Annotated in this window: 47 protein-coding genes (1 of these 47 running past the window's edge); 34 read left to right on the forward strand and 13 right to left on the reverse strand. The window is 32.9% G+C overall.

The window, feature by feature from the left end:
* Nucleotides 1-139 precede the first annotated feature (139 nt).
* The 3 genes from DWW96_RS06545 to DWW96_RS06555 all read right to left on the reverse strand — a co-directional run bounded on the left by DWW96_RS06545 (nt 140) and on the right by DWW96_RS06555 (nt 4,892).
* Complete coding sequence (locus DWW96_RS06545) at nt 140-2,938, reverse strand: YfhO family protein (RefSeq protein ID WP_117909861.1); 2,799 nt, start codon at nt 2,936-2,938, stop codon at nt 140-142.
* Nucleotides 2,939-3,013: 75 nt separating this feature from the next.
* Nucleotides 3,014-3,478, reverse strand: coding sequence for a GtrA family protein (locus tag DWW96_RS06550; RefSeq protein WP_117909862.1), 465 nt, complete (start codon nt 3,476-3,478; stop codon nt 3,014-3,016).
* 187 nt (nt 3,479-3,665) lie between these two features.
* A complete protein-coding gene (locus DWW96_RS06555; RefSeq protein ID WP_022089377.1) occupies nt 3,666-4,892 on the reverse strand; it encodes an argininosuccinate synthase in 1,227 nt (408 codons plus the stop codon).
* Between the two features lie 316 nt (nt 4,893-5,208).
* Between DWW96_RS06555 and argC the strand changes: the two genes are divergently transcribed.
* The 11 genes from argC (at nt 5,209) to holA (ending at nt 18,118) form a co-directional block, all read left to right on the forward strand.
* Complete coding sequence (argC, locus tag DWW96_RS06560) at nt 5,209-6,249, forward strand: N-acetyl-gamma-glutamyl-phosphate reductase (protein WP_117909863.1); 1,041 nt, start codon at nt 5,209-5,211, stop codon at nt 6,247-6,249.
* 401 nt (nt 6,250-6,650) lie between these two features.
* Complete coding sequence (gene argJ, locus DWW96_RS06565) at nt 6,651-7,871, forward strand: bifunctional glutamate N-acetyltransferase/amino-acid acetyltransferase ArgJ (protein ID WP_022089375.1); 1,221 nt, start codon at nt 6,651-6,653, stop codon at nt 7,869-7,871.
* Nucleotides 7,872-7,922: 51 nt separating this feature from the next.
* A complete protein-coding gene (argB, locus tag DWW96_RS06570) occupies nt 7,923-8,837 on the forward strand; it encodes an acetylglutamate kinase (RefSeq protein ID WP_117909864.1) in 915 nt (304 codons plus the stop codon).
* A gap of 93 nt (nt 8,838-8,930) precedes the next feature.
* Nucleotides 8,931-10,115 (forward strand): aspartate aminotransferase family protein, encoded by a 1,185-nt coding sequence (locus tag DWW96_RS06575; RefSeq protein ID WP_022089373.1) that lies wholly within the window; start codon nt 8,931-8,933, stop codon nt 10,113-10,115.
* 45 nt (nt 10,116-10,160) lie between these two features.
* Complete coding sequence (locus tag DWW96_RS06580; protein WP_022089372.1) at nt 10,161-10,589, forward strand: DMT family transporter; 429 nt, start codon at nt 10,161-10,163, stop codon at nt 10,587-10,589.
* 130 nt (nt 10,590-10,719) lie between these two features.
* Nucleotides 10,720-11,322 (forward strand): helix-hairpin-helix domain-containing protein, encoded by a 603-nt coding sequence (locus tag DWW96_RS06585; protein ID WP_022089371.1) that lies wholly within the window; start codon nt 10,720-10,722, stop codon nt 11,320-11,322.
* Nucleotides 11,323-11,336: 14 nt separating this feature from the next.
* The gene (locus DWW96_RS06590) at nt 11,337-12,023 is read left to right on the forward strand and encodes a response regulator transcription factor (RefSeq protein WP_117909865.1); all 687 of its coding nucleotides are present in this window, start codon (nt 11,337-11,339) and stop codon (nt 12,021-12,023) included.
* 4 nt (nt 12,024-12,027) lie between these two features.
* Nucleotides 12,028-13,485 carry a HAMP domain-containing sensor histidine kinase gene (locus DWW96_RS06595; protein ID WP_243003033.1) on the forward strand — a complete coding sequence of 486 codons (1,458 nt, stop codon included), beginning with the start codon at nt 12,028-12,030 and terminating at the stop codon, nt 13,483-13,485.
* Nucleotides 13,486-13,510: 25 nt separating this feature from the next.
* On the forward strand, nt 13,511-14,434 hold the full coding sequence (locus DWW96_RS06600; protein WP_117909866.1) for a GerMN domain-containing protein: 924 nt from the start codon (nt 13,511-13,513) through the stop codon (nt 14,432-14,434).
* Between the two features lie 29 nt (nt 14,435-14,463).
* Nucleotides 14,464-16,857: a DNA internalization-related competence protein ComEC/Rec2 gene (locus DWW96_RS06605; protein WP_158562658.1), complete on the forward strand. Its 2,394-nt coding sequence runs from the start codon at nt 14,464-14,466 to the stop codon at nt 16,855-16,857.
* A gap of 262 nt (nt 16,858-17,119) precedes the next feature.
* Nucleotides 17,120-18,118, forward strand: coding sequence for a DNA polymerase III subunit delta (gene holA, locus DWW96_RS06610; RefSeq protein ID WP_117909868.1), 999 nt, complete (start codon nt 17,120-17,122; stop codon nt 18,116-18,118).
* Between the two features lie 176 nt (nt 18,119-18,294).
* Here the strand turns inward: holA and fucO are convergent, their stop codons facing one another.
* From fucO to DWW96_RS06625, 3 genes are all read right to left on the reverse strand, one after another.
* Nucleotides 18,295-19,440, reverse strand: coding sequence for a lactaldehyde reductase (gene fucO / locus DWW96_RS06615; RefSeq protein WP_117909869.1), 1,146 nt, complete (start codon nt 19,438-19,440; stop codon nt 18,295-18,297).
* Nucleotides 19,441-19,616: 176 nt separating this feature from the next.
* Entirely contained in the window at nt 19,617-21,125 is a 1,509-nt protein-coding gene (locus DWW96_RS06620; protein ID WP_117909870.1) for a response regulator, read from the reverse strand.
* A gap of 15 nt (nt 21,126-21,140) precedes the next feature.
* Nucleotides 21,141-22,895 carry a histidine kinase gene (locus tag DWW96_RS06625; protein ID WP_117909871.1) on the reverse strand — a complete coding sequence of 585 codons (1,755 nt, stop codon included), beginning with the start codon at nt 22,893-22,895 and terminating at the stop codon, nt 21,141-21,143.
* 234 nt (nt 22,896-23,129) lie between these two features.
* Between DWW96_RS06625 and DWW96_RS06630 the strand changes: the two genes are divergently transcribed.
* From DWW96_RS06630 to DWW96_RS06675, 11 genes are all read left to right on the forward strand, one after another.
* On the forward strand, nt 23,130-23,441 hold the full coding sequence (locus DWW96_RS06630; protein ID WP_117909872.1) for a hypothetical protein: 312 nt from the start codon (nt 23,130-23,132) through the stop codon (nt 23,439-23,441).
* 66 nt (nt 23,442-23,507) lie between these two features.
* Nucleotides 23,508-24,878, forward strand: coding sequence for a discoidin domain-containing protein (locus DWW96_RS06635; RefSeq protein ID WP_117909873.1), 1,371 nt, complete (start codon nt 23,508-23,510; stop codon nt 24,876-24,878).
* Nucleotides 24,879-24,888: 10 nt separating this feature from the next.
* On the forward strand, nt 24,889-25,047 hold the full coding sequence (locus tag DWW96_RS14230) for a hypothetical protein (protein WP_022088517.1): 159 nt from the start codon (nt 24,889-24,891) through the stop codon (nt 25,045-25,047).
* Nucleotides 25,048-25,479: 432 nt separating this feature from the next.
* Nucleotides 25,480-26,676 (forward strand): MFS transporter, encoded by a 1,197-nt coding sequence (locus DWW96_RS06640; RefSeq protein ID WP_022088516.1) that lies wholly within the window; start codon nt 25,480-25,482, stop codon nt 26,674-26,676.
* 308 nt (nt 26,677-26,984) lie between these two features.
* Entirely contained in the window at nt 26,985-28,310 is a 1,326-nt protein-coding gene (locus tag DWW96_RS06645; RefSeq protein ID WP_117909874.1) for an extracellular solute-binding protein, read from the forward strand.
* A 70-nt stretch (nt 28,311-28,380) separates the two neighbouring features.
* Nucleotides 28,381-29,265 (forward strand): sugar ABC transporter permease, encoded by an 885-nt coding sequence (locus DWW96_RS06650; protein WP_117909875.1) that lies wholly within the window; start codon nt 28,381-28,383, stop codon nt 29,263-29,265.
* 1 nt (nt 29,266) lies between these two features.
* Complete coding sequence (locus DWW96_RS06655) at nt 29,267-30,139, forward strand: carbohydrate ABC transporter permease (protein ID WP_117909876.1); 873 nt, start codon at nt 29,267-29,269, stop codon at nt 30,137-30,139.
* 18 nt (nt 30,140-30,157) lie between these two features.
* Complete coding sequence (locus DWW96_RS06660) at nt 30,158-32,482, forward strand: glycosyl hydrolase family 65 protein (RefSeq protein ID WP_117909877.1); 2,325 nt, start codon at nt 30,158-30,160, stop codon at nt 32,480-32,482.
* Nucleotides 32,466-33,335, forward strand: a complete 870-nt coding sequence (locus DWW96_RS06665; protein ID WP_117909878.1) for an HAD family hydrolase — start codon at nt 32,466-32,468, stop codon at nt 33,333-33,335. The genes DWW96_RS06660 and DWW96_RS06665 overlap by 17 nt, the downstream gene beginning before the upstream one ends.
* A gap of 7 nt (nt 33,336-33,342) precedes the next feature.
* Complete coding sequence (gene nagB, locus DWW96_RS06670) at nt 33,343-34,068, forward strand: glucosamine-6-phosphate deaminase (RefSeq protein WP_117909879.1); 726 nt, start codon at nt 33,343-33,345, stop codon at nt 34,066-34,068.
* A 96-nt stretch (nt 34,069-34,164) separates the two neighbouring features.
* Nucleotides 34,165-39,552: a discoidin domain-containing protein gene (locus tag DWW96_RS06675; protein ID WP_117909880.1), complete on the forward strand. Its 5,388-nt coding sequence runs from the start codon at nt 34,165-34,167 to the stop codon at nt 39,550-39,552.
* A gap of 166 nt (nt 39,553-39,718) precedes the next feature.
* On the opposite strand, the gene rpsT is transcribed toward DWW96_RS06675, so the two are convergent.
* Nucleotides 39,719-39,982: a 30S ribosomal protein S20 gene (gene rpsT / locus DWW96_RS06680; RefSeq protein WP_022089057.1), complete on the reverse strand. Its 264-nt coding sequence runs from the start codon at nt 39,980-39,982 to the stop codon at nt 39,719-39,721.
* Nucleotides 39,983-40,195: 213 nt separating this feature from the next.
* Here rpsT and gpr point away from each other — a divergent pair, with 213 nt between their 5' ends.
* Entirely contained in the window at nt 40,196-41,125 is a 930-nt protein-coding gene (gene gpr, locus DWW96_RS06685; RefSeq protein WP_117909881.1) for a GPR endopeptidase, read from the forward strand.
* Nucleotides 41,126-41,205: 80 nt separating this feature from the next.
* Complete coding sequence (gene spoIIP, locus DWW96_RS06690; protein ID WP_117909882.1) at nt 41,206-42,483, forward strand: stage II sporulation protein P; 1,278 nt, start codon at nt 41,206-41,208, stop codon at nt 42,481-42,483.
* 63 nt (nt 42,484-42,546) lie between these two features.
* Here spoIIP and dut read toward each other — a convergent pair whose 3' ends face one another.
* The 5 genes from dut to DWW96_RS06715 form a co-directional block, all read right to left on the reverse strand.
* Nucleotides 42,547-42,990: a dUTP diphosphatase gene (gene dut, locus DWW96_RS06695; protein WP_022089060.1), complete on the reverse strand. Its 444-nt coding sequence runs from the start codon at nt 42,988-42,990 to the stop codon at nt 42,547-42,549.
* A gap of 24 nt (nt 42,991-43,014) precedes the next feature.
* Nucleotides 43,015-43,557 (reverse strand): anaerobic ribonucleoside-triphosphate reductase activating protein, encoded by a 543-nt coding sequence (nrdG, locus tag DWW96_RS06700; protein ID WP_022089061.1) that lies wholly within the window; start codon nt 43,555-43,557, stop codon nt 43,015-43,017.
* A gap of 86 nt (nt 43,558-43,643) precedes the next feature.
* Complete coding sequence (nrdD, locus tag DWW96_RS06705) at nt 43,644-45,773, reverse strand: anaerobic ribonucleoside-triphosphate reductase (protein WP_022089062.1); 2,130 nt, start codon at nt 45,771-45,773, stop codon at nt 43,644-43,646.
* A 395-nt stretch (nt 45,774-46,168) separates the two neighbouring features.
* On the reverse strand, nt 46,169-46,654 hold the full coding sequence (locus DWW96_RS06710) for an acyl-CoA thioesterase (RefSeq protein ID WP_022089248.1): 486 nt from the start codon (nt 46,652-46,654) through the stop codon (nt 46,169-46,171).
* A 190-nt stretch (nt 46,655-46,844) separates the two neighbouring features.
* A complete protein-coding gene (locus DWW96_RS06715; protein WP_117909883.1) occupies nt 46,845-47,855 on the reverse strand; it encodes a PucR family transcriptional regulator in 1,011 nt (336 codons plus the stop codon).
* A gap of 367 nt (nt 47,856-48,222) precedes the next feature.
* Here DWW96_RS06715 and DWW96_RS06720 point away from each other — a divergent pair, with 367 nt between their 5' ends.
* The 8 genes from DWW96_RS06720 to trpS all read left to right on the forward strand — a co-directional run bounded on the left by DWW96_RS06720 (nt 48,223) and on the right by trpS (nt 55,154).
* Nucleotides 48,223-49,047, forward strand: coding sequence for a Cof-type HAD-IIB family hydrolase (locus tag DWW96_RS06720; protein WP_117909884.1), 825 nt, complete (start codon nt 48,223-48,225; stop codon nt 49,045-49,047).
* 50 nt (nt 49,048-49,097) lie between these two features.
* The gene (locus DWW96_RS06725) at nt 49,098-49,577 is read left to right on the forward strand and encodes a PTS sugar transporter subunit IIB (RefSeq protein ID WP_117909885.1); all 480 of its coding nucleotides are present in this window, start codon (nt 49,098-49,100) and stop codon (nt 49,575-49,577) included.
* Nucleotides 49,578-49,598: 21 nt separating this feature from the next.
* A complete protein-coding gene (locus tag DWW96_RS06730) occupies nt 49,599-50,372 on the forward strand; it encodes a PTS sugar transporter subunit IIC (RefSeq protein WP_117909886.1) in 774 nt (257 codons plus the stop codon).
* Nucleotides 50,359-51,165 (forward strand): PTS system mannose/fructose/sorbose family transporter subunit IID, encoded by an 807-nt coding sequence (locus tag DWW96_RS06735; RefSeq protein ID WP_243003034.1) that lies wholly within the window; start codon nt 50,359-50,361, stop codon nt 51,163-51,165. Before DWW96_RS06730 ends, DWW96_RS06735 begins: the two co-directional genes overlap by 14 nt.
* 100 nt (nt 51,166-51,265) lie before the next feature.
* Nucleotides 51,266-51,676, forward strand: coding sequence for a PTS fructose transporter subunit IIA (locus DWW96_RS06740; RefSeq protein WP_117909887.1), 411 nt, complete (start codon nt 51,266-51,268; stop codon nt 51,674-51,676).
* 20 nt (nt 51,677-51,696) lie between these two features.
* The gene (locus DWW96_RS06745) at nt 51,697-52,956 is read left to right on the forward strand and encodes a hypothetical protein (RefSeq protein ID WP_117909888.1); all 1,260 of its coding nucleotides are present in this window, start codon (nt 51,697-51,699) and stop codon (nt 52,954-52,956) included.
* Nucleotides 52,957-53,030: 74 nt separating this feature from the next.
* A complete protein-coding gene (locus tag DWW96_RS06750; protein WP_158562659.1) occupies nt 53,031-53,939 on the forward strand; it encodes a DMT family transporter in 909 nt (302 codons plus the stop codon).
* 132 nt (nt 53,940-54,071) lie between these two features.
* Nucleotides 54,072-55,154, forward strand: coding sequence for a tryptophan--tRNA ligase (trpS, locus tag DWW96_RS06755; RefSeq protein WP_022089247.1), 1,083 nt, complete (start codon nt 54,072-54,074; stop codon nt 55,152-55,154).
* A 250-nt stretch (nt 55,155-55,404) separates the two neighbouring features.
* Here trpS and DWW96_RS06760 read toward each other — a convergent pair whose 3' ends face one another.
* Nucleotides 55,405-56,085 carry an HAD family phosphatase gene (locus DWW96_RS06760; protein WP_117909890.1) on the reverse strand — a complete coding sequence of 227 codons (681 nt, stop codon included), beginning with the start codon at nt 56,083-56,085 and terminating at the stop codon, nt 55,405-55,407.
* Between the two features lie 365 nt (nt 56,086-56,450).
* Here DWW96_RS06760 and DWW96_RS06765 point away from each other — a divergent pair, with 365 nt between their 5' ends.
* Nucleotides 56,451-57,302 carry a MurR/RpiR family transcriptional regulator gene (locus tag DWW96_RS06765; protein WP_117909891.1) on the forward strand — a complete coding sequence of 284 codons (852 nt, stop codon included), beginning with the start codon at nt 56,451-56,453 and terminating at the stop codon, nt 57,300-57,302.
* Nucleotides 57,303-57,415: 113 nt separating this feature from the next.
* Nucleotides 57,416-57,671 carry the 5' end (the start) of a ribose 5-phosphate isomerase A gene (gene rpiA / locus DWW96_RS06770; protein ID WP_117909892.1) on the forward strand. Its footprint extends 401 nt past the window's final position, so 256 of the gene's 657 nt are visible here — the first part of the coding sequence; it begins with the start codon at nt 57,416-57,418; its stop codon lies off the right edge, out of view.

The following is a 57,671-nucleotide window of genomic DNA, read 5'->3' on the forward strand; positions in this document are numbered from 1 at the left end:
CTCCATCACTTATCATAGAATGTCTATTTACAGACTTTATTTCACAGACTCATATATATTCGTATTAGTATATATTCGTATTAGTATATATTCATATCTATGCTTATTATTAATTCTAATTCATAAATCTTTTATTTGATTAATGCTCAGAAGCTTTAGGATTATTATCTGTAGCATTGTTTTCAGAAGTTATTTCTTTCTGTTTATTTTTATTACTATTTGTATTTATACTTTCATTTTTAATTTTAGAATTATTACTTTTGGCATTATCTTTTTTGCTCTTGCTGCCATTGCCGTTTATAGCTTCTTTCTTTATTAATGCAATTAATTTTTTCTTAAATATAAGAGCTAAAAGAATTAACAATGATACAAGTGAAATAAGTATTCCGTAAACAAATCCACTAGGTGTATATTTAAATGTAACGGAGTGTGTTCCCTGTGATACATAAACACCCATTAATGAGCCGGAACATATAGCAATAGGTTTTACTTTGTTCCCGTCAACATATACTGACCAACCTTTGTCATATGGGATTGAAGTGTAAAGTAATCCGCTTGATGCAGCAGTTACAGAACCTTCAATTTTAGTATCTTTAAATGATTCGATAGTGTATGGCTGAGAATTTAATAATTCATAATCAACAGCCCATGCATCACTGTCAAAAGCATAACCATAGCATTCGGAAATTGCAGAACCATCTCCGGCTGTAATTGTAATTGTGCTTCCTTTCTCAACGGTACCGATATGGCAGATATAATTCTGCTGAGTTGATGAGAAAGATTGTGATGTTGTAACACCATCAGGTGTAGTAATATTGGCATTTAAAGTTTCAGCAGATGTAGGACAGTAGAAATATACATCCAAACTTGACGGTGTGACAGTTGGAATATTATTATCTGTTCCGTCGCTTGGAGCAAATTCTGCAGTAAATGAAGCTGTACTGTCTGACTGAATTTTATGGAATATTGTACTGCCACCGCTAATAGCTGTAGTTACAAAACTGTTTTGAATTGTAAATGGGTCACTACCTGATAAATCCCATTCAGACATTGTACTTGAGTTAATTACAAATCCAAGAGGAAGACTCTTTTCATATTTATAAATATTAAGTGTTGTCTGATTATTTCCATCAGCCATATAACTTGCTGATGATAAAAGTGAACTCTCTGTTGGGAAAGAAGTATCACCGGTAGAGTATTCATATCTTAATGAGAATAAAGCTGCTGTAAGTGGAGTAATTCCATATGATGAATAAGCGTTAAATGATGTCTGTAATCCGATAGAAGTAAAGTAATCCTGAATAGCTGCGGATGATACAGATGAGAAAGTAGAAATACTATTGTATTTGAACAATGCTCCATCATTACGTGTTCTATGTGATAACTGTTCGCTTCTATAGAACTTAACTCCATCAGCGTCAGCATCTTTCTTTGCAGCTTCATTTAACTGCTTGAAGGCTTCGTTACTTTCAACATAAGCATCCCTGTTAGAAGTACTTGGAATACCTGTAATAGTAAAATTAAGTATCAATTCTATGAAAATAATAGATCCAATTAAATAGGAAATTATAAATGATTTGTTCTCATGATATTTATACAATGCAATAAGTACAACGTAAATAACAAGGAATAATAAACTTGTGTAAATTATTTTTGTAATGTCTGTTGTTATTACTAAATCACTGAAAAAGTCAGCATTCTTGAACAATTCTTCTAATACAAGAATTAATAAAGCAGAGCCTGCAAAAGTAGCGGCTAAATGTTTTCCATTTATTTCTCTTATATGTAAAAATGCTTCATATGCCATAGTTACAATAAGAAAAATGTAAATAAATGATTCTCTACATGGAAGGCTGTTTGGAAAATGGAATCCATGCCATATGTAGTTTGGAATATTAAAACTAAAGCTTAAAAGGAAAATTAAAGCTAAAGCTGTTTTGCCAATTCGCTCTTTGATATTAATTTTTTTGCAGATTACAAATAATGGAACCAAAATAAATACTATGATAGAACAGTAGATATTAGGGTCATGTGGATACTTTAAATCTGCAACCGGAATTGCAAATAACGATCTGAATAACATATATAATACTGAAAAATATTCTTCAAGTTTTTCAGGAAAACTTGAGTCAGCAGATTTTGTTGTTAAAAGGTTAAAATATTCAGGAAGAACAACGCATGCTGCAAGTCCACCTGCTAATAATGAATATAAAGCAAAATCTTTAATTGCAATAAGGTGAGATTTAACTTTATTTATTTCTTCATCAAAATTACGAACTAATGATAAGTAAATGAAGTATAAAACACTGTAAATACATAACATAATTGCTATATAGTAATTAGAAAAAATTGTTAAAGCAAGAGAAATGCAGTACATTTTACATTTTCCTTCATTAACAAGTCTTTCAAGTCCAAGCATAATAAATGGAAGAAGGAACATACAGTCAAGCCACATAATGTTCCAGCTAAAAGCTGCAAAATATGCTGATAAAGCATAAAGCATACTAAATATCACAACGCTTAAGTCTTTATTACCAAATCTTTTTGAAAGATAGTATGCAGCTGAAAAACCGGCAAGTCCCATTTTAGCAACAATAAAGAAACTTACTGCATCTGAAATTGTTCCCGGTAAAAATAAAACTAAGAGATTGAACGGACTTGCAAGATAGTAAGCCGCAAGAGCTACAAAGTTCATACCACCACCAATTTCCCAGGTATAAAGAAGGCTGCCACCGGAAGATAATTTTTCTTTTAAAATATCTAAGTAAGGTGCATACTGATGATAACAGTCACTACGAAGGTACATTTGGTCTCCAAAAGGATAGACATCCTTAAAGTAGTAAACAAATAACATTGAAATTACAGGCAAAATAAAAGCAAGCAAATATAACTTGTTTTCATAGAACCATTTTGAGATTGAAAAATTTTTCTTGTTCATTTTTATTCTCCTTAAACATCCTCAATTCATTATATATTAATGTAAACACGAACCGATATAAATATTAAGTCCGCTTTACTTAAAAATAAATAATTTACTTATTATGTAATTGATAATTACCGTTAAAATCATGGCAAATATCTTAGTACGATATATATTGAAAGCCGCAAGCTGTGCTATTAATAACATTACTTCAGTCATGATAAGGGTGGCAAATCTTGCACACACAAATTTATTAAAGGAATGTAAAACATCCTTAATATTATCAAAACCCATTTTAAAAACCCATCGTCTGTTAGTCGAGAATGAAAATATCACGGCACATAACCATGACAATGCATTTGAAAACATAACGTTCATTCCAAGAACAGACAAAAATGCATAAACGCAATAATCTATAATAGCTGTAAATACGCCAAAAAAGATGTATGATATCATTTCATAACTTAAAAGACCATATAGGAACTGCCTTATTTCAGGATTTTTTATATGGCACAAAATAGCCTTGCGGATAACAATAATTGAATCTTTTACTTTCATAATTTATTATCCTTTTTATTATCTTTTATCTGTAAAATCGGGTGATTGGTAAAAAGTAATAAAATCACCGTAATAACTAACAATGATAATCATTAAACACAAAGACCATTTTACTATAAAATGTAAAAAAAGGAAAGACAAAAAGCCTGACAATCAATTGACTGTCAGGCTTTTAAATTTTAATTAATTATTTATTGTTATTTTTTTCTAATTCCTGCATTTTCATAGCTCTTACTTTTAATGGTAAGCCAAATAAAGTAATGAATCCGTCAGCGTCATGATGGTCATATAAATCACCTGTTGTAAATGATGCAAGACTTTCATTATATAATGAATATGGAGAAGTTGTTCCTGCTTTAATAATGTTTCCTTTGTAAAGTTTGAATTTAACTTCACCTGTAACATATTCCTGAGTTGATTCAACAAATGCCTGAACTGCTTCACGAAGAGGAGTAAACCATTTTCCTTCGTATACAATCTGAGCTAACTTGTTGCCCATATCTTTCTTTGTTTCCATTGTAGCACGGTCAAGAACTAATTCTTCCAGTTGTCTGTGAGCTTCCATAAGAATTGTTCCACCTGGAGTTTCATAAACACCACGTGATTTCATACCAACTACACGGTTTTCAACAATATCAATGATTCCGATTCCGTGTTTTCCACCAAGACGGTTTAATTCACGAATGATATCAGAAACTTTCATCTGCTTTCCGTTAACTGATGTAGGAACACCCTTTTCAAATGTCATTGTAACATATTCAGGTTCATCAGGTGCCTTTTCAGGAGAAACACCTAAAACTAAAAGATGTTCATAGTTTGGCTCATTTGCAGGATCTTCTAATTCTAAGCCTTCATGGCTGATGTGCCATAAGTTTCTGTCACGGCTGTAACTTTGATCTGTACCAAATGGAAGGTCAATTCCATGAGCTTTACAATATTCAATTTCAGCTTCACGAGAATCCATTTTCCACTTATCATCTCTCCAAGGAGCAATAATCTTAATGTCAGGAGCTAAAGCTTTGATACTAAGCTCGAAACGAATCTGGTCATTACCTTTACCTGTAGCACCGTGGCAAATAGCAACAGCACCTTCTTTTCTTGCAATTTCAACTAATCTCTTTGCAATGCCCGGACGAGCCATTGAAGTACCTAATAAGTACTTGTTTTCATATACGGCGTCAGCCTGAACGCAAGGAACAATATAGTCATCGCAAAATTCATCTGTAATGTCTTCTATATATAATTTAGTAGCACCTGAATATTTGGCTCTTTCTTCAAGACCATCTAATTCTTCACCCTGTCCACAGTCTACACAACAGCAAACTACATCATAATTATAATTTTCTTTTAACCAAGGGATGATAGCAGTAGTATCAAGTCCACCTGAGTATGCTAAAACAACTTTCTCTTTCATGTGATTCCTCCATTAATATTTTTACTATCTGATACTATACAACAATGATGTATAAAATGCAAGATAAAATTAAAAATGAGCTGTTTTATGCAAAATTTAAAGAATATATTGCATAATATACATAAAAGATGTATACTGAACCACGGACAAAAGAAAGAGAAATTAATAAATTTATATCTTTAATAAGAAAAGATAGGATTACAGTAACCAATCTTTGACATATATAAAGGAAAGGATTAAAATAAAAGTTACGGCAATTAAATAGGTAATTATAGAATTTAGTTAGTTTTTTACCGAATAAATAGAGGAGGCTGTTATGATAAAAGTAGGAATCATAGGTGCTACAGGATATGCGGGAGTAGAAATAGTAAGATTGCTTCAGCAGCATAAAGATGCAGAGGTTGTATGGTATGGCTCAAGAAGCTATATAGATAAGAAATATGCAGACGTATTTGCGAATATGTTTGAGATAGTTGATGAAAAATGTCTGGATGACAATATAGAAGAGTTGGCAGATAAAGTAGATGTAATATTTACAGCAACACCACAGGGATTATGTTCATCATTAGTTAATGAAGAAATATTAAATAAGGTAAAGATTATAGATTTAAGTGCAGACTTCCGAATTAAGGATGTTGCTACTTATGAAAAATGGTACAAGATAGAACACAAAAGTCCTGAATTTATAGATGAAGCTGTTTATGGATTATGTGAAATAAATAGGGAAAAGACAAAGGAAGCAAGATTGATTGCAAATCCGGGATGTTACACTACATGTAGCATTTTGTCAATATATCCTATGGTAAAAGAAGGATTAATTGATCCAAAATCAATTATTATAGATGCTAAATCAGGAACGTCAGGAGCAGGAAGAGGAGCAAAAGTTCCAAACTTATTTTGCGAAGTAAATGAAAACATAAAAGCTTATGGTGTAGGAACACACAGACACACACCTGAAATAGAAGAGCAGTTAGGATATGCTGCAGGCGAAGAAGTGCTTATAAACTTCACACCACACTTAGTACCAATGCAGAGAGGAATATTAGTAACTGCATACGCAAATCTCAAAAAAGAAGTTACATATGAAGAAGTAAAAGCAGTTTACGATAAATATTATAAAAAAGAACAGTTTATAAGAGTATTAGAAAACGAAACACCACCTGAAACAAGATGGGTAGAAGGAAGCAATTATGTAGATGTAAGCTTCAAAATAGATGAAAGAACAGGACGAATCATAATGATGGGAGCCCTTGACAACCTCATAAAAGGAGCAGCAGGCCAGGCAGTCCAAAACATGAATATAATATTTGGATTACCGGAAAACGAAGGCTTACAACAAGTACCAATGTTCCCATAAGTACAACTTATCGCCATTCTACTAACCATACAAAACATATTGGGCAAGCTAGCTTGCAAACAATATGTTTTGTATGGTTAGAGAAGCACGGCGAAAGCCGTGTTGTACATCGGAACGAAGAGACGATGTGAAAAGAATGGCGAAAGCCGGGGAATCACAAATGTAAACACAGCGAGATGAAAGTTGCAAAGCAACTGGAATCGAGCTGAATATGGATAATCAAAAGGGCAAGCTAGCTTGCAAACAATATGTTTTGTATGGTTAGAGAAGCACGGCGAAAGCCGTGTTGCACATCGGAACGAAGAGACGATGTGAAAAGAATGGCGAAAGTCAGGGAATCACAAATGTAAACACAGCGAGATGGAATCTGCGAAGCAGATGTAAAATTTGGAGGCAATATAATGAAGAAAATAAAAGGCGGCGTAACAGCACCACAGGGCTTTTCAGCAATGGGCTTAAACGCAGGAATAAAAAAAGATAAAAAAGACATGGCAATGATATACAGTGTTGTACCTTGTACAGCAGCAGGAACATTTACAACAAATCAGGTAAAAGCAGCTCCCGTAAAATGGGATCAGAAAATGATATATGAAAACGAATTTTCACAGGCAGTTGTATGTAACAGCGGAGTAGCTAACGCATGCACAGGTGAAGAAGGCATGAAATACTGTGAAGAAATGGCACAGGAAACAGCAGCAATGCTTGGGATTAACAAGGAAAGCGTATTAGTTGCATCTACAGGTGTAATAGGAGCTCAGCTTCCTATGGATAAAATTGTAAACGGAATAGGAATGCTCGTACCTACATTAGATGCAAGTTTAGAAGGTGGACATTTGGCAGCGGAAGCAATAATGACAACAGATACAGTACCAAAAGAAGTAGCAGTTGAATTAATGATAGGTGGCAAGAAGGTTACAATTGGTGGTATGTGTAAAGGATCAGGAATGATTCATCCAAATATGTGTACAATGTTAGGATTTATTACAACCGATGTTAACATTTCAAAAGATTTATTATATGAAGCATTAAGTAATGATATAAAAGATACATTTAACATGATTTCTGTAGATGGAGATACATCCACAAATGATACAGTATTATTACTTGCAAATGGATTAGCAGAAAATAAAAAGATTACTGAAAAGAACAAAGACTATTATAAATTTGTAGAAGCATTACATGAAGTAACAGTAACTTTATCAAAGAAGATTGCAGGAGACGGTGAAGGGGCAACAGCTCTTTTAGAAGTAAAAATGATTAACTGCGAATCAAAAGAACAGGCAGTTACATTAGCGAAATCTGTAGTTACATCAAGTCTTGTAAAAGCAGCAATTTACGGACATGATGCAAACTGGGGAAGAATCTTATGTGCAATGGGATATTCAACAGCTAAATTTAATCCTGATAGTGTAGATATTTATTTTGAAAGCAAAGTTGGAAAATTAAAAATAGTTGAAAATGGTAGAGCAACAGATTACAGTGAAAAGATGGCTACAAAGATTTTGTCAGAGCCTGAAGTTACAACAATTGCTGATGTGAAAATGGGAGATTGTGAAGCAACAGCATGGGGATGTGATTTGACTCATGAATATGTATCAATTAATGCAGATTACAGAAGTTAAAAAAGCAATTAATAATAAAAAAAGGAATAGAGAAAGAAGGATAGGCAGGCCATGATTATGAAGGGATCAAAAGAACTTGAGATGGAAAAATGGATTGAAAAAGGAAATGTATTAATTGAAGCGTTACCTTATATTCAGAGATTTAGCAGAAAAATTATTGTTATTAAATACGGCGGAAGTGCTATGCTTGATGAAAACTTTATGCAGAGTGTAATACAGGATATTACTCTTTTGAAATTAGTAGGATTTAAGCCAATCATCGTTCATGGTGGAGGTAAAGCAATAAGCGGTTTTGTTAATAAGCTTGGAATGGAGCCAAAATTCATAAACGGATTAAGAGTAACAGATGAAGATACATTAGAAGTTGCGGAAATGGTCCTTAATAAAGTAAATAAACAACTTGTTCAGATTGTGGAACAGCTTGGCGTAAAAGCAATCGGAATAAGTGGTAAAGACGGTGGCATGCTTAATGTTAAAAAGAAATATTCACAGGGTGAAGATATTGGATATGTAGGAGAAGTAACAAAGGTAAATCCGGATATCCTTTTAGATTTGATAGAAAAGGATTTCCTTCCTATTGTATGTCCGATAGGATTGGATGAAGATTTCCACGGATATAATATTAATGCTGATGATGCTGCAAGTGCAATCGCAGAAGCAGTAAATGCAGAAAAATTGGCATTCCTTACAGATACAGAAGGTGTTTATATGGATAAGGATGATCCAAATACAGTTATTTCTGAAATGACAGTATCTGAAGCAAAAAATTTGATTGAGGATGGAACTATTCAGGGAGGAATGCTTCCTAAGATTAATAACTGTATAAATGCTATTAACAATGGCGTTTCACGAGTACATATTTTAGATGGAAGAATTCCACACTGCTTATTACTTGAAATATTTACAAATAAAGGTATCGGAACAGCTATTTTAGCAGATGACCAGGAAAAATTTGGGAATGAATAGAAAACAAAATGAAGAGAGTTTTTCTATAAATATTTCCTATAATTAGCCAACAATCAAAGGATGTGGCAATATATTTATACAAGGAGAAATGAAATGACAGCTCAGGAATATATGGATAAAGCAGAGCAATTTTTAGTACATACATACAACAGATTTAAAATTGTAATAGAAAAAGGCGACGGAGTATATTTGTATGATGTAAATGGAAAGAAATATTTGGACTTTGCAGCAGGAATTGCTGTATTTGCATTAGGATATAATAATAAAAAATATAATGATGCATTGAAAGCGCAGATTGACAAGGTAATACACACTTCTAATTTATATTACAATGTACCGGCAATTGAAGCAGCACAAAAAGTTGTTGAGGCAACAGGTCTTAAAAAAGTGTTTTTCACAAATAGCGGAACAGAGGCAATTGAAGGTGCTATAAAAATGGCTAAAAGATATGCGTATGATAGGGACGGTCATGCAAATCATGAAATTATAGCTATGAACCATTCTTTTCACGGAAGAACATTAGGAGCGTTGGCAGTTACAGGAAATGCACATTATCAGGAACCATTTGGACCTATGATTGATGGAATAAAATTTGCTGAGTACAACAATCTTGAAAGTGTTGAGTCATTAATAACTGATAAAACATGCGCGATTGTTTTAGAAACACTTCAGGGCGAAGGCGGAATATATCCTGCAGATGAAGAATTTATCAAAGGAATAAGAAAGCTTTGTGATGAAAATGATATAATAATGATTTGTGATGAAATTCAGTGTGGAATGGGACGAACAGGTAAAATGTTTGCTTATGAACATTATGGAATTAAACCGGATATCGTTACAGTAGCAAAAGCATTAGGTTGTGGTGTTCCTGTTGGAGCATTTGTTGCAGGAGAAAAAACATGTAATTCATTAGTACCGGGAGATCACGGAACTACATATGGTGGAAATCCATTAGCTACTGCAGCAGTTTCTACGGTATTTGATTTATTTAAAGAAGAAAAAATCGTAGAAAATGTAAATAAAGTTGCTCCATATTTGGAAGAAAAATTGGATGAAATAGTTAAAGATTTTGACAATGTAACTGCAAGAAGAGGAAAAGGATTTATGCAGGGACTTGTCCTTACAACACCTGTAGGAGAGACAGTTAATAAGGCTATTGAAAATGGTTTATTAGTAATTTCAGCCGGAAGCGATGTACTAAGAATGGTGCCACCGCTTACGATTACAAAAGAAAATGTTGATGAAATGATTGAAATATTAAGAAAGTCATTAGTATAAAAATTTCAAAACCTCACATAATACTTCAAGAGGGAGGAAAGTATTATGTGGGGTTTTATTATTGCATTAATTTCAGGAGCTCTAATGAGTATTCAGGGAGTTTTTAATACGAAAGTAACGGAAAGTTCAAGTATGTGGGTCGCAAACAGCTGGGTACAGTTTACAGCTTTAATTGTCTGCATAATTGCATGGTTTGTAACAGGCAGGGAAAGTATGACTGCAATATTTAATGTAGAACATAAATACATGCTTCTTGGTGGAACTATAGGGGCAGTAATTACATGGACAGTAATTAAAAGTATGGATAATCTTGGCCCGGCGCAGGCTGTACTGATAATTGTTATTTCCCAGATTGTTGTTGCATATCTGATAGAAGTTTTTGGAATATTTGGAGTGGAAAAGGTACCTTTTGAATGGAGTAAATTAGTGGGAGTTGTTTTAGCCGTTGTGGGTATATTTATATTTAAAAAATAAAGTGAGCATATAAAGTAGATTAATATTAAATAAAATCAATAAAATCAGGTATTTGGATATTGCGATTTGAAATTTTATTAGGTATTATTATTGTGTACGTTTAAGGGAAACTCCGTAAAAAGGAGGAAAAATGTACAGAATATTAAATAAATTAAGTTATTTTACAAAGAATGTAAGCATTGTAGTGTTGATGATATGTGCAGGTATTATTTTAACGGGATGCGATGATTCTAAGGAAATAATGATTAACGAAGAAACAATTGAAGAGAGTTATGAATATACAGAAAATAAAAATCATATTTATGTATATTTAAGTGGAGAAGTTGAAAGCCCGGGTGTTTATAAATTAGAAAATGAAGCAAGATTATATCAGGCAATAGAGTTAGCAGGGGGCATGACAAAAAATGCCCAGAAAGAATATTTAAATCTTGCAGAGACAGTATATGATGGACAACAGATTCATATATTGTCTAAGAAAGAATATAAGAAAAGTCAGGAGCAGGACACTGATATTGTGCAGAATACAGATAGTGATAATGCTTTGATAAATATTAATACAGCGACACCTGAAGAACTACAGAGTCTTTCAGGAGTAGGTGAAACAAGGGCTAAGGCTATAATAGAATACAGGGAGAAGAATGGAAAGTTTCAGACAATAGAAGACATAAAGAATGTGTCAGGAATTGGAGATTCTACTTTTGAAAATATACAAAATGATATAACTGTAAATTAGAAGAAGAGGTATAAATGAAGGTTTTAGTGGTAGATGATGAGAAATTAATTGTTAAAGGAATCAAATTTAGTCTTGAACAGGACGGAATGGATGTTGATTGTGCATATGATGGTGGAGAAGCTATAGAGAAAATCAGAGAGAATATATATGATATGGTTTTACTTGATTTAATGCTTCCGATATTTGACGGGTATGAAGTGTGCCAACAGGTGCGTGAATTTTCAGATGTTCCAATAATTATGCTTACGGCTAAAGGCGATGATATGGACAAAATATTAGGACTTGAATACGGTGCAGATGATTATATCACAAAACCTTTTAATATTTTAGAAGTTAAGGCCAGAATCAAAGCAATAAACCGAAGAAATACGAAGAAGGCACCTAAGGCTGTGGAAAAGCCAAAGGTTATTGTAAGTGGTGATATGAAGCTAGATTTAGAAGATAAGAGATTATTTATCGAAGGAAAAGAAATAAATGTAACGTCAAAAGAATTTGATTTGTTAGGACTTTTAGCGACAAATGTTGGAAAAGTTTACAGCAGAGATGAATTGTTAAGATTGGTATGGGGAACTCATTTCCCGGGAGATGCAAGAACAGTAGATGTTCATGTTAGAAGATTAAGAGAAAAAATAGAAAAAAATCCTGCCCAGCCACAGTACGTACATACAAAATGGGGAATGGGATACTTTTTCCAGGGTTAAATAAATGAAGAAGATAGTAGATAAATTTGTAAATGTTATTACAAGTATGAGATTTAAAGTATTTGTAATAACATTTATTGCGATTATAATACCGGTTATTGTATCGAATTTTTTAATTGGAAAGATGGCGGTCAATAACTATTCAGAACAAAGATTTGAAAAATTTAAAACACAAAATTATATACTTAGAAACTGTATATTAAGCGAAAATTATATGGACAACCAGGATTCTGAAATTGCTGAGGCAGAAATGTCGCAACTTGCTACAGGATTTGAAGGAAGAGTTGAAGTTATAAATAGTGACTATATTATAATAAAGGACACATATAATTCAGACGAAGGAAAAACAAATATTTCTTCAAGTGTTATAAAGGCAATGACAGGTGATGAAGTATATAATTATTATGAGGAGCAGGAATATGTTGAATATGTACTGCCCATAATGTCTACTGTTACAGATGTAAATGGTAACAGTCAGACTAAAATACTTGGAGCAATGTATACAAGATATTCAACAACAGCATTTAAGGAATTTTATTACACAATACTTAACTACATAGTTGTTATTGATTTACTCTTGGGAGTATTTGCATTGATAATGTCATGGATTTGTTCAAGAATATTAGTTAAGCCTATTAAGAGTATAGAAGAGTCTATTGAACGTATTTCAACCGGAAATTTGAAGGCGAATATTGAAGAAAAAGGTGAGACGGAAGTTAAAAACATAATCAGGGAATTTAACCAGATGGTTGAAATAATTGCTAAGCAGGATGAGTCAAGACAGCAATTTGTTTCAAATGTATCCCATGAATTAAAGACACCAATAACTTCAATGAAGGTTCTTGCGGATTCTTTAGTAGGTCAGGAAAATGTGCCGGAAGAATTGTATCAGGAATTTTTGACGGATATAGCAAAAGAAATTGACCGTGAAAATGATATAATAACAGATTTGCTTAATCTGGTAAGAATGGACAGTGGAAATGATAAACTTAATATTTCAACAGTAAATATCAATGAACTTGTTGAAAGCACTTTAAAGAGATTAAGACCTATAGCAGAAGTAAAAAATATTGAAGTTGTGCTTGAAAGTTTCAGACCTGTAATGGCAGATGTAGATGAAGTCAAATTTAACATGGTTGTAACTAATTTAGTTGAAAATGCCATTAAATATAATGTGACTGACGGATGGGTAAGAGTATCGCTAAATGCAGATCATCAGTATTTCTATCTCAAAGTTGCAGACTCAGGAATTGGAATCGAAGATGACCAGCAGGAGCATATTTTTGAAAGATTTTTCAGAGTTGATAAGGCAAGAGCAAGAGAAACAGGTGGCACAGGACTTGGTTTGTCAATAACTAAAAATATTATATTGCTTCATGAAGGTACAGTTAAAGTTCATAGTAAAGAGGGAGAAGGAACTACATTTACAGTTCGTATTCCATTAAAGTATATTGAACAATAAAGATTGAAACGTGGTGTTTAATAAAATGAACAGATATAAGAAAATAATATGCAGCATTCTTGTGTGTGTACTTATGGTTACAGCGGTAGGATGTGGAAAAACAAAAAATAGCAGCACAAAAAGATATGATGGGAATTATATTTTTTATGTTAGCCGGGACAAAGATAAACTTGAAAATGAACAATATAAAACAAAGAGTTCAGATACCTTAGAACAGGTAGATGAAATGATAAAGAAGTTAACCGGTAAAGCCATTCCTAAAAAAGTAATTGTAAACAGTTACAATCTTTTGGATGGAATTTTAACATTGGATTTTAGTGAGGAATATCTTGAAATCAGCAAGGATGAAGAAGTGTTAATAAGAGCAGCAGTAGTTCTTACTTTAACTCAGATTGAGTCTGTAGATTATGTTGCATTTACCGTTAATGACAGTGCGTTGACAAGAAGAGATGGAACTATTATAGGAAATATGCAGGCCACTGATTTTGTGGATAATTATGGTAGTGATAATAACATTGTATTTTCAACAAGATTTATTCTCTATTACGGAAATGAAGATAGTTCTAATTTAAAAGAATGTGATGTTATGGAAAATTATACAGGAGAAGAATCTAAAGAAGAATTTATTGTAAAGAGACTAATAGAAGGTCCGGATGAAAAGGAATACAATAGAATTTTTTCAAAAGATATAAAGTTAATCAGCGTTATGACTACTGATAATATCTGTTATGTAAATTTCAATTCAAATTTTCTGACAGAACAGATAGTTGGTTCTCCTGAACTTGCAATATATTCTATAGTAAATTCATTATCAGAACTTAACTATGTTCATAAAGTTCAGATAATGGTAAATGGAGATACAAATGTAAGTTTTAAAGGAGTGAAGTTAGACAACGCTTTCATTAGAAACTTAGATTATATTGAAAATGAAACAAAAGAAGGAGAATAGCTATTAAAAGACCAATATTAACAATAACATTGGCTTTTGTACTTGGAGAGGTGATAGCTATATATGCACAGGCAGCATTGTTATTTGTAACAGTGCTGCTTGTTTTGCTTTCATTTATTTTACTACTATTTAAAAACAGGGAGCAAAAGATTGAAAAGGTAATGTTAATGACATTAAGTTTATGCTTTATGGTTGTTGGATATTTGATTACTGAGGGAGAACTTTCTAAAAAGAAATCAATAGATGAGATGAATGGACAAACAATCGTTGTTAATGGAGAAATTTTACAGATAACAGACACAAAATATGGATTTAGATACAAAATAAAAACAACGATAGAGAATTTAGCAGAAAATAATAAAAGAAATTTGAAAAAAATAAAGGATGTAAATTTGATTTTTGAAACGAAAGAAGAGTTATCTGTATCTATCGGCAACAATGTTAAATGCAAAGGCATAATTAATAGATTTGACAAAGCACGAAACAAAGGAAATTTTGATTCAGACAAATACTATCAGTCTCTTGGAATGTATGGAGAAATAGCAAATTGCAGTGTAGAGATAACTTCTAATGAGACAAACCTTATAAAACAGAGATTATATGATTTGAAGAAAAGTTATACAAGGCAACTTAAAAAGATTTGCAATGATAATAACGTAGGTGTTTTTAAGATATGTAACCTGGAAAACGGAGGGATTATACAGGGAATTTTGCTTGGTAATAAGAATGATATTAATGACGATATTAAGTCACTATATCAAATGAATGGAATTTCACATATTTTGGCAATTTCCGGGTTACACATTTCATTAATCGGCTTGTTTGTGTATTCATTAATTAGAAAGAAACTTAAATTTATACCGGCAGCGTTTTTTTCAATTTCAATTATCTTGTTATTTTCAATGATGACCGGATTCGGGGTGGCGACAGTAAGGGCAACAATTATGTTTATAATGAATATTGCCGGCGAAGTTTTGGGACGAAAAAATGATAGGATAAATGCGATAGCGTTAGCATTTTTACTTATTGTATGCAGTAATCCGATGGTAATAATAAACAGTGGATTTCAAATGTCATTTGCGGCAATAATAGGAGCGAATTTTGTATGGAAAATAACAGAAAAATTTATGGATATAAAAGGAAAAAGGTGGAGTGCATTTGGATTTAGCTTGTGCATCACTATTGTTATGAACCCTATTATAGCCTGGAATTATTATCAGATACCAATGTATTCAGTACTACTAAATTTAATTATTGTTCCATTAATGGGAATCGTTATAGCGAGTGGATTTGTGGGACTATATTCTTCATATTTGTTTGTAATTATTGGAAAGATAACTATTTTGCCGGCGTGTCTAATTATAAAGTTGTATGGTTTGTTATGCACGATAGTAGAGCATATTCCATTTTATAATATGATATGTGGCAAACCCAATATATTTGTGGTTATAATTTATTATTGTACGATTGCAGGCATGTGCATAGGAATGAAAATATATCTAAAGAAAAGTGAGGATAAGGAGAGTAAAAAGATAATACCAAAAACAGGGCAAATTGTCGAAAGCAAAAAGAGTAAGAAAGCAAAAAAGAGAAAAATTTTCATTAAAAAAATTATATTTGTTTTTGGAAGTTTCATAATAATAACGATAAGTTTATTTGTGCATATATTTACGGGATTTGAAGTTAATTTTCTTGATGTAGGGCAGGGAGATGGAATTGCGATTCGGACACATGATGCTTTTATAACTGTTGACGGAGGAAGCAGTGATGTTAAAAATGTAGGGAAGTACAGAATAATTCCGTTTATTAAATACAAAGGAATAAGGGCGATTGATTATGCAATAATCAGCCATCTTGATAATGACCATGTAAGTGGGGTAAGAGAGCTTTTAGAACAGTCAGACAACGGAGGAATAAAGGTCAGAAATATAGTATTGCCAAAGCTTTTAAATAAAGACGATGAATATGTGGAGATGGAGAAATTAGCCCATGCAATGGGTGTAGAGGTGCTTTATTTGAAAAATGGTGATTCAATAGAGGCAGGGCCATTAAAAATTAAATGCATAAATCCAGATATTAAAAATCAAATGGATGACAAAAATGATAACAGCACTGTACTTGATGTAAAGTATAAAAATTTTTCAATGCTTTTAACAGGAGATATAAGCAGTGAGGTAGAAAATAATATTGAAAAAAATTTGGCACAAAAATATACAGTATTAAAGGTTCCACACCATGGGTCAAGGTTTTCTTCTTCAGAAAAGCTGTTAAGCAAGGTCAGTCCCAAATACAGCGTGATTTCATGCGGTGAGGGAAATAGCTATGGACATCCTCATATAGAAACCATAGATAGATTAAATATGCATAATACAGAAATATTGCGAACAGATTTAATTGGCGAGATTGACTTTAGGATGGAGTGATAGATTTTATGTGCAAAATGAAATCGAATGTTAAAAAGAGATTTGCTAAATATTATCAGTAATAATACGATAATCCAAAGTAAAATGAACCGACTATTTAGAAGAATTGTTTGTGAAGCATAAATATGTTATAGAAAATGAAAATCTTTTCCGTAAAAAAATAAAAATATGATACATTAGAATAAAATAGATGAATGGAATGAATTTCTGTGCTAAAATTATTTGTGCATTTAATTAAGTAATAAGGATATAAGAAATAAAAATGAAAACATTATCAGAAGATATAAAGACAGGAAAGTTTAAAAGAGTTTATTTGCTATGCGGTGAAGAAGAGTATCTTGTTAAAAATTATAAAAATCAGCTTATTCAGGCAATAAATGGTGGAGATACCATGAATTCTAACTTTTATGAAGGAAAGGGTCTTAATGTAAAGGAAATTATCGACGTGGCTGAAACAATGCCGTTTATGGCTGAATATCGATTAGTAGTGCTTGAAGACACAGAGATGTTTAAGTCAGGTGGAGATGAACTTGCTGAATATGTTAAGTCAATTCCTGAAAGCACAATTATGTTGTTTGTAGAAAGCAATATAGATAAGAGAAGTAAATTATACAAAGCAGTAAAGGCAAGTGGATATATTTGCGAAATGACAAGCCAGACAGAAGGTGATTTGAGTGTATGGGCTGCCAGATTATTTGCAAATGCAGGAAAACGTATAACAAAAGCAAATATGATGTATTTGCTTCAAAAAGTAGGAACGGATATGGAAACATTGTCCACTGAGATAGAAAAGTTAATCTGTTATTGTATGAAAACAGACGTAGTTGATAAAGATGCAATAGATGCAGTATGCGTAACTCAGATGTCTGTCAAAATATTTGATATGATTGATGCCATTTCTACAAAGAATCAGAAAAAGACGCTTGATTCATATTATGAACTCATAGCAGCTAAGGAACCACCGATGCGTATTTTGTATATGATTACAAGACAATTTAATCTTATGCTACAGGCAAAAGATTTATCAAATCAGGGCATGGGTAAAAATGATGTGGCAAAAGCCATGGGAGTTCAGGCGTTTATAGCAGGGAAAAGCATACAACAGGCAAGAAACTTTCAAATGAGAGAACTTAAGGACGGGTTAGCTGAAAGTATAAAAACAGAGCAACTTATAAAGAGAGGGGCTATGGATGAAAATATTGGAGTAGAAATGCTGTTAATTAAGTATAGTAAAAAAGAAGAAAAAAAGAAACGAATTTAACAAAAAGAGCATTGAGTTAGTGATTAAAATCAAAACACAATGCTCTTTCTTGTGACTGAGTATATAATATGAATAAAAGCCGAAACTTTTTGAAATAAGCTTCGACTTTTATTTTGTTTTATAAAACTAAATAGAAATACGGATTTACAGAGAGTATTTCACACTCTCAAATATTCTTACATAATTTTTCTAAATAATTCTATAAAGTCATCAACACTTGCATCTTTAGGATTTCCAGGTGCGCAAGCATCTGCAGCAGCAGACTTGGCAAGGAAAGGTAAATCATCTTCTTTGATTGCATCAAGCTTTGAAGGAATTCCTACATCAGTTGACAATTGCTTAACGGCATCAATTGCTGCTTTTCTGTATTCATCAGTTGACATTTCATCAACGCCTTTAACACCCATTGCACGGGCAATTTCACGATATTTCTCACCGGTACATTCCTGATTATATTCCATAACAATAGGGAGCATCATGGCACATGCAACACCGTGAGGAGTGTCATAAACAGCACCTAAAGTATGAGCCATTGAGTGAGCAATTCCAAGCCCTACATTTGAAAATCCCATTCCGGCAATGTACTGACCTAGAGCCATTCCTTCACGACCCTCCTTAGTATTTTCAACTGCGCCTCTAAGAGATTTGCTAATAATTTCAATAGCCTTTAAATGGAACATATCTGTCATTTCCCATGCAGCCTTTGTTGTGTAACCTTCGATGGCGTGAGTAAGGGCGTCCATACCGGTAGAAGCTGTAAGTCCCTTTGGCATTGAAGACATCATATCAGGATCTACGATAGCGATAATTGGCATATCATGTGGGTCAACGCATACAAATTTACGTTTTCTTTCAATATCTGTAATAACATAATTAATTGTAACTTCAGCAGCTGTTCCTGCAGTAGTAGGTACTGCAATAATAGGAACACAAGGCTTTTTAGTAGGCGCTACGCCTTCAAGACTTCTTACATCTTCAAATTCCGGATTTGCAATAATTATTCCGATTGCTTTTGCTGTATCCATTGAAGAACCACCACCAATTGCAATAATGTAATCAGCTTTAGAATCTTTAAAAGCCTGAACACCATGCTGTACATTTTCGATTGTTGGGTTAGCTTTGATATCTGAATATATTTCATAAGCCAAGTCGTTTTTATCTAAGATATCTGTAACCTTAGATGTAACGTTGAATTTGATTAAGTCAGGATCTGAACATACAAAAGCCTTTTTGAATCCGTGAGCCTTTGCTTCTGTTGCAATTTCGTTAATTGCACCTGAACCGTGATAAGATGTTTCATTTAACATTATTCTGTTTGCCATATTAAAATCTCCTTTCAATATTTTGTAAAAGTTAATTAATATGATGTCAGGGTGAGCTCTAAGGTCTTTTACCTACTTATGAGCAAACGCATGTGGGCTTGAACCTTTTGACGCTGACATCTTAATATATAACTAATGTTAATAACATAACATGTTAGTTCTTAAAGTATTAATAATTATCTTACGAATTGATTCCTATAGTCCTTCGGGCTAAGACCTGTATTCTTCTTAAAAATAACAGAAAAATATGCAGGGTCATGAATTCCTATTTTATCAGATATTTCAAATGTTTTAAGGTTTGTATTTGCTAAGAAATCCTTAGCCATACTGATTCTAAGCATTGTAATGTAACTTACAATTGAATGACCACATTCTTTTTTGAAAGTTCTGCTTAAATAGGATTCATTAGTGTGAACATTTTGTGCGATAAGCTCAAGTGACAAATCGTCAGCAATATGTTCTTTGATGTATATAATTGTTTCCTCTATGAAAGAACTATATTTTTTAGAGGACTGGGTTAATTGTTTTTTTACATCATCTATAAGATTTCTGACAGTTTCTTTTAACTGGAAGAAATCTGAAACTGAATTTATTTTATTTATATATTCATCTTCTGTAGGAAGAGTATTACTTTTAAGCATTACTCTATAGCAAATAAGATAAATTTGAGTGCAGATGCTTCTAACAGTATTTTCATCAGAAAAATTGTTTTCAAGTTTATTAAATATAGAGCCTAAAATATCTGAAGCAGATTTAAAATCTAACTGTATAACTGAGTTTTCAAAATCGTGTAGCAGTAAATTAATATCCGCAGAAAAGGTTTCTTTACCTGCAACGTAATCACTGGAGAATTCAACAACATGGGCAGAGGAATAAAAATTTAATGATAACGCTAATATTGCCTCTGAAACAGCTGTTGAAAAATCACGTGCACTGTGATGATAACCGCTTATACCCGCATTTACATTTAATGATGTAAACTTTTTAAATGAAGAAACGATTGTGTTGCAGTTATCAATTATTGCTGATGTATCTTCATTTTCATAATCAAAATATACATTTATAATAAGATTGTTATATCTAAAGCAATAACTGTTAAGCTTGTTGTCGATTATTATATCTTTTAACGTTCCAACCATTGACATATCGTCCGGTAATTGAAATGCAGCTACATAATAATTGTTTAAATTAATATCAAAGTCCGATAGCTTGTTTAAGGAATCATCAGGTACAACGTGGTCTGTAAGTTCCTGAAAAAATTGATCCTTAAGAAATGCCTGCTCACTTTTACTAATAGAAGATTTAGATTCAATTAGTTTTTTCGCAACATTTTGAACTGCATTTATTACATCTGTTTTTGCAGCCGGTTTTAACAGGTATTCTGCAACATTATACTGAATTGCAGAACGTGCATATTCAAATTCTGAATATCCTGAAAGTATGATAACAGATATTTCAGGGTGATTTTCATAAATGTATTTAGCAAGTCCGATACCATCAAGAGAAGGCATTCTTACATCAGTTATTACAATGTCAATAGGAGTACTTTCGATTATTTCAATAGCCTCTGTTCCGTTCTTTGCTGTTGCCGAAACAACACAATCATATGTCTCCCAATTTATATATTCAGAGAGGCCTTTTCTAAATATAGATTCATCGTCTACTATTAATAAGTGAAAAATCATACTATCACACCTTTCTTATTTTTCACATGGAATTTTAAATGAAATAGCTGTCTTTACCATAGGAGTACTTTCAATATGTAAGGCACATTCAGGACCATACATTAATATTAATCTCCGATTTAGGTTACGAAGACCAACGTGGGTATGCCCTTTAGATGTACCTGATTCTTTAGATGAAGGTGCCTGGTTATTAAAATCAGGGATTTCATTAAATCCAATACCATTATCTTCAATTGAAATATGAAGATATTCATATTTTTCGTATAAGTAAATGTTTAGTTCACCTGAACTTTCTTTTGGTTCAAGACCATGAACATAAGCATTTTCAACAAGTGTCTGTATACAAAATACAGGAACTTTATATGAATCAAGACCTGCATCAATATGAAAGTTGATGCTTATTCGGTCTTCAAATCTAATTCTTTGTAAGTAACTGTAAAATTTGACATATTTTAATTCTTCTGAAAGAGGTATTGCAAAGTCATTTTTAGATTTTACAGTTGCTTTTAATAATTCTCCAAGAGCAATCGTCATATCATAAATTTCATTGTTATCAGACATCTCAGCTTTCCATGCAATAGCATTAAGTACATTAAAGAGAAAGTGAGGATTAATCTGAGATTGCAATGCACGTATTTCAGAATCCTTTAACAATAACTTTTGTTCCGTAATATCTTCGTGGAAGGAATGAATCTCATCCAACATATAGTTAACTGATAATTGGAGAGAATAAAATTCTTCGTATTTTTCAAGCCCGTTTATATTTCCTGAGTAATCTCCCTGCGCAATTCGATTTACATAATTAATCATTAAGGAAATAGGCTGTGTGATTAGTCTGCTTATTCCAAATGCAAATATTAAAACAATAATTATAATTGATATGATTGCAATAATATATGGCAAAAGAATATTGTAAATCTGATGTTCTATCTGACTGACAGGGGCAAGTACAGCAGCGTTGATGTTAATAGACTCCATTTCATTTGACAAAACAAAGTAATCGTCAGAATCAAATTTAACAGAGGATATTTTCAATGCATCAATTGCATTAATCTGTTTATGTATTGATGATAATTTAGTTGATTCAGCATTATATTTAAAACCCGACATAACTTCTAAATCATCATTGTATATAAATATACGCCAATCGTTAGAAACATATTGACTAAGGGAGAACATCCATTCATTAATGTTAATTGAAATAAGAATATCGCCAATCTGCTGACCATTATTTGAACTGTATATTGTCTTTATAAAATAAATGCAGTTTGAATCATTAAAGGTTCTAAATGAAAGTGAAGGAGAAGGAGATGTAAGAGAATTGTAAATCCTTCTATTCATAATTAATGAAGAATTTGTTTCATTTTTTGAAACATGAACCTGCTTTCCGCGTTTGTTATAAATATAAACTGATTCAAGATAACTTTTTTCCCACAAATTATTCATGATAAGGGAAGAAGTTATCTGTTTTGCAGTAGTAACCGAATTAGTTGAGTCAGCATAATTGTTCTCTAACCAATCATATACGCTGGTGTTTGAAATTAATATACGATATATTGAATCGATAGTATCTATATTAGTTGATATGGCACTAATTGTAGAGCGGCTTTCCTGAAAAATCTGTTCTTTAAAACTTTTTTGAAGTTCATTAATAGTCTTATAGCAAAATAATGCACCACTAATAACTAAAGCAAATGCAATAGTAACTGTAATTAATATGGTAACCTGTGTTCTTAGTTTCCTTTTTTTATGTAAAAATCCTTTTGCCATGCCTTGTCCTCGAATGATGTTATTTTATAGTTCCGTACCTTAAAGTAATTATTTTTAAAGAATTACTTTAGAATGCTATAAACATTATATCAAAAATATTAAAGTATACAAAGAAATTGTAAAAAATGTCTAAAAATGGTAAAAAAATTCAAAGTATTTGTAAAAATATTACATTAAAACTGAAAAATAACTCCGATATAATTGCATTATCATATAAAGAATGGAGATGGAAAGATGAAAAAATTGAAATTATTGGCAATGTCTCTTGCAGCAATAATGACCGTGTCAACAGTTGGTATGGGTGATTATGCAGCTGTTAAGGGAGACGATACAACTACATGCGAAGTAAGTACATTTTCCGGAAATGAGTGTGTGACTTATGGAAAAACAGTTACTTCGGATATGGGAGTATCTAGTGGAAGCTTATCTGACATTGTAGATGGAAATGAAAATAATTTATGGATAGCAGGTGGCAGAATTACAGGAACAATAACAATTGATTTAGGAGCATATTATAAAATATCAGATTTTAAGATTGTATTTTAAGCCTCAAGAGACGACGGAGAGTGGGGATATACAGTTGAAGGAACGGATGATGAAAGTAATTGGGATATGTTATGGGACAATAGTAACAATTCTGATAACAGTAAATCTTTAACAGGAAAAAACACGGAATACGGAGAAAACGTATATAATAAATTAAGAATAAAAATAACTAATATTCCAGGTACGCTTGTTTGGACTGCAATGAGAGAATTTTGTGCTTATGGTGTTAAAATTAGTGATTCTAAAGTGACAAATGTTGCAAAAGGATGCTCGGCGAAAGGATATTATAGTGACGGAGGAAGCGGTAATGAGGCTGGTGGATTTCCGGCTACAAATGTTACCGATGGAAACACTTCATCAAGATGGGGCGGAAATGGAAATGGAAATGGTCAGTACATAATAGTTGATTTAGGAAAAACTAGAAAAATAGAGGGATTCAATGTTTTATTCCAAAAAGATGCGTATCCAACATTAGAAGAGGCCAAGGCTGATACATCAGATAGTGAAAGTCAGTATGGTCAGACATGGAAATATGTTATAGAAGGTTCTAATGATCAGAGCACATGGACTATGCTGTGGAATAATAATGAGAACGATGACAATGAAAATTGGAGTAGAAGTCAGTCCGGTGAATGTGAAGATAAAGATAATGAATATCAATATGTGAGATTTACAATAAATAGAATGCCTTTGCATCAATCTAGTACTGCACAGGTATGGGCAGCAATGTACGAATTTAACATTTATTCACCGGTTTATACTGTAACAGAAGGAGATTCAACTACAGAAGCGGCATATGGAGATACATATACAGTTAATGGAGATGCTACATACGGTTATTATTATAATGAAGAAATGTACAAAAAAGGTGATGGATTAACAGTAAAAGACAATATTAATTTGGAAGCTGTAAATACATTAAACTTATCAATTGCAAATGGTGCAGGAATCAGAACGGCAGATCCTTATGGAATGAGATTCCAGACAACAGTTACAAGCGATAATTATAAAGCGGTTAATGAGCAGAAAGCTATAAAGGAAGGAATGCTTATAACTACAAAAGATTTATATGAAAAAAATGGTAACGTATTAGAAAAAGAAAGTAACTATACAAAATTAGATATTGCAAATAATGGTTGGTATGGAGAAAACGAAAGTGCAAAAACAAATACTTACTGTGGCTCAGTTGTAAATATTAAAGAAGAAAATTTTGCAAGAGGTTTTATTGCAAATGCATATGTAACAATTACTTATAAAGATGGAACAACTACAACAGTTTATTCTGACAATATGAGTGATACAAGATCAGTTGCACAGGTTGCGTATAACATGACACAAAGCGAGGGCGGACAGGCTGAACTTAATAGACTTGGAGAGACTATAAAAGCTATGATAGAAGGTTGGGCAACAAAGTACAATGCTAATCAGGCACAGTAAGGAGAAATACATGAAGAGAAAATATGAATATCCTAAAATGGAAATAATAGAATTTGATACAAAAGATGTAATAACAACAAGCGGTGTTAGTGATGATGATTTTTTGAATGGATTAGATCATGTAATAGATATAAATAATGGAAACAGTGGTTGGACAGGTTTATATTAAAAGTCGCTTTCTCATTTCCCGGGTCTTGAAGTCATATGCTTTATATAATTTTCAAAATAGGCATATGGCTGTAGACCTAAATGCAAATTTCAACTAAATAAATGTCATGTCATCAGGTTTGTTAATAATGAAAATAAATCAGATTACAGACGATAACGGGCAACCGTGAAAATTCAAAGAATATCTCCTTTTGATAATTTGGGTAAAACCATAGTCTGAAAGGAGGTATTTTTTTGTAAAAAAATATATATAAAATAGAGGAAAACTGATACACTATAGCAATGGGAAATTGAAAATGAGAGTATTAATTAGTATTAGCATAAAAGAAAGTAAATAATTAATTATTATAAGTAAATTAAAGAAATTAAATTCTTGAATACTAATATTTATATAAAATGTTAATTTAAATGAATATAAAAGAGAGGAAAGAATATGGTTACATTATTATTAGCGCTTATTTATTTGGCATTTATTAGTCTTGGATTGCCGGATTCACTTTTAGGTTCAGCTTGGCCGCAAATGCATTTGGATTTAGGGGCGCAGCTGTCAATGGAGGGAATTATTTCAATGTTAATTTCCTGTGGAACGGTTATTTCAAGTTTATTTTCTGAAAAGATAATATATAAGTTTGGAACGGGAATGATTTCGGCAGTAAGTACACTTTTAACAGCTGTTGCATTATTTGGATTTTCAGTTTCCGGAAACTTTTATATGTTATGCTTCCTTGCGATTCCTTATGGATTGGGAGCAGGAGCAATAGATGCAGCGCTTAACAATTATGTTGCTCTTCATTTCGCGTCAAGACATATGAGCTGGTTACACTGTTTCTGGGGAATTGGAGCAGCTGTTGGACCGTATGTAATGGGTGTAGCAATGTCACTTGGAAAGGGATGGCGTGGAGGATATTTGGCAATATCAGTAATACAGCTTGTTCTAACTATTGTTTTATTTGCGGCATTACCGTTATGGAAAATAAATCAGGAAAAAAATGAAGAAAGCATAACTGAAAAGAAAGAACCAAAGAAATTAAAAGAAATATTTAAAATAAAAGGTGTAGCTTTTGTTTTGATAGCGTTTTTTTGCTACTGTGCGGTAGAACAGACGACAGGATTATGGGCATCAAGTTATTTTGTAATAAACAGAGGGTTAAGCAACCATACAGCAGCAAGTTTTGTTGGATTGTTTTATATTGGAATTACGGGTGGCAGATTTTTGAGTGGCTTTATAGCAGACAAATTTGGCGATAAAAAAATGATCAGACTTGGAATATGCGGAATTTTAATAGGAGTTGTATTTTTGCTAATTCCGGCAAATCAGTTATTTTCAAGTTACAAAATGTTAAAAGAAATATTCCCTCTAATAGGTCTGGGCTTTGTCGGATTTGGATGTGCTCCAATATATCCATCAGTAATACATGCTACGCCTGATAATTTTGGAAAAGAAAATTCGCAGGCAATTATAGGAATACAGATGGCATTTGCATATATGGGAGTTATTATTATGCCGGCTTTGTTCGGAATAATATCCCAGTACATAACAATCGCACTATTTCCAATATATATTATGTTAATTACTTTAGTTATGTTTATAATGTCGGAAAAGATGAACAAACTTAAGAGTAAGATTTAAATAGTTACGGATGAAATCTAAAATAGCAGGTTTCATCCGTAAATTTTTACATAATTTGCCAAATTATCTAACAATTTTACACTTATTCTCCTTATATTTAATATTTACAATAAATAAAAAGTAAATTTATTAATGGTATTGTCTAAAATGTATAAAAAATTAAATAAACAACACGGTAGTATGTGATTTTTTACTATATATAATGTAAAAAAAACACAAGTTTATGTAAAAATATTCTATTCAGATATTTGCAATAAAACAATATAATGTGAACATAAACAAAACAACTTTAAGGAGGAAGTTAAGATATGAGAAAGAAAATGTTATGTGCACTCATGTGCTTGACAATGGTAGCTGGTCTTATGACAGGCTGTGGCTCAGACGGAAAGTCAAGCAAGAACGACACAAAGAGCGATGATGGAAAGGTAGTATTGAATGTAATTAACTACCATGTAGGTACTGATTATGCAGCAGATTATTATGAATATTTATTTGATGCATTCCAGAAGACAGAAGAAGGTAAGAACGTAGAATTTAAATTTGAAGAAATTCCTACAACAGATTCTTACAACCAGAAGATTAAATTATTAATCTCAAGTGGTGATCTTCCTGACATCGTATTAAACGGTGGTAACAACATTACGGCTTTAGCTGCTGAATCAGGAAAGGTTCAGGATATAACATCATATTTAGATGATGATCCGGAATGGAAAGCAATGTTTAGTGAACAGGATCTTGAATTCAACTCATATGAAGGTAAGGTATACGGAATTCCTGTATCAAAGGAAATTTCATATATCTACTATAACAAAGATTTATTCAAAAAAGCAGGAATCGAAGCTCCTGATGTAGCTTATAGCACATGGGATGAATTCTATGAAGCTTGTGACACATTAAAATCAAAAGGTATCACACCTGTAAGTATGGATAGTGCAGACTTAGGTTGGTTATCAAATCTTTGGTACAGTGCTTTAATCGGAACTGCAGGAGATGAAGGAAACACATTTATGAATACTCAGTATCCAACAGATTACAATGTACCTGTAGTTGAAAAAGCAACAGCAGAACTTCAGAAGATGTTAAAGAACTACACAACAGCAGATGCTTTAGGCGGAAAATATGACACAATGGCAACTCACTTCTTTAACGGTGAAGTAGCAATGCTTCCTAACGGACCATGGATGATTCCTGATTTCAAGAGCGAAGACAAAGCACCTGAAGGATTCTATGACAAAGTTGGTATCATGCTTCTTCCAGGAAACGGAATGGAAAGTGTTCCAACACCTGGTGACATGGTAGGTGCAAAAGACCCTGAAAAGATTAAAGCAGCAGTAGCATTCCTTAAGTTTGAGACAACAGCTGAAAATCAGTTAAAGGCATTGGAAATGGCAGGATTACAGCCTGTATCAAGTAACATTGAAGTACCTGAAAGCTTAAAGGAATCTGATCCGTTAATGGCAGAAGTATTAGATATTCAGTCAAAAGCAACATATACATATGGTCAGAATCAGGCTTACTGGTATCAGAATGTAATCGATGAATTTTCAAATCAGTTACCTGAACTTGCAAGTGGCAGCTTAGATGCAAAAGGATTTTGTAAGAAGCTTACAGATGCAGCGCAGAAAAATGATTAATTCTTAACAATCAAGTGTTGCACTAATAAAAGTTAGTGCAACACTATTTTTTTGAAAGGAAGTATAAAATATGTCTACAAAAAACAAGAGAGGATGGATATTTTTATTTGCATTGCCTTGTGTAATCCTATTTTGCATAGTGTATGCTATTCCATTCATAATGGTTATGGCAACTTCGTTTTGTAATTATACATTGACTCAGTCGCCAACATTTTTAGGATTAGATAATTTCAAGACAATATTTGCAGACCCGGATTTTAGAGTATCTATCATAAATACATTAAAATGGGTAGTAATTCAGTCAACATTACATGTGCTTATGGGATTTATAATGGCTCTTATTTTAAGAAGAAAGCCAAAGGGATGGAAATTTGCAAGAGTTGCATATGTAATTCCTAACATTATTCCAACAGCAGCAACAGCAGTTATGTACTCATTGCTTTTAAACCCTACATTCGGTGTAGTAAAAATGTTATATGAAAAATTAGGTATTGATACTATGCAGGTTGTTAACCTTTTCGGAAATTCAAAATATGCTTTCTGGACAGTAACAGCTACATGGGTTTTCTACTCAGGATTTAATATGCTTATATTCTTAGGTGAAATGGGAGCTATAAGCCCTGAAATATATGAAGCAGCTCAGGTTGATGGAGCTACAGCAGGACAGGCTGACAGATACATTACAATTCCAATGATGAAAAATGCATTTGGAACATGTGTAATTTTAGCATCAGTAGCAATGGTTTCTCAGTTCGATATCATTTACATGACAACACGAGGAGGCCCTGGAAACTCAACTCTTAATCTTCCAATGTATTTATATAAAATCATAACACTTGAAAATAACTATGGTAAAGCTAATGCAGTAGGTGTAATTCAGATTATCTTAGGACTTGTATTAGTTATATTAATTCAGAGATTGTTTAATCAGAAGAAAGAAATAGAGGAGGTATAAAATGTCAGAAACAATTAACGTACCAAGAACTTTAAAAAAACAGCCTCTTGCTATTAGAGTAATCGCAGGCATTGCGAAATATATTTTCTTATTAATAATAGTAGCTATTTCAATTGGACCTATTATTTGGGCAGCATTAAGTTCATTTAAAACTTATGCAGAAATCAATGCATCAGCATTGTCATTGCCAAAGAGCTTTAATTTTAAAAACTATGCAGATGCATTTAAATATGCACCTATTCAGAAATATTTCTTAAACAGTGTAATTGTAGTAGGTGTCAGCGTATTAGTTACATTATGCGTAGTTGCAATGTGTGCATATGTAACAGCAAGATATAATTTTAAATTAAAAACAATTTTGGTTCTTATGATTTCAGCATCATTAATGCTTCCTGCACAGGCAATTTCACAGCCATTGTTCTCAATCTTTAAGACAGTCGGATTGTATGATACAAAGCTTGGATTAATTATTGTTTATGCAGCTATGGGTATTCCAATGTCATTCTTCGTTATGACAAGTTATTACAAAACAATACCTTTAGCATTAGAAGAATCAGCGTATATTGATGGAGCTACATTTATTCAGACATTTACAAAGGTAGTTTTACCATTAGCTAAACCGGGACTTGCAACAATCGCAATGTTACAGTTTATCAATACATGGAATGAATTCTACTTCGCATTAATGCTTACAAGTGGGGATACGGCAAGAACAGTACCTATAGCACTTAACTATTATTTAGGAACATTTGCAAATAACTATTCTGCACTTTTTGCGGCAGTAGTAATTACGGTATTACCAACAATTATATTCTTTATCATATTACAGAAACAGGTAATGGAAAGTTTGACAGCAGGAGCAGTAAAAGGATAAGAGAAAGGAGATTGCAGCATGGGTGCAAATACATATCCTATCGAAGAATGGGTAATTACAGAAGAAAAATTCTTAAAAGAGTGGAACTATAGAAATGAGACTACATTTGCTCTTTCTAATGGATATATAGGAACAAGAGGAACCTTTGATGAGGGATATCCATTTACGGTAGATGAAGGTCTTGAAGGAAATTTCATTAACGGATTTTACGAGAGCGAACATATTATGTATGGCGAATGGAATTTCGGATTTCCTGAAAAAAGTCAGTCATTATTGAATTTGCCAAATCTTAAGAAAACAAAGATTGTTATTGATGGAGATGTGTTTGATTTAAATCAGGGTGAAATAATTAATTACAATCGTAAGCTTTTAATGAAAGATGGAGTTGTAGTAAGAAATGTTACATGGAAATCACCTAATGGTAAAAAAGTTGTAGCTGAATTTAGAAGACTTGTTTATTTAGAAAAGAAGAACATTATGGCGATTCAGATAAAATTAACTCCTGTTAATTTTAGTGGAAAAATAGAACTTACTACATATTTAGAAGCAGGAGTAGAAAACCATACAAGAAAAACAAATCCATTAATTGACTATGGTCCATATGGAAAGCATTTAGCAGTTAAAGAGTTAAAAGCAGAAGATAATTATTTACTTCATAAAGGAAAAGTAATTCACAGTGGATTGTCAATGGCATGCGGTAGTCTTACAAAATGTGAAGGTGTAATAAAAAACAGCGAAGTTTTAGAAGAGGACGCATCACTTACATATGAATTATCAGTGGAGGAAGGTAAAACATATGTATTTGAAAAAATGATTGGATATACTTGTGATTTTGATATCGCAGAAGACAAGATGATTGACTTCATTAAGGATGAGCTTAAGAAGGCAATGGATCTTGGATATGATGAAATGGAGAAACTTCAGAAGAAACATATGGACGAATTTTGGAGTAAAGCGGATATAAAGGTTGAAGGTGATGAGGCACTTCAGCAGGGAATAAGATTCAATTTGTTTCACATAATGCAGTCTGCAGGTCGTGATGGCAGAACAGGCATGGGAGCAAAGGGACTTAGTGGTGAAGGCTATGAGGGACATTATTTCTGGGATACAGAAATGTATGTGCTTCCGGTGTTCATTTATACAGAATCAGAGTTAGCAAAACAGCTGCTCAATTACAGATATGACACATTGAATCAGGCAAGAGACCGCGCAAAAATACTTGGTCATGAAAAAGGTGCGTTATATCCATGGAGAACAATAAATGGAGAAGAAGCTTCTACTTACTTCCCACTTGGAACGGCACAGTATCATGTTAATGCAGACATAGCTTACGCTTTTAAACTTTATCTTGATATTACAGGAGATGATGAGTTCTTAGTAGATGAAGCAGCAGAAGTTCTTGTTGAAACAGCAAGAGTTTGGGCTGATGTAGGATGCTTTGCAGAATGTAAGGATAACAAGTATTGCATTTGTGCAGTAACAGGACCAGATGAATATAATGCTATAGTTGATAACAATTTCTATACAAACCTTATGGCAAGGGAAAATATAAGAGATGCTAAATGGGCACTTGAAAAAATGAAAGAAATTGATAAAGATGCTTATGATGCATTAGTTAAAAAGATAGATTTTAAGGAAGAAGAAATTGATTACTGGGATAGAATCATTGAAAATATGTATTTCCCATATGATGAAAAAATGCAGATTTATCCTCAGGATGATGGATTTTTAATGAGAAAACCTTGGGATGAGTCAAAGATTCCTGAAGAAAAGAGACATTTGCTTTATGAAAATTATCATCCATTGTTTGTTTATAGACAGAAGATGGCAAAACAGGCTGATGCAATTTTAGGAATGTTACTTCATAGCAATTATTTTACAAATGAAGAATTAAAGAGAAATTATGATTTTTATCAGACAGTAACACTTCATCATTCATCTTTATCAACATGTATTTTTGGAATCTTAGCAAGCCAGATTGGATATGATGATGAAGCTTATAAATATTTCTCACAGTCAGCGCGTATGGATTTAGATGATATTCACAACAATTTTTATGCAGGTATTCATGCAGCAAATATGGCAGGAACATGGCAGGGAATTGTATTTGGATTTGCAGGAGTAAGATCAAATGCAGGATATCTTCAGATTAATCCTAAGTTACCAAGTCAGTGGAAGTCATATGAATTCTGCCTTCAGTACAAAGGAAGTAATCTTAATATAAAGGTTGCTGAAAGAGAGGTAGAATATACACTTCTTAATGATTGCGAACTTTCATATGAAAGTTTAGGAGAAAAGATAGTTCTAAGTAAGGAAGGAGATAAATATGTCCAAGAAATATAAAGCAATATTTTTTGACTGGGATGGAACAGCAGTTATGTCAAGACAGGCCCCTGTAGAAGAAGTTGTAGCAGCGATGAAACCGTTGCTACAGCAGGGAGTAAAGCTTGTTATTGTAAGTGGAACAACTTATGACAAGATTGCAAAGGGAAAACTTCATGAACATTTTACAAAAGAAGAAGCTTCAAATCTTTACTTAGGACTTGGACGAGGTGCATATAACTATGAAATGGTTGACGGCAAACCGGTAGTGTTTGCCGACTGCATCCCGGATAAAAATGGCTTACTTACTATTCATGATATTTGTTATCAGGTTCACAGAGAGTTATTAGAAAAATATAACTTAGAAACAGATATTGTTTTCTCAAGACCTAATTACTGCAAAATAGATTTAATGGTTAATGACGAACGTGGAGACCAATTGTTTATGCAGGAAGATGAAATGTCAAGAGTAAAGAATATCTTAAGTGAGCATGGAATAAATGGTGGCTTAAAGCAGATGGTTTCAATTTCAGAAGAAATTGGAAAAAGATTTGGAACAAAGGTTTCAGCAACATGTGATGCAAAATATTTAGAAGTAGGAATTTCATGTAAGAGCGACAATGTTAATACTATTTTAAGTAAATTTGAGTCAGAAGGAATTAAAGCTGAGGAATGTTCATACTGGGGTGATGAGTATGTGGGAATTGAAGACGGACTATTTGGAAGTGATAGCTTTATGAAGACAGAAAAAACAAAAAATGGTGATTTCTACGATGTATCTTCACTTGAAGGAAGCAGACCTGAAAATGTAGAAGTACTTGGTGGTGGAGTTAGCACATTTGTTAATTTTTTAATAGAACAGGGAAAGAGGTAATTTCACAATGAAGATTATTATAGCTAAAGATTATAATGACATGAGCAGAAAGGCTGCAAATTATTTATCTGCACAGATAATAATGAAGTCTAATGCTGTAATTGGACTGGCAACAGGCGAGACACCTATTGGAACATATAATCAGTTAGTTGACTGGTATGAAAAAGGAGATATTGATTTCTCAGAAGCAAGAACAGTTAATCTTGATGAATATAAAGGATTACCTGCAGAACATGAACAGAGCTACAGATATTTTATGAACAAATATTTGTTTGACAGAATTAATATCAAAAAAGAAAATACTCATTTACCAAATGGAATGGCAATAGATGATGATGCTGAATGCGAAAGATACGAGAATGTCATAAAGAGTGTAGGCGGAATCGATATGCAGTTATTGGGAATCGGATTAAATGGTCATATCGGATTTAATGAACCGGGCGAATCATTTGAAAAGACAACACATTGTGTTGAACTTACACAAAGTACAATCGATGCAAACTCAAGACTATTCCATGAAGGAGAAAAAGTTCCTGAAAAAGCTTTTTCTATGGGTATTAAATCAATAATGCAATCTAAACGAATTTTACTGATTGCAAATGGCGAAAAGAAAGCACAGATTGTAAAAGATGCATTCTTTGGACCTGTAACTCCAAAAATTCCGGCATCTATTTTACAGTTACATAACAATCTTACGGTAATTGTAGATAAGGATGCTGCAAAGTATTTATAATTTGTCCGCGCATATAGTGAACGGATTTTTATTTAACAACGTGGAACACCTGCAACTTTTGTTGTGGGAAAATGTTATAAACAAAGGAGAAAAGATATGAAGAGAAATCGTTTGTTGGCACTTTTTCTTTCACTTGCTTTAGTTGTTACAACAGTTATGGGCAATGTGACATTTGCGGCAGCAGATACAGAAAATAGTGCAAAGGCAACAGGTGTAAGTTATTATGTTGATTCCGAAAATGGAAATGACGATAATGACGGTACTAGTGAAACAAAAGCCTGGAAGTCACTTGAAAAAGTTAATGCAACTACTTTCAAGCCGGGTGATAAGCTTAGATTTAAAAGAGGTTGCTCATGGAGCGGTCTTTTAAGTCCAAAGGGTTCAGGTGAAAAAGGAAACCCTATTACAATTGACGCATATGGTGACGTTAAAGACGGCAGACCTGTTATCAATGGTGATAGCTGGTGTGGAGACAAAGGTGATGATTTAGAGAATCGTGTATTTAACACAGCAGTATATTTCTATAATCAGGAATACTGGGAAATCACATCTATTGAAGTAACAAACCATACAAAAACTAAAGATGATCATATTAAGAAATATGGTATCTTGATTATGGGACAGGATGCAGGAACACTTCATGAAATTAATGTAAAGAATACATACGTTCATGACGTAATTTCTATTCCAATCGGTCAGCAGGCAGGTATCGGTCGTGGTGGTATTGTATATGCTATCCGTGGTAACAAGAAAGCTACTAATTGGGAAGACATTACTGTAGAAGGAAACTATGTAAAAAATGTAAACCATTACGGTATTAACTTTATTTCAACATGGGGAAGCTCAACATTCCCTGATGAAAGTGGAATTACTGAAGGTGGCGGTGGAACATATAGAAGTAAAAATCTTGTAATTCGTAGCAATTACTGCGAAAACGTAGGTAACGCAGCTATTTGTCCATCAGATTATGAAAATGCACTTATTGAATATAATGTTGCAAATGGATGTAACAGTGGTCCTAACGGAAACGTTCCTATTTGGTGGGAACATGGTCAGAAAACAATCTGCCAGTACAACGAAGTGTTTGGTTCAGGAGCTTCCGGTGATAAGGAAGATTCACAGGCATTTGACGCTGACGTTTATGCAGACTTAAATTATGTTCAGTACAACTATACACATGACAATCCATCAGGTTCATTCTTTGAATGTGCATTAGGAACATCATATCAGACATACTACAGATATAACATCAGTGTTAATGATGGATATGGTACAAACCGTTATGGCGGTGGTGCTGTATTAACATTATGTCAGGGCGGTAATGGAAGCTTGGATGCATATAACAACTTGATTTATATGGATGCAGACCATGATGGATCTATTACACGTAGCTGGGATGATACAACAGCAGTAACTTCTACTGATAGATTTAAAATTAGAAATAATGTCATTATAACAGAAGCTCAAAAGATAGATGACAACGGAGTAAATAAGGCACAGGCTTGGGATTCACGTTATATGGGTGTTGTAAATAACAATGCTTACGGTGGAGCAAATCTTAACAATAGAAGAGCTGACGATGAAAATGCCAGGGTAGCAGTTAAGAGCGACTATGTTAAGTTAGAAGAAGGAACAAGCGCAACAGTTGAAGACGTTAACGGCGAATTTAAGATTACTTATGGTACTGTTGACGGATACAAACTTAAAGATGGAGCAACAGTTATTGACCAGGGTATTTCAGTTATCGACAATGGCGGACAGGATTTCTACGGAAACGAAGTAAAATCATTTGTTAAGCCAAACATTGGTGCTGATAACAGCTACAACAGTGGTATTAAAGAAGACCTTGGTGAAGGAAAGATTTTATTAGATTTTGATGATTGCAATAACGGAGCATTAACAGGTGTATATTCTAACTGTGACTTCGGTAACCGTGGTTGGAACGTAACAGACGGTAAATTATGGGCTACTTCATATACTAATGAAGAACAGGCTAACAAAATAGCTATTCCTGACAAGTATGCTTTAACAAGTTTTGAAGCATATTGTGCTAAAGGAACAGCTACTGTAAAGGTTGAAGCAGGAGAAGAAAGCGAGACATTTACGGTAACAGGCAAGAAGCAGACATTTACAACTAACTTTAAGAAACAGGTTCCTGCAACATACATCGTGATTAAGTCAGATAATGGTGTAGATCAGGTTAAGTTTGATAACATTGTTTTATCAAAGAAGAAAAGAATTTCAGATACAGAAACTAATATTTCACTTGATAAGACTGTAACTACATCATCTCAGAGTGATTGGGATCCTGGATGCGTAGGATCAAACATTGTGGATGGTGATGAAACAACAATGTGGATTTCAAATGGTTGGTCAAATCAGGGTGATACAGTTACAGAAGACAGAGCAAACTTTGTTGTAGATTTAGACGGAAGTTATAATATCGAAAAATTAGATGTTACTTTCGGTGGTGATAAAGCTAAATCAGCATGGAAATATAAAGTAGAAGCTTCAACAGACAAGACTAACTGGGATGTTATCTGGGATCAGACAGCAAATGAAGAAGTTGCATCTACACAGAAAGTAACTTTAGATGAATCTATAACAGAAAAGAAATACTCATATGTTAGATTTACATTTGGAGATACTATTGAAGATGCATGGCCTGCAGTAGCAGAGTTTAACGTATACAGACCAAAAGAACTTACTAACTTTGCACTTGATGGAGAAGCAACAGCTTCAACAGTAAGTAGAGATCCTGCAAATGCAATTGACGGAAACGACGGAACACTTTGGGTAGGCGACGGAGATTCAGAAAAAGAAGGTGCTTGGTGGATGGTTGACCTTGGTAAGGCTCAGCAGATTCAGGCATTTGACTTAGTATTTGAACATGAAGTACTTCCTACACTTGAAGATGCTCAGGCGGCAACAACACCGGCTTACGGTCAGGCATGGCAGTATAAGGTAGAAGGTTCAAATGATAAGAGTAGCTGGGATATGTTATGGGATAATACAGCTAACACTGATTTCTCAAAGGAACAGTATGGTAAGATTGCAGCAGAATATGCAAATAACAAATACCAATATGTTCGTGTAACATTAACACAGTTACCACTTCACAAAGAGTCAAGAGTAGCAGTTTGGCCTGCAATTGGTGAAGTAAAAGTTTTAGGTGAAGAAGTAATCAATCCTGAAGAAGAAAACAAGATTGTTCTTACTGAAAAAGGACAGAACATTGATATTGACTTGGCATACAGCCAGCCGGTAACAGTTTCATCATCTAAGGATGGAGAAAATGTTACAGATAGAGATGCAAACACAACATGGACACCTGATGCTGATGATGAAAATCCATCATTAACAATCGGTTTAGACAGAGAATACAATATTGAAAACTTCAGCGTTGATTTTGAAGGCGAAGCTGCACCATACAAAGTATTGGTTAACACATCTGAAGGATGGGTTGAAGCAGGTTCATGTGATTCAAAAGATTCAGGAAAAGTTGTATCAGCATCAAAAGACGAAATTACAGGAATTAAGTTCCAGTTCGAAAAGGGTATGACTGCAAAAGTTTCAGAAGTACACTTTGACGGTGTTGACGCAAAAGTTAAACATCATAAGAGAATCTTAGTAATGGCACCTCACGAAGATGATGAAATGTTAATGGCAGGTGGTGTTATGAACAGAGCTGTTGCAAATGGCGACGAAGTTTACGTTGTATATGCAACAAACGGAGATTACAGTGGTGTAGACCATGGTAAATTAAGAATCAGAGATACAGTAAATGCATTAAATACAATCGGTGTACCAACAGATCACTTGTACTTCTTAGGCTATGCAGATAACGGTGGTATGGGTGTTGGACAGTACACAACAGCATTTACAGACAGTTTTGTATATAATATTTTCATTGCAGATGATAATAAAGTTATATCTTCAAGAAATGGTGTAACAAAAACATATGGTGATGAAAGTGTAAGAAATGATTATCATTATCTTATGACAGGAGAACATGCTTCATACACACGTGCTAACTTCTTAGCAGACCTTGAAAGTGTAATGAAGAGTGTTAACCCAACAGATGTTTATATGACATCAAGATACGATATGCATTATGACCATGCATACTTTGGATTATTCGGTAATGAAGCTATTAAGAATATCCAGAAGGAAAACGATAAATTCCAGCCAACAGTTCACGAAGCTATTATCCATAGCCATATGACTGATGAAGTATATCCTAAAGATCAGGGTAACTACGGTTGGGGCAAAGAACTTAACACATATTTAGGAGCTTGGCAGCACCTTGATGGTCTTGAAGAAAAGACAATGCTTAACTGGAGCGAAAGAGAAAACGTATTAACTCCATACAGCATGCGTCAGGGACCATTTAAGTATAACTTAAAGGATAAGGCACTTCGTGAGTATACAACAGAATACTACAACTGGATTGCTTCATTCTCAAAGGTTAACGAAGTATTCTATAAACATGAAACAAATAGTATTGGATTATTTGCAGACATTACTGCATCAAGTGAAAACAGTAGTGACAGCAGATGGGATGACCAGAGTGCAGTTAAGGCAGTTGATGGTATTGCAGATGGTTATGCAACAGGACTTGCAAATCTTCATACAAGATTCCCATGGGCTGAATGGGTAACAAAGAACGAAGGAGCAGGAGCTTGGTTAAATCTTGCTTTCAATGAAGAGTACAAAGTTTCAACAATTAAACTTTATGACAGACCAAACACAGATGATCAGATAACAGCATCACATTTAGAATTAGATGATGGAACAAGAATTGAAGTTGGAGAACTTCCAAATGATGGTTCTGTTAAGATTATCAATTTAGGTGAAGAAAAAGTTGTTAAAAATATTAAATTTGTTGTAGATAAAGTTTCAGATTCAACAACAGCAGTTGGTCTTGCAGAAATAGAAGTTTTAGGCTCAAAGGCAAAAGAAGAAGAAACAACAACACCGGAAGAAACAACTACAGGTGATGTAGAAGAAACAACTACAGGTGATGTAGAAGAAACAACTACAGGTAACGTAGAAGAATCTACAATAACTAAGGTAGAAGAAACTACAACTAAAAAGACAGAAGAAACAACTACTAAGAAACCGGATGTTACTACAACAGGTTCATCAAACCAGGAAGTAACAACAGGAACATTAACTGATGGTTCATCTGTAAAATCACCTGCAAAAGTTAAGAAAGTTAAAATTTCTGCTAAGAAGACAAAAGTTACTGTAACATGGAAGAAGAACAAGAAAGCAAAAGGTTATGAAATTAGTTACGCAACAAATAAGAAATTTAAGAAAGCTTCAAAAGTTAACGTAAAGAAGAATAACAAGACTAAGAAAGTTCTTACAAAGATTAAGAGTAACAAAGTATACTATATAAAAGTACGTGCATATGTAATTGTAAACGGAAAGAAAGTATACGGAAAATACAGTAAGGTTAGAAAAATTAGAAGTAAATAGAACTAATAATTACAAAACCTGATAATAGTTAATTAAAAAATATTAATAAATACAGAGCTGTCTCATTAAAGAGGCAGCTTTGTTGTATAAGAAAGTAAAAAAAGTATGAATTAAAAAAGAAGCTGTAACTCTAATAAATAGAGCCACAGCTTCTTTTTATTAATAATTAAGCAATTGAGTTAACTGCTTTTGTTAATCTTGAAACTTTTCTAGCAACGTTGTTCTTGTGGAATACTCCCTTTGAACCAGCTGTTTCAATAAGCTTGATTGCCTTAATTAATTCTGCCTGAGCTGTTTCTTTGTCTTTGTTAGCTACAGCAGCTTCTACTTTCTTAGTAGCTGTCTTGATTGCAGATTTAACTGATTTGTTTCTTTCATATCTTGTCTGATTAACAAGAATTCTTTTCTTTGCTGACTTAATGTTAGCCATCGTGTCCACCTCCGTGAAATAATAAGTTTCTTAATTCCCTTGAGAGAGATTAGGAATTAAATAGTTTCACCATCTGTGCCATTGGATTTGCGGACGTATGACACAGACATCAACTAGTATTCTATGATATTGAGCATGTAATGTCAATATATTTTTGAATAATAAATTACAATTATTTGCACAAAATAAATAAAAAATGTGAAGGTGAATAATATGAAGTTTAAAGGATTTAAAAATAGAGAAGATAGAGTGGATATATATACAGATTTAGCTTTAGAAGAACGTGAAAAATTTAAAGATAATGTTGAGATAGATGGAGTTGAGTTAAAGAAAAAGTATAATGATGAACTTAAAATGACAACAACTCTCGTAAATATTAAAACTGAAAAAGGTGCTAAAGTCATGGGAAAGCCAAAAGGGCATTATATTACTATAGAAACAAAGTATGCCAAAGAAGATGATAAATATAACCAGAAAAAAATTTCAGACGAATTATTGAAAAATATAGGACATTTAATTAACGCAAATATCGGAAAAGACAAAAGACCTGAAGCTATTTTAATAGTAGGATTAGGAAATGCTCAGGCTACACCTGATGCAATAGGACCAAGAACTGCCTCATTAGTTCAAATAAGAAAAAACATATATTGTATTTCACCGGGAGTCCTTGCACAGACAGGAATGGAAACATTCTCAATAGTAAAGGGTATAGTAGATGAAATGAAGCCTGATTTGATAATAGCGATTGATTCACTTGCGGCAAGAAATATTTCACGTGTTACAACTACAATTCAGCTTACTGACACAGGAATTATACCGGGTTCAGGAATAGGAAATAATAGAGAGGGGTTAAATAGGGAAAATCTTGGATGCACAGTAATAGCAATAGGTGTTCCTATGGTTGTGCATAGTGTTACGATTGTTAATGATACGATGGATAAGTTGATATATCTATTGTCGCAGAATATGGAAAATAACTGTCTTCAAAAAGTGTTTGAGGATTTTACTGTTGAAGAAAAATATCAGTTATTTGCAGAAATTATGACAGAGGATATAGGACAGATGTTTGTTACGCCGAAAGACGTCGATGAAATTGTAGACAATCTAAGTACCATAATTGCAAATTCAATAAATAGATTATAAACATGCTGCATATAATGATTGTGGGGATAAAGGTTTTTACCATTATACTGCTAATCAATATAAAATGTTGAGGTGATAGCGTGCAGCAGGGAATACATGTAAACGGATGGCGATTAAATGTAAAAGAAAAGACATTTCAGGTAATTGTGTCAGTACTGATTATAGTATTGAGTATATATATAGCAAGTAAATGCATTAATACATTTGTTAAAGACAAAGCAAAAGAAAATATTAATGAGGCTGCCGTGCAGACAGCCAATTTTCTTGTGGGAGAAATTATTGAAAATACAAGCATATTAACGCAGTATATGATATATATGGAGAATCATGGTGATTTGTCAGAAGAAATGAAGAAACAAATTTTAGAATCGGTAGTAACAGAGTATATAAATGGAAGTGAATATTCTTATGATACAAATGACCCGGGATATAAACAGGTTGTGCAGTTAATTTATGATAAAGTTAATGCAACTGAACAACCGGAAACGACGCAACTAGAAACCGTGGAAGAGACAACTACACAACCACAGACAAAAGTAGAAGAAGCGAAGAAAGAATTAGTTCCAATACCTAAAATGACAGGCACAAAATATACAAAGGATAATTTAGGCTCGTTTAAAAAAGTCATTGAAAGATTTTACACTGTTACAGCAGCTACTACAATAAGAGAAAGTGATATGCCACTTGATAAGGCGTTAAGCGAAAAATTTAAAATAAAAGGAAATAATAAAAAGCCTCAGATATTAATTTATCATACACATTCCATGGAGACATTTTCAAATAGTAATTCAGAGGATAAAAATACAACCATCATAGGTGTGGGAAACAGATTGGAAAAAGTATTATCAAAACAATTTGGATACAATGTAATCCACGATAAAACAACATATGATATTGTAAATGGCGTACTTGATAGAAATGAAGCCTATACCCAGTCTGAAAAAGGTGTAAAAAAGATATTAAAAGACAATCCTTCAATATCTTTGGTGTTGGATATACATAGGGATGGCGTAAATGACAATACCCATCTTGTGACAGAAATAAATGGAAAACCAACAGCTAAAATAATGTTTTTAAATGGAATGTCAAGATTTAAGGAAAGTGGAGATATAAGCTATTTGCATAATGATTATTTATTTGAAAATCTAGCACTTACGCTCCAGATGAAATTAGCTGCGGAAGCTTATTATCCTGATTTTACACGACGAAATTACATTAATGCATATGAATATAACCTTGGAGTGTGCAGACAGTGTATGCTTATTGAAATTGGCGCTCAGACAAATACATATCAGGAGGCCGTAAATGCAGCAGAACCTCTTGCTGTACTGATAGATAAAGTAATGCGGGGAGAATAAAGAATGGCATCTTCGATTTTTGTATAAAAATTGAAGATGCCATATAACTTAGCGTTATTTTATTTAGTTTTTTCCGCTGGAACCAAAACCACCTTCACCACGAACAGTATCGTTTAATTCATCTGTTTCGATAAAGTTAGCTGTTAAAAATGGAGTGATGACCATTTGAGCAATTCTATCGCCGGGTTCTACAGTTTTTGCAGAATCACCATGATTATGAAGAGCAACAATAATTTCACCACGATAGTCAGCGTCAATAACACCTACTTTGTTTGCAGGAGCCAAACCTTGTTTGCAGGAAAGACCACTGCGGGCATAAATAAGTCCTGCATAACCTACAGGAATTTCAAGAGCGATACCTGTTGGAATGAAAACAGTATTTCCTGGAAGAATTGTTGCCGGTGTATCAAGGCATGCATACAAATCAGCTCCGGCAGCCCATTCAGAGCCGTATGTTGGAATGACTGCTGAATCTTTAAGTTTCTTAATATTAATATTTGCTGTCATAGTTAAATCCTTTCATAATGAATATTAAAAGTTAGTAATATATTCCGGTTTTTCCCATAATACAAGAGAGCCGGATTTCATTGATTCCTGAACTAATATATGTCTTTGATTAGCTGAACCTTTAAATACTAAAGATAAGTCTTTTTGAGCTTCGATAAATTCACCATCAACTAAAACATCTATGTAAGAAAGAAGTTCTTTAGTTTCAGGCCATTCATTAATCATTCGACCGAGTACATCTTTTTCAAAATCATATCCTGTAAAACACCAAATTGATTTTTCAGGATATACTTCACGAATCTTTCTTGCAAGAGGAAGAAGCCCCTGCTGATTTACGTGTTCTAAAGGTTCACCACCAAGAAACGTAATACCTTTGTAGAAATCAGGTTTAAGCAAATCTATTATATAATCAATTGTTTCCTGTGTAAAAGGTTTTCCAAAGTTAAAGTCCCAAGCTTCTTCGTTAAAACAACCGGGACATCTGTGAGTACAGCCACTAACAAACACGGAAACTCTTACTCCGGGACCGTTAGCAACATCATAACGCTTAATATCTGCGTAATTCATAAGCAACCTCCAAATTTATTGAAATAATACATTAAAATGGGCCTTCGCCAAATTAATTGCAAAGGCCCTGTAGGAAATATATGTTACTATAAATGTAAAACTCGTGCTTTAATTTCTTTTGTCTTACCAACATTCCAGAAGTTCTCACCTAAATAACCGCAAGTTCTTCTTGTTACATTCATTTTAGAATGATCTTTGTTGTGACACTGTGGGCATTCCCATTCGCCATCATCATTAATAATAATTTCTCCGTCATATCCGCATACATGACAATAATCTGATTTAGTGTTAAATTCAGCGTACTGTATGTTATCGTATATAAATTTAACTAATTCTTCAAGAGCTTCAAGGTTGTTACGCATGTTAGGTATTTCAACATATGAAATAGCACCACCTGAAGAAATAGACTGGAACTGACTTTCAAAAGTAAATTTGCTGAAAGCATCAATCTTTTCACGAACATCAACATGGTAAGAATTAGTATAATAACCCTTATCTGTAACATCCTTGATATCGCCAAATTTTTCTTTATCAATTCTTGCAAATCTATAACATAATGATTCAGCAGGTGTTCCGTATAAACCAAATGCAATACCTGTGTTTTCTTTCCATGAATCACAAGCAGCTCTTAAACGTTTCATAACACGCAATGCAAAATCAAGTCCCTTAGGGTCTGTATGGCTAACTCCTTTAACTAATTTAGTTACTTCATATAAACCAATGTAACCAAGAGAAATAGTTGAATAACCATCGTGTAATAATTTATCAATAGGTTCATTTTTACCAAGTCTTGCAATAGCACCATACTGCCAATGAATTGGGCTGACGTTAGAAAGTGTACCTTCTAATGCATGATGTCTGCACATAAGTGCTTCAAAGCAAAGAGATAATCTCTCTTCAAGAAGTGGCCAGAATTTTTCTTCATCCTGTCCTGAAATAATACCAATCTGTGGAAGGTTAATACTTACAACACCCTGGTTGAAACGACCTTCCCATTTGTAATTACCATTTTCATCTTTCCAAGGAGAAAGGAAAGAACGGCAACCCATACATGAGAATACCTGTCCTTCGTAATTTTCACGCATTTTCTTAGCTGAAATATAGTCAGGATACATTCTCTTAGAAGAACATTTAACAGCCATCTTAGTAATGTAGTCGTATTTGCCACCCTTTAAGCAGTTATGTTCATCTAAAACATATATAAGTTTAGGGAAAGCAGGAGTAACGTAAACACCCTGTTCATTTTTAATTCCCTCATAACGCTGTCTTAAAATCTCTTCAACAATCATTGCTACTTCATCTACATATTCATCATTTTCATCGATGTTTAAGAAAAGAGTAACAAATGGTGACTGACCGTTAGTTGTCATTAAAGTATTAATCTGATACTGGATTGTCTGAACACCTGACTTTAATTCATCATAAAGTCTGTCATTTACAAATGATTCTAATGTCTCAGGGTCAACCTTATCTCCATATTTTGAAAGATAATTTCTTGTATATTTTTCACGGCTTTTACGGAGATATTTTCCTAAATGCTTAATGTCTACAGACTGTCCACCGTACTGACTGCTTGCAACGCTTGCAATAATCTGAGTCATTACAGTACATGCAACCTGAAAACTCTTAGGACTTTCAATTAATTTTCCGTTGATAACAGTTCCGTTATCAAGCATATCTCCTATATTGATTAAGCAGCAGTTAAAAATAGGTTGCAAATAATAGTCTGAATCATGGAAATGAAGAATTCCTTCATCGTGAGCTTTAGAAATCTTTTCAGGAAGTAAAACTCTTCTTGTTAAATCCCTTGAAACTTCACCGGCAATTAAGTCACGCTGAGTTGATGCAACTACAGCATTCTTATTTGAATTCTCTTCCATAACATCCTTATTAGTATTACCAATTAATGCAAGAATAGAATCATCAGTAGTATTGGCTTTTCTAACAAGTTCTCTTGTATAACGATAAATGATGTATGTTTTTGCAAGAACAAATTTCTTCTCGGCCATAAGCTTCTGCTCAATAATATCCTGAATATCTTCAACTGCCATCTCATCAAAACCACGGTTTTCAATAGAAGCTAATATATTATAAATCTGTTCCTCACTAATTCTTTCTTCCTGGTCGACTTCTGTGTTCGCCTTCTGAATAGCTGATACAATTTTGTTACGATCATAAGTAGCTCTATGACCGTCACGTTTAATAACACTTATCATTTTTTTCGTTCCTTCTTTCTTTTCATATATCATGTATACAGCATTAAAAATACGATAATAATGCTGTTCTATATTAAACACAATTAAATACATTGTGTTTTTAGGCAATAAAAAAGCGATGTGTTAAACTATGATAATCAAGTAAGGTGTTTAACTCTTTCGCATGCATTAGATTATAGCACTAAGCTAAACGAATGTCTACAAAATATTGCGAAAATTAAAAAACAAAAACACAATATATAGTGTTTGAGAAAAGAGAGCCTTTAATAATGGGATGGAACAGAAAATAAAAAATTGTCAAGTGAAAAATAAATTAATTTAATTAAGTGAAATATATTTTATTTGAATGCAATTATAAATTTAAAGAGAAAAATATATTGCATATGTGAATGAAATTAAAAATCATTCTTCATCTTGATTCGGTTTTCTTTTCGTTTAAGGGCACAGTCCCACTCGGCCTGCTGAAATTCATTTTCAATGATAAGCGGTGGAACTTTTGTTGGTCTGTTATTAGCGCCCATTGCAACCATTACAAAGAAAGCTCTGTTAATAGGGTGACGCATTCCTTCATTATTTTCAACATAAGTATCTATGCGAACTTCCATTGAAGTGTTTCCGGTATATGTTACATAACCGATAATTACCAGCAAATCATTTACATAGGCTCCATCTTTAAAGTCTAAATGGTCGATTGCAGCAGTTGTTACATTATTGCAACCGGAATGGCGCTTTGCAACAATTCCGGCAATTTCATCAAGCATGGAAAGTAATGCTCCACCAAATAAACGACCGCCACCATTTAAATCACATGGCTTTATTACATGTACCTGCTCAGTCCTTGAAAAAGAAACTGTTTTTCCATTAATATTTTTTCTATTCATATATAAACACGCTCCTTTGTATAGTTAATTAATCATTAATATTGTTAATACTGTTAATACTGAATTATTCGTGACTATGCCGTAAAAGTGGCTGCAAGGATTAATTTTCATATTCATGGTTCAATTGTCAGTTCAGATACTGTCTGTTCTGCGAATAATTCAGGTTAAATTTCAATTATGCAGATAATTATTAAAAGTTAATATTATCACAATCGCATATGTAGAGTGCAAGAAGATATTTTAATCTGTTTTCAGGTATGTCTAAATCTAAGCATAACTGCTCCTTTATCTGATGAATGCGATAATTAATTGTATTTCTGTGAACAAAAAGTTTATTAGCAACTAAATTAACGCTTCCATTACATTCTAGATATACACGAAAAGTATTTAAGAGTTCACTATCATTTAATGGTGAAAGCAGTTTATGGGCATATTCACAAACATACTTGTCATCAATAGAAAGAGATATGTCGTAAAGTCCAATGTCAGAAAAATGCATTAGATTTTGTCCTTTTATAAATGAAACTTTTAAAGCCTTATAGGCTTGCATATAGTATTGGTACATTGAATCAATTGATTCAATATGATTACTTAAGCCTATATTACAATCGGTAGAAATAATGCTATTAGTGGAACAAATATAATAATGAATATTATCAAGTTCAATTTGTGCAAAATGTAGAATGGTTAAAGGTATTTTACTGGCAACAACTCTAAAGCCTATGAATTGATTAAGAATCTGTATATCTTCTTTTAAAGAAGAACGTAAAATACTTCTTAGAAATACACTGTTTTTTTGCAAAACAACTTTTTGCTCGGAAATAATTTCGTTACAATATTCCTGCATTATATCAGCTATATGAGTGTCCCATGGCATTGAAAAAATAGGAAAATTATTTTTTTCCCCAAATTCGATTATTCGAGAGGGAACATCTTTAATATACATACCAGTATTGATTAGTAAACCACAGGAACCTTTGATGTAAGCCGCGTTTATTAGATGGTCTAGTTTCTGAGTGCATTTAGTAGTTAGACCGGTTGTGATAATTAGTTCTCCACCTCTTACAAAAGAACTGTTATTTATATCGTCTAAAAGGTATACCCAAGTTATTTCTTTATTAAGATTCACAGAAGTAGTCAATAATTTTAAATTATATTTGGTGCTTGTTTTTTGATAAAAATATTCAAGTGTCAGTGACATGATAATATCTCCTTTTTAAGTATTTATTAGGCGCTTGTGACATATCATAATCTGCATAAAATAGCAGTTTATGATATGTCTTTAAGTTTGGTATTGTTATAAAAGAACCTAATTATCAGATATATTTCTTTTTATGATAAAGACTTTATGACTTTTTTGCCTTTAAATCATTAGGGAAGAAAATCGGATTTGCCAGATTAATACACGAAAATGTATTCATAATTATACATTATAACACAATAAAATTGTGCTGTAAGCACAAAAATAAAGTATGATATTATGCTTTATATGCTATAAAATGCAGAAATTGTGTGTTAATATTTGAATATACTAAAAAGAAGGTGAAAACATATTATAAGGAGGTTGCATGCAGAAAATAGAATTAATAGCATTAGATTTAGATGGCACGCTATTAAATGACAACAAAAAGATTTCCCCTGAAAGTATGCGTGTTATGGAGAAAATTATAAGTAAAGGTATATACATTGTGCCAACATCCGGAAGGATGTCAAATGATGATATTGTTCAGAAGAAACTTGAACCAATTGGAATCAGATATTTTATTGGAGAGAATGGTGGAATTATAAAAGATTGCGTTAAACAGAAAAATCTAAGAGTAGTTTCAATGGATTTATTTGAATCAATTGATTTAATAAAAGAATTGGAAAGATATCAAATATTTACATATTTTGTAAGTAACGAAAAAATTTATTATTCAACAAAAAATATAACAAATTTTTTACTGAATACGTTTGCTGAATTTTTTGAAGTATCAGGTGTGAATGAAGAAAGTTTGATAGATATTATAATGGAGAAAAATATTATTCCTGAAAAAATAGGAACATTACTTAACAGCCCTGGCGATGTGAAAAAAATTAAGAGGTTGAAGAATAAGTATAAGAAAATAATAATTATGCAGTCTAACATATTGGCTGTTGAAGCATGTTCAAAAAAAACTAGTAAGGGTATAGCTTTAGGGTGGTTATGTGAACAGTTGGGAATTAATAGGAAAAGCGTAGTTGCAATTGGAGATAGCGAAAGTGACATATCAATGCTTAATTATGCAGGAATTCCAGTGGCAATGGGAAATGCTTTAGATGAGGTTAAAAAGTGTGCAAAGTATGTTATTACAGAAAATAATAATGATGGTGTAGGAAAGTTTCTTATGGATATTTATAGAGAAATTCGTTGATACGAATGTATTTAAAAATAAAAAAACTAAAAGCAGGAAAGGAGAAAATTATGGGAATTTCATTAGCAAGATTAGACAACAGATTGTTACATGGAATAGTAGCTTCTCAGTGGACACCAAAGTCCGGTGCAAACAGAGTTATGGTAATTGATGACAAAACGGCTAATACGCCAATGCTAAAGGAGGCAATGCGAATAGGAAAACCGTCGGGGGTTTCTTTATCAATTATCAATAGAGAAACTGCATATACCAATTTTAAAAATGGTAAATACAATGGGCAGAAAGTCTTTGTTGTATGTAATGATCCGCAGATAATTTTAGATTTGATTGAGGACGGAAATGAGATTGGAACGCTAATTTTAGGTGGAACAGAAGTGCCTGAAAATACAGAAAGTATAAAAGTAAGTAAAAGGGCTTATGTGAAAAAAAAGGATGAATCTGTCTTTAAAAAAATCATGGAAAAAGGCACGAGAGTTTTAGTTCAGTATGTTCCAAATGATAAACCTGAACCGTTGGAAAAATTAATATAAAGAAAGTAGGAGGAAAAAACAATGGCAATAGGATTTGTAATCGCAGCGGCAGTAATAGCAGGATTACAGTATTTAGACAACTATGGTCCTCAGATTATAACAGACAATTATATGTTTTATGCAGTGCTGGTAGGTGCTGTTATGGGTGATCCGAAGACTGCTTTGATAGTTGGCGCAAGTATACAGTTGATGTCACTTGGTGTGGCAGCAATTGGTGGCTCAAGTGTTCCTAATTATGGAATGGCAGCGGTAGTTGCAACTGCACTTACAATTCACACGGGGCAGGATATGTCAGTGGGAATTGCAGTAGGTATAGCAGCTGGAGCATTAGGAGTGCAAATGGATGTAATTGCAAAAATTCTTAATGGATTTGTTGTGAGAAAAGCACAGAAATATTGTATGGAAAATAAATTTAAAAAAATGGAGAGGATTCTTTACTTAGGACCTGTTTTATTTTTCTTAAGTGCAGCTTTACCAACACTTATTATTTTAGCGTTTGGTGAAAATGTAACAGATTTTATAGTTAATTCAATGCCAAAATGGTTTACAGGGGGATTAACAATAGCATGTGGAATGTTACCTGTTATTGGTATTGGAATGTTACTTACATATATGCCTACGAAGAAATACATAGGCTTTGTAGCAATTGGCTTTGTGCTGGTTGCATATATGAATTTGAGTGTATTGCCTGTGGCTATTGTAGGTGCAGCAGTAGCATACGAGTATTACAAGAGACAGGCTGTTTCGACAACTGAAACAGTTTCTGTGGAAGGAGGGTTCGATGAAGATGAGTGATAGAACACCAGTATTGACTAAAAAAGATTTAAGACGTTGTGCATTAAGATCATGGATTAATGTAAATCTGTTTAATTATGAAACACAGCTTGGAGGTGCAGTAGCATTTGCAGAGGCAAAGGCACTAAGAAAAATTTATCCTGATGATGATGATTATCAGAAGGCAATGATGAATCAGTTTAAGTATTATAATACAATGCCATATTTTCATGGATTGCTTTTAGGTGCTGGATTAGCAATGGAAGATAAAGACGGACTTGAGGCTTTGGATGCAGTTCAGTCACTTAAAGTAGGACTAATGGGACCTTTAGCTGGAGTAGGTGATTCTTTAGGATGGATATTATTACCTACAATATTTGGTTCTATAGCCGGTTATATGGGAACTAAAGGTAACCCTATAGGATTAATTATATGGTGTACATTATATGTTGTGTTCTATATTTGGAGACTATCGTGGTGGAATTATGGATATAAGTTAGGAGCAAGCTTTATTTCAGCAATAGGTAATAAGTTAAATGCTTTTACTGAATGTGCTTCGATTTTAGGATTGTTTGTAGTAGGAGCAATGATTCCAAGTGTAGTAACAATGACAACAGGGCTAAAGTTTAAGTACGGAGATGTGTCTATGAATATACAAACAGATATTTTAGATGCAATATTACCTTGTATGTTACCGTTGGCTTTAACAGTAGTGGTTTATAAATTGCTGAAAAAAGGCGTTAAATTGACATATATAATTTTAGGCTTATTAGTTATTGGGTGTATAGGTGCTGCAACTGGACTGTTGGCATAACATATCTAATGGGAAATTTCTACACATTGAAATAGGTATATTTCTTTGTGGGAAATTTCCTTTAGAAAAAGATAATATTTTTTAGGTTGAGAGAGGAATTATGGTTAGATATATTTTTGCATCACATTATAGAATGGCAGATGGGTTAAAGGAAACAGTAGAATTTTTAACATCCGTAAATGAAAACGTATATGCTATTTCGGCTTATGTAACGGAAAATTATAATATTGAAGAGGAAATTAAAAAAGTCTTTGATAAATTTTCAAAAGAAGATAAGGTCGTTGTAATGACAGATGTCTTAGCAGGAAGTGTAAATCAAAAATTTATCCCATACGTTAATGAAAATATATTTTTGATTACAGGTATAAATGCACCTCTTGCAATGGAACTTGTGTTACTACCTGAAGAATGTATAAACAAAGAGCAGTTATCAAACTCTGTTAAATTAGCAAGAGAAACAATACAATTTGTGAATGAAATAAGTTCGGATGCGAATGAAGAAGATGAATAAAATTAAGAAAGGAAATTATTATGATTTTAGTATCAACAAGTACAGTTAAAATCACACCCACAGGACCTTACTTACCATGCTTCGTAAGTGGAAATCCTTTGAGAAGCGAAAAAACAAATAAAGTTCATGATTGTTTTGAGTGTACTGTAATAGTATTCAAAATTAATAACAAGTTAATGGTATGGGGAGAAATAGATATAATAGAAATAGATTTTAGATTAGCGGATACTATGAGAAAATCTGTACAGAAGATGTACAATGTACCATATGAGAATATAATAATAGGTACAATTCACACCCATACAGGTCCTGAAACATTAGAAGAAAATGCATTTGGAATGGATGAAGTAAAAGTTGTTCCGGGATATAGGGAATTTTTAGTCAAAAAGTTTGAAGAAGCAGTTAGTGAGTGCTTTAATAAAGGATTTACACAGGTTACACCTTACGTTAGAAATACAGTTATCGATGGTTTATATGGAAATCGAAACGGCAAGGGAGGTATTGAAGATAAAAATATATTAGAAATTAAGTTTGTTGATAAAAATGGTAATATTGTGGCAGGGTGTTTTAACATAGCGTGTCACGCAACTGTAAATGATCCAATGAGTGTTGAATTGACAACAGACATTATTGGATATTTAAGTAGGACAATAGAGAAAGAATGGGGTGTTTCGCCACTTATGATGCAAGGAGCAAGTGGCGATATGGGAAACAGACAATATAGAAAAAAAGCTGGATTTGATGAGATTAAAAGATTAGGGGATGCAATAATTGCACAATTGAGAATGGCAGGAGACTATAAACCGGTATTATTTTCTGATATCAAAATAGATAAGTATCATTATTTAGACGAATTCGACAAAAGTAATGACACTATGGAAAATTTGAAAAAAGAAATAAGTGAGGATGTGGCAAAGTTAAAAATTGAAAAAGACTTTGATCAGAGAAAGCTATTAATAAGTGGTTTAACTTTTTTAAAACAACAGTATAATGAAAAACACGTAAAAAATGAATTTGATGCATCGATAATAAGATTGGGAGATTTGGAGATATGTCAGATACCTGCTGAATTGTTTTCATGTTTCGGATTGCAAATAAAAGCAGCCAGTAAAGCCAAATATTGTATAATATGGGGATATACAAATGGAATGGTTGGATATATGGTTAGGTCAGAGGAATACGAAACATGCTATGAAGGAAGAAGCACTAAATTTAGACAGGGAGAACCAGAAAAAATAACGGAGGATTTGGTTGAATTAATTAAGAAAAGATATAAGTAAGTAGTTTTGTGTGTATGGACTCCGGAGAAATAGAAAACTTCGGAGTCTAATATTTTATGTTAGAGAGGGAAAAAATGTTAAAAAGTTGGAAAGGACAACTCTATATAATTGCGTCGGCAATTCTTTTTGGAACAATGCCTTTTTTAACAAAAATGGCGTATAAAAGTGGTAGTAATGCTTATTCGGTTGTATTTTGGAGATTTTTATGGGCGAGTATATTTATGGCAATAATCATAAAAGGATTCTATAATAAAAAAATACTGTTAAGTAAAGACAAATTAATTAAAATATTGGGATTATCTATTTTATATGGAGTTACCCCAATTTTATTATATATTTCATACAATTACATAGACTCAGGATTGGCAACGTCATTGCATTTTACTTATCCTATTTCTGTTATGATTATTATGGCTATAGTTTTTAAAACAAATATGGAAAAAAAACAGGTTTTGTGTGCTATAGTGTGCGTAGTGGGAATAATAATGTTATATTCTCCGGAAAAGCAGGCTGGAGTAAAAGGAATGGCTTTAGCTGTAATTTCAGGAATAGTATATTCACTATATGTTATATTATTGGAAAAATCTAAATTAAAGGGTGAATCTGTAATGTTAATATCTTTTTGGTTATGCTTTTTTGCTGCTATAGAGACAGGAATATTTTCTGCATTTATTGGAAAACTCAGATTTATAGGAAGCATGCAGGAATTTTTAGCAGAAATATGTTTGGCATTTTTTGCAACAGTTATAGCATTGGTATTATTTCAAAAAGGTGCTTTTTTATGTGGTGCGTTAACTGCATCATTGCTGAGTACATTTGAACCATTGACAGGAGTAATAATTGGATTGATTGTTTTTAAAGAGGAAATGACATGGAAACTTGGAATGGGAATATTTTTAATTCTTTTTTCAACAATCCTAGTTGTTTTGCCTGTCAAAGAAAAGAAAAAAATAAATATTGAAAGAAAAAATAGGTATTTTTGAAACACAGTATGAAATATATTTTAGAAACTTTCCCATAAAGAGTATTTGTGGTATAATGTGAAAATGTTAGTGTTTGAGGAAAAACAGTAATTTATAAAATTAAAATGATATAGAAGATAGGAAATAGTAGTTATGGGAAAAATTATTTTAACAGGTGACCGTCCAACAGGAAAACTTCATGTAGGACATTATGTAGGTTCATTAAAAAGACGAGTAGAGTTACAGAACTCAGGTGAATTTGATGATATTTTTATTATGATTGCAGATGCACAGGCATTAACTGATAATGCAGATAATCCGGCAAAGATTAGAGACAATATCATGGAAGTTGCACTTGATTATTTGTCAGTAGGAATTGATCCTGCTAAGTCTAATATATTTGTACAGTCAGCAGTTACAGAATTAACAGAATTAACATTTTATTATATGAATTTGGTTACAGTATCTAGATTGCAGAGAAATCCTACTGTAAAATCAGAAATTCAGATGCGTAATTTCGAAACAAGTATTCCTACTGGATTTTTCACATATCCAATCAGTCAGGCTTCAGATATTACAGCATTTAAGGCAACAACAGTTCCTGTAGGAGAGGACCAGATGCCTATGCTTGAACAGACAAGAGAGATTGTTCACAAGTTTAACTCAGTATACGGGGAGACACTTGTAGAACCACAGATTCTCCTTCCTGACAATAAGGCATGCTTAAGACTTCCGGGAATTGATGGAAAGGCTAAGATGAGTAAGTCTCTTGGAAATTGTATCTATCTTTCAGAAGATGAGAAGGAAGTTAAGAAGAAAGTAATGTCTATGTTTACAGACCCTGATCATATCCGTATCGAAGATCCGGGTAAGATTGAAGGAAATACAGTATTCACATATTTGGATGCATTTTCAAATGAAGGACATTTTGCAGAATATCTTCCTGAATATGCAAACCTTGATGAATTAAAAGCTCATTATCAGAGAGGTGGACTTGGGGATGTTAAGGTTAAGAAGTTCCTTAACAATGTTATCCAGGAAGAGCTTTCTCCAATCAGAGCACGTAGAAAAGAATACGAAAAAGACATCGAAGGTGTATACGAAATCCTTAAAAAAGGAACAGAAGTTGCACAGGAAAGAGCAGCACAGACTTTAAGCGAAGTTAAACATGCAATGAAGATTGATTATTTTGAAGATCCTGAATTTTTAAGTGAACAGATTAAAAAATATAAATAAGATTTAGAAATATAAAAACCACATCAGATATACTATTTTTAAAGTTAACTAAAAGAAAATAGGTAAAGATGTGGTTTTTGTTTTAAATTAAAGTGAATAAAAATTTCATATCTGAGTTATAAAGTTGTTTAAATTCTCCGAAATAAAAGTTATTTAAAGTTTAACAATAAAGTTGGTCAAATTCTCCAAGTAAAGTTATTTAAAACTCAAAAATAAAAAAAGTTAATTAATTTACAAAAATAAAACTCATTTAAATTCCCAAAATATCAATAACATCTAATCCCGTTTCTACAATATATGCAGGAATGGATTCGTACTCAGGTTCAGGATATTTTAAGTCAGGTATGCAAATAGAAGGAATATTTGCATTCTTTGAAGCTAATAAACCATTTTCAGAATCCTCCAATATAAGAGCAGCTTTTAAGGGAACATCCACTGATTTCCATGCTTTAAGAAAAATTTCAGGGTTTGGTTTAGATTCGTTAACTTTGTCACCACCAATAACGAAACTAAAATATTTATCAATTTCTGCACGTTTTAAATATTTTAATACAATTTCAGTTTTAGTGGATGAAGCAACTACACATGGAATATTTGCGGCAAATAGAGCCTGCAAAAGCTCTTTTATTCCGGGCTTAATCTGAACTCCGTTTTTTTCAATTATATAATTCACCTGTTTTCGGGTCTCGTTAGAGATTATCTCATCAGGATAATCAGAACCGTAAATATCATAAAGAGTACGTTTGAGAGTCTCTCCGGCAATACCTAATGTTTTTACATAATTTTCTTTTCTTTGTTTATAACCGTATTTTTCTAATATAGGAGCCTGAGTTTCCATAAACAACTTTTCCGTATCAAAAAGCAGCCCGTCCATATCAAAAATAACAAGTTTAGTTTTGGTTTTTAGTTCTCTATTTTTACAAATAATCATATATAATGCTCCAATTCATAATAAAAATAATCGAATACTTAAATAATAGTGATAAAGGCATAGATGTTACAAGTTCTGAGGCATATTATGATACTTTCATCACATCTAAAATAAATCATAAAATAAAAATTTAATTAGGTCAAAATATTTATTAAAAAATTAATAAATGTGAAGTGAAAAAATTATTCCCATTTTGAATTGGGCAAAGTGGATTTTAGTCTTACAAAAATTAATAAACGTGGTAGGAAAATAAATCTTTCATAAGAAAAGGAATCAAGAAAATAATTTTTATAAAAGATATTGACGTGAAAAAAATTATTATGTATTATAAAGATATGAAAATGATTTTCGCGAAAGGAAATAAGATGAAAAAAAATATTTCGGTAATTGAAAATATAAACAGATTATATGACTCGTTTTTTGAACAGGAAAAAAAGATAGGAAATTACATACTTAGCAATTATAAAGAAGTTGTAAATATGACAATTTCAGAATTAGCTAAGAATAGTGGAACAAGTGTAGCAAGTGTTTCACGATTTTGTAAAAAGTGTGACGTGGACGGATTTCACCATTTGAAGATTGCATTGGCAAGAGAAATTGTTGAAGGTGATGACAACATACCGGTTTCTAATGATATTACAAGAGAAGATATCGGACAGTCATTACAAAATATTTTAGCAAATAAAATAGAAGAAATGAAGCAGACCATTTCGTTAATAGATACAAAAGAATTTGATAAGATTCTTGAAAGTATACAGAATGCGGGAATTGTACAGTTTGTTGCAGTAGGAAATACGATTCCTGTAGCTTTAGACGGCGCATATAAGTTTAATGAAATTGGAATCCGCTCCATGGCAGGAAGCATATGGGAAACTCAATTATCATTTTCTATGACTTTAAAAGAACAAGATGTGTTAATTGCAATTTCTAACACAGGAGAGTCGAAGCAGGTTCAGAAAATGGTTGAGGCCGCAAAGGAAAATGGAGCAACAACCATTGGCATTACAAATAATCCCGATTCGACTATTGCAAAGACGGTAGACTATCATATACAGACGGCTACCAGAGAAAAATTATTCTTAAATGAGTTTTATTTCTCAAGAGTATCAGCAACAACAATTATAGAAATTCTATATTTGTTTTTAACAGTAGGACAGCAGAAAAGTTATGAAAGATTAAGCAAATGTGAAAATCTTATGGCAGATGAAAAATTATAAGAGGAGGAAACATTTATAGAAAATGAACGAAGTTCATTTTCTATAAATGTTTCCGACGAATAGCCGCCGACCGAAGGGAGGGGGCAATACATATTAACAGGAGGAATTATAAAATGAAACAAAAATGTGCAAAAGCAGCTTATGAAATGATTAAAGATGGAATGGTTATAGGACTTGGTGGAGGAAGAACAATAGCTTTTCTTATTGAAGAACTAAAAAATGGAAATAAGAAAGTTAAAGCAGTTACACCTAGCGAAGATACAATGAATTTATGTGTCAAAGCAGGAATAGAAGTATTACCATTAGAATTTGTTAAGCAAATTGATATTGCGTTTGACGGATGCAATGAGATTGACAAAAATCTTAATG

This window comes from Eubacterium sp. AF17-7, from assembly GCF_003461285.1.
Taxonomy (GTDB): domain Bacteria; phylum Bacillota; class Clostridia; order Lachnospirales; family Lachnospiraceae; genus Eubacterium_U; species Eubacterium_U album.

Excerpts from the sequence above, each read along its gene's own strand:
- DWW96_RS06740 (WP_117909887.1), top strand. The coding sequence starts at position 51,266 with ATGGTTAGATATATTTTTGCATCACATTATAGAATGGCAGATGGGTTA.
- DWW96_RS06550 (WP_117909862.1), bottom strand. The coding sequence starts at position 3,478 with ATGAAAGTAAAAGATTCAATTATTGTTATCCGCAAGGCTATTTTGTGC.
- rpsT (WP_022089057.1), bottom strand. The coding sequence starts at position 39,982 with ATGGCTAACATTAAGTCAGCAAAGAAAAGAATTCTTGTTAATCAGACA.
- trpS (WP_022089247.1), top strand. The coding sequence starts at position 54,072 with ATGGGAAAAATTATTTTAACAGGTGACCGTCCAACAGGAAAACTTCAT.
- DWW96_RS06600 (WP_117909866.1), top strand. The coding sequence starts at position 13,511 with ATGAACAGATATAAGAAAATAATATGCAGCATTCTTGTGTGTGTACTT.
- DWW96_RS06650 (WP_117909875.1), top strand. The coding sequence starts at position 28,381 with ATGTCTACAAAAAACAAGAGAGGATGGATATTTTTATTTGCATTGCCT.
- DWW96_RS06745 (WP_117909888.1), top strand. The coding sequence starts at position 51,697 with ATGATTTTAGTATCAACAAGTACAGTTAAAATCACACCCACAGGACCT.
- DWW96_RS06620 (WP_117909870.1), bottom strand. The coding sequence starts at position 21,125 with ATGATTTTTCACTTATTAATAGTAGACGATGAATCTATATTTAGAAAA.
- DWW96_RS06715 (WP_117909883.1), bottom strand. The coding sequence starts at position 47,855 with ATGTCACTGACACTTGAATATTTTTATCAAAAAACAAGCACCAAATAT.
- argC (WP_117909863.1), top strand. The coding sequence starts at position 5,209 with ATGATAAAAGTAGGAATCATAGGTGCTACAGGATATGCGGGAGTAGAA.
- DWW96_RS06595 (WP_243003033.1), top strand. The coding sequence starts at position 12,028 with ATGAAGAAGATAGTAGATAAATTTGTAAATGTTATTACAAGTATGAGA.
- DWW96_RS06555 (WP_022089377.1), bottom strand. The coding sequence starts at position 4,892 with ATGAAAGAGAAAGTTGTTTTAGCATACTCAGGTGGACTTGATACTACT.
- gpr (WP_117909881.1), top strand. The coding sequence starts at position 40,196 with ATGAAGTTTAAAGGATTTAAAAATAGAGAAGATAGAGTGGATATATAT.
- nagB (WP_117909879.1), top strand. The coding sequence starts at position 33,343 with ATGAAGATTATTATAGCTAAAGATTATAATGACATGAGCAGAAAGGCT.
- DWW96_RS06735 (WP_243003034.1), top strand. The coding sequence starts at position 50,359 with ATGAAGATGAGTGATAGAACACCAGTATTGACTAAAAAAGATTTAAGA.
- DWW96_RS06580 (WP_022089372.1), top strand. The coding sequence starts at position 10,161 with ATGTGGGGTTTTATTATTGCATTAATTTCAGGAGCTCTAATGAGTATT.
- DWW96_RS06720 (WP_117909884.1), top strand. The coding sequence starts at position 48,223 with ATGCAGAAAATAGAATTAATAGCATTAGATTTAGATGGCACGCTATTA.
- DWW96_RS06545 (WP_117909861.1), bottom strand. The coding sequence starts at position 2,938 with ATGAACAAGAAAAATTTTTCAATCTCAAAATGGTTCTATGAAAACAAG.
- dut (WP_022089060.1), bottom strand. The coding sequence starts at position 42,990 with ATGACAGCAAATATTAATATTAAGAAACTTAAAGATTCAGCAGTCATT.
- DWW96_RS06590 (WP_117909865.1), top strand. The coding sequence starts at position 11,337 with ATGAAGGTTTTAGTGGTAGATGATGAGAAATTAATTGTTAAAGGAATC.
- DWW96_RS14230 (WP_022088517.1), top strand. The coding sequence starts at position 24,889 with ATGAAGAGAAAATATGAATATCCTAAAATGGAAATAATAGAATTTGAT.
- DWW96_RS06630 (WP_117909872.1), top strand. The coding sequence starts at position 23,130 with ATGAAAAAATTGAAATTATTGGCAATGTCTCTTGCAGCAATAATGACC.
- fucO (WP_117909869.1), bottom strand. The coding sequence starts at position 19,440 with ATGGCAAACAGAATAATGTTAAATGAAACATCTTATCACGGTTCAGGT.
- DWW96_RS06710 (WP_022089248.1), bottom strand. The coding sequence starts at position 46,654 with ATGAATAGAAAAAATATTAATGGAAAAACAGTTTCTTTTTCAAGGACT.
- DWW96_RS06665 (WP_117909878.1), top strand. The coding sequence starts at position 32,466 with ATGTCCAAGAAATATAAAGCAATATTTTTTGACTGGGATGGAACAGCA.
- DWW96_RS06640 (WP_022088516.1), top strand. The coding sequence starts at position 25,480 with ATGGTTACATTATTATTAGCGCTTATTTATTTGGCATTTATTAGTCTT.
- DWW96_RS06730 (WP_117909886.1), top strand. The coding sequence starts at position 49,599 with ATGGCAATAGGATTTGTAATCGCAGCGGCAGTAATAGCAGGATTACAG.
- nrdD (WP_022089062.1), bottom strand. The coding sequence starts at position 45,773 with ATGATAAGTGTTATTAAACGTGACGGTCATAGAGCTACTTATGATCGT.
- DWW96_RS06675 (WP_117909880.1), top strand. The coding sequence starts at position 34,165 with ATGAAGAGAAATCGTTTGTTGGCACTTTTTCTTTCACTTGCTTTAGTT.
- DWW96_RS06750 (WP_158562659.1), top strand. The coding sequence starts at position 53,031 with ATGTTAAAAAGTTGGAAAGGACAACTCTATATAATTGCGTCGGCAATT.
- DWW96_RS06765 (WP_117909891.1), top strand. The coding sequence starts at position 56,451 with ATGAAAAAAAATATTTCGGTAATTGAAAATATAAACAGATTATATGAC.
- DWW96_RS06635 (WP_117909873.1), top strand. The coding sequence starts at position 23,508 with ATGTTATGGGACAATAGTAACAATTCTGATAACAGTAAATCTTTAACA.
- DWW96_RS06760 (WP_117909890.1), bottom strand. The coding sequence starts at position 56,085 with ATGATTATTTGTAAAAATAGAGAACTAAAAACCAAAACTAAACTTGTT.
- argJ (WP_022089375.1), top strand. The coding sequence starts at position 6,651 with ATGAAGAAAATAAAAGGCGGCGTAACAGCACCACAGGGCTTTTCAGCA.
- nrdG (WP_022089061.1), bottom strand. The coding sequence starts at position 43,557 with ATGAATTACGCAGATATTAAGCGTTATGATGTTGCTAACGGTCCCGGA.
- DWW96_RS06725 (WP_117909885.1), top strand. The coding sequence starts at position 49,098 with ATGGGAATTTCATTAGCAAGATTAGACAACAGATTGTTACATGGAATA.
- DWW96_RS06655 (WP_117909876.1), top strand. The coding sequence starts at position 29,267 with ATGTCAGAAACAATTAACGTACCAAGAACTTTAAAAAAACAGCCTCTT.
- holA (WP_117909868.1), top strand. The coding sequence starts at position 17,120 with ATGAAAACATTATCAGAAGATATAAAGACAGGAAAGTTTAAAAGAGTT.
- DWW96_RS06645 (WP_117909874.1), top strand. The coding sequence starts at position 26,985 with ATGAGAAAGAAAATGTTATGTGCACTCATGTGCTTGACAATGGTAGCT.
- DWW96_RS06575 (WP_022089373.1), top strand. The coding sequence starts at position 8,931 with ATGACAGCTCAGGAATATATGGATAAAGCAGAGCAATTTTTAGTACAT.
- DWW96_RS06625 (WP_117909871.1), bottom strand. The coding sequence starts at position 22,895 with ATGGCAAAAGGATTTTTACATAAAAAAAGGAAACTAAGAACACAGGTT.
- argB (WP_117909864.1), top strand. The coding sequence starts at position 7,923 with ATGATTATGAAGGGATCAAAAGAACTTGAGATGGAAAAATGGATTGAA.
- DWW96_RS06585 (WP_022089371.1), top strand. The coding sequence starts at position 10,720 with ATGTACAGAATATTAAATAAATTAAGTTATTTTACAAAGAATGTAAGC.
- DWW96_RS06660 (WP_117909877.1), top strand. The coding sequence starts at position 30,158 with ATGGGTGCAAATACATATCCTATCGAAGAATGGGTAATTACAGAAGAA.